Origin of the sequence: Vibrio sp. J1-1, assembly GCF_021728395.1 — a bacterium.
GTDB lineage: Bacteria > Pseudomonadota > Gammaproteobacteria > Enterobacterales > Vibrionaceae > Vibrio.
This window is the reverse complement of record NZ_JAKKCM010000002.1, coordinates 230,687-288,357: the sequence shown is the minus strand read 5'-3', so window position 1 is coordinate 288,357 and position 57,671 is coordinate 230,687. Positions and strand designations below refer to the sequence as shown.

The window sequence follows — 57,671 nt, the reverse complement described above, 5'->3', positions numbered from 1 at the left end:
CTCTTCGTTATAAGCAAAAGTGATTGTAGCCTCTATTTCAATCGCCAGAATGTATATTACACTCTGTTTCGTTCTCACCATAAACCTCATGGAAACGTCACGTGGACATCAAACGTCTTCAGTACTTTGTAGCCTTGGCTAAAAATGGCAACTTTACCAAAACAGCCGACCAACTGGATATTGCCCAATCGGCACTCAGTGTTAGCATGCAGAAGTTAGAGAAAGAAATCGGTCTTAAGTTGATCAATCGAAGCAGCAGACAAATTCAACTTACCTCTGATGGCATGAGGTTCCTGTTCCATGCTCGGAGGATTTTGGAAGACGTTGAACTCGCTCAGATTGAAATGGATGAGCTGAAAGGACTCGAACGCGGAAAAATCGATTTTGGTGTTTCTGCAATGCTTGGGTCTTATTTTTTCCCTGAAGCACTGTCTGCCTTTAACCAAGCTTATCCCAACATTCGCATTCATATACAGGAACACGGCACAGCAACACTAGAAAAAATGCTACTAGAAGGTGCTTTAGATTTGGCATTTGTCCGTACAGATAAACCAATCGATCAACTAAGATATGTCTCGTTGTGTCCCGAAGAAATCGTCGCCTGCGTTAATGAGAGTCACCCATTTGCCCAATTATCAAGTGTGACTCTGGAACAATTCTGCGAGCAACCCCTGATTCTGTTTCGGGAAGGATATTTGCTGCGTGAAGCCGTTAGTCGTTACTGCCGAAAGCACAGTTTAAAACCAGATATACGCTTTGAAACCAACCTGATAGAACTCGTGAAAGCCTTAGTGAAGGAAGAGGCTGGAGTCAGTACATGCCTAAGACGAATAGTGCAGGAAAATGAGCCGCTGGTTTGCGTACCATTTAATCCCGCGCTTAAAGTTGAATTTGGCATTGGCTGGAAAAGCAGCCACTACCTGTCTAATGCATCGCGTGCGTTTTTGAAGTTTATGGAAGAGTGGTATCAACCAAAAAGAATCAAATAGCGTGTTATAAAAATGCCCCTAGCCGTCCGAAACGGCTGAGGGCAATAAGTACAGAAATGTCGCTACTCAGCACTGGCTTTTAGTAGTGTAAGCACTTTCAGTTGGTTCAAAACTGCAACCACAAGAATGCCCACTGTGGCCGCTATATTGATCACATCACTATCGCCAAATGCCAACACCAGCGCACTGATAAGTAGTATTCCTCTTGCCACCTTAGATAGAGGATTAAACAACCTACCTTCAATACCGCCAGCAAAAGCGATGATCAATGCGAATGTGTAGATTACCGATAAAGCAAATGGGAACAGAGAGAACTCCTTAAACCAGATAAGATTGCCATGCGCCATCATAATTGGAATTAAGAAGAACCCTTGCGCCAACTTCATCGCCTGAATCGCAGATTTCATTGGCGACGCATTTGCAATACCAGCCCCCGCAAACGCTGCCAGAGCGATCGGCGGAGTGATATTTGAGGTCTGCGACAGCCAAAAAACGATCATGTGCGCTGCAAGTAGGCTGACGCCTAAATCGGTCAATGCTGGTACAGCCATCACCGACAATACGATATACGCAGCAGTAACAGGTAGCCCCATTCCCAGAACCAAAGCAGCCAACGCCACCAGTCCCAGAACCGACCACAACTGTCCACCAGACATAGCTAACAGGAACTGAGTGAACTGCAGGCCAATCCCGGTTTGTCCAATCACACCAACGATAATGCCAGCACAAGCACAAGCTACAGAGATAGGCAGAGCCATCAGTGCCCCTTCTTTCATTCCCTGTAAGATCAGCTTCAATGAAACTCGCGTCGATTTACGTACCATAGCAGCAGCAAGAATAGCGCCACACCCTGCAATTCCGACCAGAACGGGTGAGTAACTCAACATCAATAGCACCGTTATAAAGACTAATGGTGCTAAGAAATGCCAGCCTCGAACTAGAACGATTTTGATGCTCTCTATTTGCGCCATCCCTTTTAAGCCGAGCTTGCAGGCCATCAAATGGATATAAAGCAACGTTGAAAGAAAGTAGAGAATGGCAGGAACAATCGAAACTAGAAGGATCTCTGAATAAGCGATACCAGTAAATTGTGCCATCACAAAAGCTCCGGCCCCCATCACTGGCGGCATGATTTGCCCACCGGTTGACGCCGCAGCTTCAATGCCAGCCGCCTGCTCTGGTCGGTAACCTAGCTTTTTCATCATCGGAATGGTCAACGAACCAGTCGTGACAGTATTTGCTATCGCTGAGCCAGAAATCGACCCCAGTGCAGCAGAGGCTATCACGCTGGCTTTTGCCGGACCACCTCGATACTTCCCGGCCAGAGCGAAAGCACAGTCGATAAAAAATTGACCCGCTCCAGTGACCTGAAGAAAGGCACCGAATAGTACGAAGGTAAACACCACTCCAGCAGCTATTCCCAGTGGAGCTCCATACACACCGTTAGTAGAGAAAATATGAAAACGGATCATCTCTTCAATAGAAAAGCTCTTACTGGCAATGGCATCCGGTAAGTGTGAGCCAAACATTGCATAGAGAATAAATACTATTGCCAACCAAGACATCACAGCACCGACAGTGCGTCGAGTTGCCTCAAGCAACATTGCGATCACGACTACGCCAGCGAATGTATCAGTCAACTGAAGACCATCCATCAGAAAGCTCATATCATCGTAATCGAATACACTAATGCGCCACGTTGCCCAGATAGTGAGTACCATGCAACACAGATCTATCATTCTGCCAAGCAGGTATACTAACGTTGTTCTGTTTAAAGAGAATGTCGGCTTAACCAAAAATACCAATACCAGCACCCAGCTGATATGAATGGGGCGAAAAGTGGGCGCAGCTAACGACGCAGTAATGCCTTGCCAAATCTGAAATGCAGATAATGACACAGCAAAAATGGCAGCGACGGCAATCAGACGCTCGGTAACCAAAAGGTTCCAGTTTCTATTGTCTTTCATTCACTGACCTGCCCTACTGCGCTTGCTTACTCTGCTGCTCTTGAAGATACTTTTGGGCACCTGGATGCAGAGACACCGCGCTTAGCTGGTTCATATTTTCCACTGTAGTGAATTTTGCAACACTGAGTGAATTTCGTAATGCTGACGCGTTTTCAAAAATTAAGCGGGTCATGTTGTAAGCCAGGTCTTCATCAAGTCGCTTGTTGACGACCAACACATTCCAAACAGCTGGTGCTGTAAAGCTTTCTACACCGTTATACACACCCTGCTCTACCTGCACTGACTGATACGCAGGAAGCGCGTCCATGATAGATTTCATGTCTTCAGCGGAGAAATTCAGCACGCGGATATCTCGGGTCAGAGCCAGTTCAGTGATCGCACCCAGTCCAGTGCCTCCCACGAAAACACCAGCATCAATCTGGCCATTCGCGAGGGCCTCCGAAGTTGCAGAAAAGTTGAGTGATTGGACATTCATACTGTCTTCATCAAGGCCCAATGTAGAAAGAATACTTCTGGCGCTAACTCTGGTACCCGATCCTGGCGCACCCAGAGACACCGTTTTGCCTTTTAAATCTCTCAGTGAATAAATATCCGAATCCGCACGCACGACAAACTGTACAACATTTGGATAAAGTGCTGTCAGTACCGCAACATCAAGTGCACGTGAAAAAGGCTTGCTTCCATCTTGAGCCTGAATGACGACGTCACCCATCGCTAGTCCTACCAATTGCTTATCCTGAACCACTTTGATGGTGTTCTCTACTGAAGCCGCTGTCACTTCAACCCGCATATTAAAATCAGGCAAGTTATCACTCCAGATTTTTGCCAGAACACCACCATACGGGTAATAAGTTCCACTTTGGCTACCTGTGCCTATGGTGTAATTTTCTGCCTGGGCTCCACCCACAACACTTAACATGGAAAGTAACAGCAGCGTTTTAATTGTTTTTTTCATAATGTCCTCACGTTATTGATCTTATAAACACTCCATGTCGGCTTTTACACACCATTAACAACACTGACAAACCTGAATCCTGGCTTTTGAGATATTAATGAATAAAAGTTGCTGCAAAAAAGATGAAAAATGGCACTTTCAATACTAATAAGTGATGACCATCATCTCTTTTATTAATAAAAATGAACGCAAGCCGCATTTTCAGCTGACTAGACATGCCAACTATCTATTTTATAGATTGAAAGTATACCTCCCATATATTGAACATATAGGACCAACACTGTTAACCTTTTTGCAACAGGAAATACCCACGGATAAACAGGGTGCTCCCAATTAGGCCGCTCAACACCAAGTGGTAAACAAGCAACATCTACCACTAAGAATCACAAGCTGAACAGGGACATCTTTTGCTGAAATAAAAGGAATAACCATGACACTAAGCATCAAAGACAGCGTAAATTCAGAACTACAAGGCATCACCGTTAACCCACATCCGGTAAATGGCCGTTTGCAGGTGATAACTCTTGGAAAGGACTTATTAGAGAAGTTCAATGATCTGACTTGTGATTGGGATCTTCAAGCCATTGAGTACAAACCATTTCTTCGCTTTGCTGTAGCGGAAGCACTTGATAAAGCGTCTGACTATCAACTCGGTAAGCTGTTAGTACAGATTATGGATGACCGTAATCAAGGCGCATTTCTTCTCGAAGCTTGTGACGAAGTACGAGCAGAGTATGAAGACACTGAGATCCAACGTCGTTACTTCGTCAAACTCTCTACGGCTATTTCGCACATGATAGGGCTACCAAACTTTGATGCCATGTACGGTAAATATTATGCTCGTTTTACTGTACGTAACGTCGACGACAGTGACAGCTACCTGCGCCAAGCTCACCGTCGTATGGAAATGCACAACGACGGAACCTACGTCAATGAACGTACAGATTTCGTATTGATGATGAAAATGGAAGAGAGCAATATGCAAGGCGGAGACTCACTGTTACTGCATCTCGATGACTGGAAAGACTTAGACAAATTCTATAATCATCCAATGGCGAAGCAGAATATCACTTGGGGCGCGCCACCAAGCAAAAATACCGGTTATGACATTGAGCATCCTGTCTTTTTTGAAGAAGATGCGGAAGGTAAACCACACTTCCTGTTCATTGACCAATTTGCTAAACCTAAAAATCGACGTGAAGGTTTGTATCTGTATGAAATTGGTGAATCTCTTGAAAATGATCCGAACTGTTTCAATGTTCGTGTCAACGTCGGTTCTATGCTGGTTGTCCACAACCACCGTTGGCTACACGGACGAGACAAGTTTGTGCCGCATCCAGATCTAAGCCGTGAATTGCTCCGCCAGAGAGGTTCATTTTCGCGCTAAATGTTACTGAACCAGGGATCGGTCTGGTGCAACCAAACTACATAACAATAATTAGCCCGTGTGCCCTAACGCGGGCACTACTATTTTGGAGATTTTAATGGAAAAGCCGTATGACTATGTAATTCTAGGAGGCGGGATTGTCGGTATATCAACAGCATGGCAGCTGAAACAACGCTACCCTACCGCTAGCATTTTGGTGCTGGAAAAAGAATCAGAAGTATCCATGCATCAGACCGGACATAACAGTGGTGTTATTCATGCAGGTGTTTACTACCAACCAGGCAGCCTGAAAGCCCAATTCTGTCGAGAAGGGGTTGAAAAGACGATCAGTTTTTGTGAAAAACATGATATTCCTTACGAGCAATGCGGCAAATTGTTAGTTTCAACAAACCAGACAGAGTATCAGCGAATGAAAGCACTGTATGAACGCTGTGCTCAAAACGGGATTGAAGCGGAATTACTTGATGAAGCCGAGCTCCGAAAACGAGAGCCAAATATTACCGGCAACGGTGCTATTTACGTCAGATCTACCGCCATCGTTAACTATCGTCTGGTCACTAAGAAAATGGCTGAAGAGTTTGAAGTCTGTGGAGGTGAACTGAAACTGGGCACGGAAGTTCAGAATATTGAAGAAACCGCAGACAACATTATTCTGCAATGTCGAAATGGAAATACTTCCCATACCTACCACACCCGATTTCTCATCAGTTGCGCTGGACTAATGGCTGATCGTATAACCCGAATGCTCAATATAGACACGGATTTTCAAATCGTCCCTTATCGCGGGGAGTACTACCGCTTACCAGAAAAATACAATCAGATCGTCAACCACCTCATATACCCAATTCCAGATCCAGACTTACCGTTTCTCGGTGTGCATCTGACACGAATGATTGATGGCAGCGTGACTGTTGGCCCTAATGCCGTACAAGGATGGAAACGAGAAGGATATGGAAAGTTCAATGTATCCCTGCGTGATATAAGAGATATGGTGACTTTCGCCGGTTTCTGGAAAGTGAGCTTTAAGCACTTAAAAACGGGTTTATCAGAAACGTGGAATTCTTGGTGGAAACCAGGTTACCTGAAAATGGTCCAGAAATATTGTCCAATGCTAGAAGTCAGCGATCTCCAGCCTTATCCCGCTGGCATCCGTGCTCAGGCCGTCCTTAAAGATGGTTCTTTAGTACACGACTTCCTATTTGCTGAGAGTCCGCGATCGCTGCATGTCTGTAATGCTCCATCGCCAGCTGCGACTTCAGCTATTCCAATCGGCAACTACATCTGCGATAAAGTTGCTGAAAAAACGACATCCACTCTCTCGGACGCCGCATAGAAGAAAACTCACCCGTTACCGATTGGTAGCGGGTACGATCTTCAACAACTGACACTTATACCTAATCTCAATGCACTTGCGTTACCCGCCGTTCGACAATAACAACTAGTCAGAGCTCACGGCTGTTTCACTTAGCCTGCTATGCAGATAGTCCACCAGCATTTTTAACTGACGGGGAATGAATCTGGACTGAGGATACTGAGCCACTATCTTTCCCTGATAGCTCCCCTTTACTTTCCACTCTGGGAATAGCGTTACAACGGCTCCTGATTGTATCAACGTATCAATGGAAAACTCAGGGAAAATCGAAATTCCCATTCCTCTTAAAACGGCATCTTTACGGATTTCGGTATGATTGACGGCGAATCGTCCGTCAATATTAACGGAACGACTTACACCTTGTTGTCCAAAGACCCACTTGCTGTCGGCAGGGCTTTCACCCAGGCGTATACATTGATGCGCCGACAACTCTTCAGGGCTTCTAGGGTAACCAAAATTTTCTAGATAGCCCGTGCTAGCACAGATAAGTAATCGGTTCGTCCCTAACTCTTTGGCGACTAAGCCTTCGACTGGTTTGTCGGTAATATGTATCACCATATCGACTTCATGCCCGATAGGGTCGATAAAGTGATCTTCAACGACAAAATGTACAGAGACGTTTGGATATTCTTGCAAGAAGTCCAGAATTAACGGCGAAAGCACTTGGCTAGACAAAGCTCTGGGTGCGGCTATTCTAATTTCACCAGCGACCTCGCTTTGAGATGAAAAGGCCGCATCAGCCGCTAATCTCGCAGATTTCAGCATATCCACACATAAACCGTGAACTTCTTCTCCCGCAATGCTCAACCGCATATTTCGGGTCGTTCGTTCAAGGAGCTTTTGGCATAAAGCACTCTCCAACTTAGAAATGGAGCGACTCACAGATGATGGCGCAACACCGAGTTTTTCTGCCGCTTTTGAAAAGCTCCCTTCTTCGATAACGACAACAAAAACGGCCATTTCCGGCAACAAAGCGATGAGCTTATTTGTGTCCACAGTGCAATAGTCCTTTCCAAATTCATCTATTGTTTCATACAACGTACTAGTGGATATTGATTGAGTCAATTCATAGACGGTTTATAAGGAAAAGATGTGTCTAGCTTAGCGATAAGAAAAAGTATTTCATTGTTCAGTATCCCCGAATTGCTGCTCCTGTTAGTCGCTATTGTTTGGGGGACCAGTTATGGCTTAACCAAGAGTGCGATCGCCTATACAACGGTCTCCATTTTTATTGCGATTCGCTTTGGCTGGACGTTTTTACTCCTACTACCGGTGATGATCAGGGACTTTGTTCATGGTAAAAACAGAGATTGGCCAGTCGCACTGCCTACTGGTGTCATTCTTGCTGCGATCTTCTTCTTCGAAGTCTATGGGGTCAGCCTGACAACCGCATCTAACGCTGCGTTTCTTATCAGCCTGAATGTCATATTTACTCTGCTTCTGGAAACCTTAATTGGAAGAAGAAAACCAAATCGAGCACTTATGTGGCTGTCTTTGTTTAGCACAATTGGTGTAGTCATGCTGACCAATAAACAAGGGTTAAGCATGACTTTTAATCTAGGGGATATCTACATTCTATGTGCGGCGGCATTGAGGGCGGTTATGGTCATCGTGACTAAAAATTTGACTCATGGAAAGGTCATAACGAATACCACTCTAACGTGTATTCAGTCACTCATCGTTGCACTTAGTGCCAGCTTAATCAGTATTGTATCTCATGAACCCACTCATCCCCTCCTCCCGCAAGCACTGGAATTTTGGCTCACAACTTCTTTTCTGGTTCTGTTTTGTACTTTGTTTGCTTTCTATGCGCAAAATTATGCCGTTCGGAAAATTTCTCCAACCAAAGCGTCACTGCTAATGGGTAGTGAACCTCTGTTTGGTGCGATTTTCTCCATACTATGGCTGAATGAAGAGTTAACCAGCGTTCAATGGTTAGGCGCGGCTATCCTTCTCTGTACGGTACTGAGTGCTTCTTTGAGTAAAGCATGCTCGGAGTATCAGGTCACTAACTCAACACCAAGCAAAATATAATAACCACGCTGCTTAAGTCAGCATTAACCAAAGCCGCGTAACTAAAAGACACCCACCGGGTCATCGCCGTCGCGCAAAGTCATCAGAATTACAACGTATTTAAATCGTCGATATAAAGACCAAATGTAGAGCGGCAGTTCAAACCCATCACTTGAAATTAGGCGGATGTTGGGCAACAGGGCATTCCATGTAGCCCAATTAAGTGCGAAACGAAACATGGAAAATACCCTGTAATCTGTACATATTGTTGGCGTATTTAATTACTTCAATAATCAGGCTTGATATTCTGAAAATTAATGGAAAGAGTACATCAAATCCTTTTCCAGCTCCCATTTTGATTGATAACCATAGTGCCTCCAGAGAAACTCTCGAGGAATATGATATCCGTATGCCATTTCTTTTATCCAGAATTTGCGGTTTGCCGCAAACAGTTGTTGAAGTTTTTTTGAAATTACCATAATGAAATGCCCTTACGTTGGTTGGATAACGACATTTTAGTAGCTGGTGATTTCTAGCAGGAATACAATTAGTTCAACTATAAATACTTTTCGCTTAAACTTTGTTATTGTTCTTGAAGTAAATGATTCATAACTACTTTTTGAATATATTATGAAACGTAAATTAGAACGTGTTCCACAGAGAATAGGTGCTTCTTGGCGCTACATTAAAATTGTTGAACCTCACAAGAGTTACGACTGGCATTGCCACCAGGAATATGAAATTGCGATTCACCGCAATTTTTTAGGTAGTTGTTTTGTTGGAAATTATAATAGTGAGATACAGAACAACCATATGATTCTTATTGGCCCCGGGTTACCTCACGCCATCTATTCAGATTCAGTGATTAACAACTCTCAGTGCGAAACGCATGTTATATGGTTTCAAAAATCATGGATCGAATTACTGATTCACCATTGCCAAGAGCTGACCCCATTAAGGGAGATTCTGCAAAAGGCTAACCAAGGTTTACAGTTTTCCGCACAGACTGGCGAACAGGTTGTCAAATTGCTTTCGGATGTTCCTGAGCTTCCTCCCCAAAATCAATTTGCAATTTTAATTGAAATATTTTGCCTACTGATCGCTGATAATAATACAGTGCGATTAATAAACCCGACCATCAATGCATCAAACAAAGAGCAAAAACGAGTCGATGATAAGATTGAAAGCGCAGAAGCTTACTTATTAACTCATTTTAACGAGAATATTTCACTCAACGATCTTGCTAACCATTTATTCTTGAGCGAGAGCAGTGTACGAAGACTGTTTTCGCAGCACTTTAACGAGAGCTTTAGCCAAAGACTAAAGAAAATTCGCTTAAATATAGCTTGTGACATGCTCGCTTACACGGATTTTCCCATCCGCGTAATACTAGAAAAAGTAGGATACATCAATCAAGCGAACTTCAATCGTCAGTTTAAAATCTATAAGCACGTTACGCCCAAAGAATATCGATTAGCCATGAAACGTTACCAAAAGTCTAGTAAACAAAATTTGAATTAATTATTTACAAACTGGATTAAAAAATCCTAAACTTATTTTATGGATAATAAAAAACTCTTTTTTGAGTTAAGAAACCAGTCAGGCTTAGTGAAAGGGCTAACAACCAATAATCTCGAAGCGAGTGTAAATAATCACAGTCTAAAGGTGAAATTATTTAAAGATTTAGAGGTTATATAATTAGCGGTACAACCTGACTAGCCAACGAAACAACTTAAACTGGCTAGGCAGATAAAACATATACTCCGGATGCCATTGAACACCTCGGATAGGCTGAGATTGTGTGCTTTCGATTGCTTGAACAAAGCCATCCAGATCTCGTCCTACAATACGTAAGCCATCTCCTACATCTTTAATAGCCTGATGGTGTAGGCTATTTACCCTCAACTTAGGTTTGCCACACAAAGCAAACAGATCTGACTCTCTATCGACAAATACCTGCTTGGTTGGTAACAAGCCCGGGCGATTATAGGTTCGCTTACGTAATGTCGATATATCCGCATACAAGTTACCACCGTGTACAACATTCACCAGCTGTGACCCGCGACAAATCCCCAATATTGGGACATGATTTTCTAGCGCCCATTTTATCCAGTGTATCTCTAGCTTATCGCGCTCAGGATCAAATTCCCCCCGCTCACGAGCTTCACCGCCATAATGTTCAGGGTCAATATCATCACCACCGCCAATAATTAGACCATCGAGTGGTTCCCCTGACCATTGGTGCTTAACGCTGATTCTCTCAGGTTTTGCTCCTGCAAGTGTGAGCGCTAGTTTTGTACACCACCACGAAGGTGACCAACTTCGATGATTGCCCGTTACCCCAATTCTCGGTTTTTTATCCACTGACTGACTTCCTTAACCCAATCATTACGTTTTACACCGATCAGCGGCAGAGACATTTCTTTAAAACGACCAGATAAAAAGTCTAGTGCCTCAGTATCGGCAGCTAAAGCCTCCACTAGATACCATATATTCCATGACGTCGCGAAGCTCCAGTTTGTATTTTCAATCAAGCAATCAGGTAGGCGGTAATGAAATGTCGGCCTTTGATTTACTTTACTATCCTTCACTGCTTTATTAACTTTTTCTTCATCAATAAAGGCAAATAATGGCAGCATATCTAACGCTCGGTTCCGGCTCGGATTATGAGTGAGATAGTCATCGATCAATACACTCCTATCTTGATAAGTTTTGCTCAGTAGAAGCTCTACATATTCTTCGGAATATAATTGGATATACGGGCTAATTTTTCGAGTTAGATTAACGTCATGAGCCTCATTAAGCCACCATTGTAATAGCCCAAAAGATTGCAAATAACGATGGATAGTATGAACATCAAGCGCTGGAAGTTCAGGGTTAATATGAACGCCGAAAGCAGCAACGGCTGAGTCATCAGTGCCCTTCGCGCCAGCTTTGCGCAGAACGGGAATGAGCTCATCCAATTTTTCCAGCTTATCTAAAGGGATTGGTGGAGATACGACTTCCAACGGCACTACCGAAGATGCGAGTTGATGTAAGAAATCCACCCACTCATGTCCGTCATCTTTTACTTTTGCATCCAACGCCGTGTTTTTAAGAAACTCCCAGTCTAATTCAACCTTAAACTTCCCGTATTCAGGTGTGTGCAACACGTATTCAACTGTGGACTTTTTCTCTAGCTCACCACCAAAAACACGTTGCAGTATTTGCGTCACGTTCCCTATGGTTAAGCCGGTAAATTCGATCTCAAACCCAACACGGCGAACTTCTTTAGCTTCTGTCGTCGTTAAAGGCGGAGTTTTAAATGCCATTATTGCCTCCACTTATGATGATTACAGATTCGAAAATCGGTTATTCAACAGTACTATTCGTAACATAAAAGTCTATATCAAAAAACATCAAGTTCTTTCTATCTACCTAAGACTAACCAATTTATCTGTGTTACTAGTAACCTACTGTACGCTTGCTGTATTCAATACACAACCAGGTAGGTGAGCCGCTCGATCAATCTTGGACACCGAGTTAAGTGAGTGCAATCACTAACGAGGCGTCCAAAACTGCTGGTGCGGATCACTATGCCCAGTGTGTGTTCTTTGAGACAACTAAGGTGAATGGACTCATGCCATCGGAGTATCTGGCGGCTTGCTTCGAGCGTTTAGCCAGTGCACCTGATGACTTAGAGACGGTAATACCTTGGAATATGAGGCGCTGACAAGTCGTAAAGTAGCAAAGAGACGGAAGGCTAGTCACCTTCCGTTTTTTATTGCAATAGGGTATTTACCGCAAGCTTACCAATAACTGGCTTTTCAGAAAATCTAGTGGCAAAAGTATAAGTTACAAAAAGTTGCTTAAATCTGTCTGATCCACCCAACACTTTTAATCTTAACTTATGCACAAAGTTGCTATTACACCACATTAAAATATAATGATAATCGTTATCATTATATTGAGATATTCAAGTGAACCGCCATGATAGAAGCATGACCAGTAAAGGGGGGGAGAGTCCTGATGAAGGGCCTCTCCTAATCTTAAAAGAGTCATTAAATCGAGTAACCAATCAACTGCATGCCAGCTCTCATGGTGAAGATATGAGTTGGTATGACGTCTGCTTAATGAAACAAAAGGGAGACAGTCGATTCCGTTGTTTCAATATTTGCCAGGACATTTGCTTTACGCGAAGTCACTATTTCGGTGAAGACCCGCTCATTTCAGAAGCTTGCTACCCTAGAGATACCACATTGATGGTGTTTGGTCTCAAAGGTCAAAGCTACTTTGGACTTTCAGAGCACTCCCTTAACCATCAAGTCAGAGCTGGCGACATTTGGCTGTTTAACTTAAAGGGTAAGAACCTCTATCGCTACAGCGCTCCAAATTGCCACCATGAGATGGCGGTGCTCAAATTCCCTACCCAGCGATTAAAAAAAGCGTTTACCAGTAATGATCAGTCGCTATTGAATATTTTAGATAACGAAGCTTCTCACATTGCTATCCAGCAAAATAATCAAGAATGGATGGCCCCGCTTTGTAACAACCCTTTGAAAACGCCTTTTGATCGAATCAAGGCTGAAGGTCGTATCCTTGAGCTGTTTGCCCATTGGCTGCTCCCATTAGGCCAATCAGCAACCACCCTCGATAACACCACAGAACATATCAAAGGGAAAATCTGCCTAATCGAGAAAGCAAGGGACATTCTGGTTGCTCAGCTTGCCAATCCACCTAGCCTGCATGATTTGTCCAAACAAGTCGGTATGAGCCACACTCGACTCAATCGAGATTTCAAGAAAAAATACGGCAAAACTGTATTCGACTGGCTACGGACATACCGTCTACAACTTGCCAAAAGCTACTTACAAGATAAAGAGCAGAGCATCACATCCATTGCTCATTTCTGCGGTTTTAGCAGCGCTAGCCATTTCACTCAAGCTTTCAGGCAGTATGAAGGGTGCACACCCGTTACTTATCGAACTTCTAAACTTAATACGGAATTTGGTCATGGCCATTAAACTCCCCTCTCATATTACTAAACTGTTTCCTTTGCTGTTTATGCTGATTGGCAATGCTATCGCGCATAGTATCTTCATGATTGGCTTTCCTTTAATTGGGCGAGCACTCGGGTACAGCGCACTACAAACCGGGATACTTCTTTCTGTCTCAGCGTTTTGCATGATGCTAGTGGCTCCATTTTGGGGACGCTATATTGACAATACTGGCCGAGCGTCATCCATATTGATAGGTATCTTGTTTACGAGTGTTTTCTTAGTTGGATGTGGTGTCGCCTTTACCTATAGCGAATGGTTTCCGTTGTTCGGGATCCTGTCTCTTTACGCTGTGCTATTTATTCTCAGAATAGGACAATCTATTGGTGTTGCAGGGCTAATGCCAGCCGCTCAAGCCTATATCGCGGACAACACAAATAATGAACAACGCTTCTCGGGCATGGGTATGATGGGGTTTGTATTTGGGTTTGGAAGCATCTTGGGCGGTTACATAGTCATGAACACCGGCGTTGAACGTTTTCCAAGTGTTCTTATCGTTATCGGTATGGGTATGCTTGTGAGTTTGTTTGGTTACAAACGACTGAACCGCTCCCAAGCGGAGTCAGTTCCACTTCAGCATTGGCAGCAAAAAAAGACTGTCAACTGGACACAAGCACTCCCCTTTGTCGCTATTACTTTTTGCACCCTGGTAACCTATGGATTTTTACAGCACACCACCGGATTACGCTTACAAGATCAGCTTGATTTTACTCCAGCAGAGGCGATGAAAGGAAGTGGTGGTCTTCTAACCGCATCCATGGTGTGTATGGCTGTTGGGCAGCTCATACTCAGCTTCCTAAGCATAAAAAAAGCCCGAGTATTGCTTCTTGTCGGTTTATCCATGGGCTGTGGAAGTCTGTATGCTCTGGTGGCGGCGTCGAGTTTTACTCAATTGCTACTCGCGATGATGGCTATAGGCTTAGGCATGAGCTTGATTATGCCCGCTAACCTAACTTTGCTGAGTCAATCGGCGGGTGAACACCGTCAGGCTTTCTTCGCCTCGGTCAATACCGTTGGTAAAGGCTTAGGTTGGGCGCTAGGCCCAATGTTAGGCGGTGCACTGTATCAGTTTTCCCCGTTAATGCCTGTGTGGGGAGCAATGGTGGCGATGCTGATTGCAACTTCGATTGCCATCTACCTAGGACGTGGATCCCGGCTAGTATCGAATTCCGCACACTAACGACATCCATTGCTATTAAGAAAGGGCGCTTACGCCCTTTTTTGTTTTCAGCCCCAAACCACCTTGTCAACAAGGTGGTTCTGTTCTTTATGTCAATAAGCATCGTTAATACAGTTCTAAAATATCACGCACACCTTGTTTAGATATGGACTGAGCGATAATATTTCTATGGACTTCTGACGTGCCATCTATAATGCGGAATAATCTTGCATCGCGGTAGAAGCTTTCAATCAGTTCGCCATCATGGCAGCCTGACGCTCCAAACCACTGAACCGCATCATCAGCTACGCGGCCAACTAGTTCTGTCGTGAGTACCTTAAGCATTGATATTTCATCACGACAGCCTTCACCATTATCCATGCGTTTAGCCGTTTCCCATAACAAAGCACGAGCAGCTCGCACTTCGATATGATGATTTGCTAACTTATGCGACATGGCATCTGATTCAAGCAACCGGCGACCAAATTGTTCTCGGGTTTTGCCATGCTCAAGCATAAGGTTGAGCATTCGAACACATTTACCAATGGCTCTGGCAGCAACTTTGGCAAGTCTCGCTTTACCTAATGTTTGGCACAGAATTTTAAACCCGGTATTGATCTCACCTAGCAACGCATCTTCATCAAGCTCAACCTCCTCGAAGATCAGTTCACAGTGACTTGTGCCAACAAAGCCCATCATGTTAAAACGCTTTCCAAGTGAGAAACCAGCTTTACTCTTATCAACAAGGAAAAGTGAGATACCTTTTGCCCCCTTCTCTGGCTCTGTTTTCGCAGCAACAATAAAGTAGTCGCAATACTCCGAGTCACTGATATACATTTTTCTGCCATTAAGCCTCCAACCCTTCTCGGTTTTTACCGCTGCTGTGCTGATCGAAACAACGTCGGAACCCGCATTGGGCTCTGACACAGCAAGAGCGCACCACCTTTCTCCACGTAATGCTGGTTGTAGATAGGTCTCCTTTTGAATCTCGCTCCCTAGCGTCAGGCATTCATAAATATTACCGCTCGCACGGCGAACCAGTACATCTTTCGTGACTCCCAACTGCTCTTGAATCAGAACATTGTTAAAAACAGACTCACCTTTGCCACCATACTCATTGCCTATATTGGTAGCAAATAGGCCTGCTTCGATCCCTTTAAGGGTCAGGTCTTTAGACTCTTCATCGGTTAATCCACCGAATTCAGCGATCTTAGACTCAAGAGGAATAAGATGCTGAGCCACGAAATCTCGTGTCTGTTGTATTAGTGCTTTCTGATTCGCATCAAGTACTGTCATTATCATTTCTCCTACGTATAAGCTAATCAATTTTGAAAAGTAGCCATGTCTTCACAGACCTGACGGAAAGCATCAGCAAATTTTGTTGCCTCTTTACGGGTCAAAATCAACGGGGGTTGAATACGCATTATCCGCAAGTCTTTCATCTTGAATGAGCTGAATCGTGCTCAAGGCAGCAGTCGCAGCTAAGTTACCACCGCCAAATGTAGAAGTGTGCAGAGCAAATCGATCAATGCTGCCATAAGCTTGGTCCCAGACTTCAGCGGTCGCTAACGTTGCACCAATAGGAACGACCCCGCCTGAAAGTGATTTAGACAGAACTAAGATATCTGGGGCCACATCTTGGTGCTCGCAGTAGAACAACTTACCTGTACGGCCAAGACCAGTTTGAACTTCATCCACGATCAATAGATATCCATATTGATCACACAGGTGACGTACTTTCTTAAGGTACCCCTCTGGTGGAAGGATCACTCCCCCCTCGCCTTGAATCGGTTCGAGAATAAAGGCCGCAATGTTGCCTCCCACTAAGGCCACTTCTAATGCCTCTGCATCACCAAACGGTATGGGCTGGCATTGACGTAAGAGTGGCTCAAAGTGTTTGCGATGCTTATCCCGCCCAGTGACAGAAAGTGCTCCAAACGTTTTACCGTGATAGCTGTTATTGCAGTAAAGGAGTGTTGACTTCGAAGACGCCGCCAGGGCCATTTTCAAAGCGGCTTCTACGGCCTCAGTTCCTGAGTTACTGAGGAACACTCGCGATAACTCGCCTGATGCAATGTCAGCGAGTTTTTCTGCCAGTAGAGAAGTCTGATAAGGCATTGAAATATCGAAAGTGCCAGTTATTGGCGAAGTTGTGCTGCATATAATCAAACATAAATCGGGCAACAGAAGAGATGGTTGCCACGGATCTCGTTACGCGCGCAAACATCGGATTAATGTAGCTGGCATCCAAATGATCCATCAGCGTTTTGATCACCTGCATTGACCAAATTAACGGCTCTTTTTGACGTAAGCACAAACGAACAGAGTCATTAAGCATCAGCTGATTATGTGCGGGCGTTAACGTATCTAACGACATGATAAACGAGTAAGGAGAAAGGCTGCCCGGTCTATAATTGTGAAGGGTTAAAAGCGATTCACTCACGTCGTTGTTTTGGGTATTGTTTAGCGCTGATTCATCAGCAATCACGAGATCAATTGAGCCATTTGGATCTGATAATAGGCACTCCTTTGCTTTCTCTATCGACGTGTAGTGATAAATATGAAAACTAAACTGGTGCTTGCTTCCGGTCAGATGGGCTCTTGCCTGAACTAACAGGTGTTCCATGAGTTGGTGGACTTGGATCGTATCATCTGGCTGCCATGGTTTCTGACTAACCGAATCAGTAGCGATAGCCGATTCTAAAAAGTCGATGGCTCTTTTTACGCCGTCAATAACAATATCCGATTGAGCAACCACACAAATCCCAATGTGATGATGCATCTTTACTCTCCGTAGTAAATAATTGAATATTAAAAATCTGAAGGTTAAAAATCGCTCGCATTTATTGCGCCAGTGGCGGTAAGTAAAGCCTGATATAAGAAAAAGTAGCCGTGAGGCATTTCGATAAGCTCTTGGTTAGTCGCGCTTTTATTTATTTTGTAGCGGCATCCTATAAACCTGAGAGAGTCGCTGTTTTCGACTAGATAGGGAGAATGAATTAGCCAGTCTAATACAGCTTTCCCTCGTTTCTTCCACTGCCCTCCTTTGACAAGTTCGTCTAATTTAAACATGGCGACCATGGCGATGAGCATGGCCGATGGATCAACCTGAGTTGGCTGGCAGGCACTTTGGCAATCTGCGTCTCGCCAATAGTGCTGCCACCAGTATTCACATGCTAAAGCAGCCGATGCCAGATAGTCTTGTTCACTGATATCGGTCAATTGTTTCTCCGCGGAGCATAGTGCTAGCATTCCCCAGCACTGGCCTCTCTCCCACCCGCCAGCGCTGCCCGACGCGAGCCACTGTTGTTGGACTTCGCCCTGACTTATCAGCTTGGCATGTGGGTAAAAACGGCTCTCTGCATCCATCAAATGAGTATTGATGTGAAGTGAATGGGCACAAGGCATTCGAATCCAGTTTTCAACGGATGAGAGCTCATAGATAGCCGCACAAGGATCAAGAGAGACCACTCTGTTGCTGTCCGGGCCGCCACCCATATCAGAGCCTAAAGAAAAACCACCCCAAGGCTCGAATAGCGTCGCCAATTGGGACTGATAAGCCACTAGGCGCCGCTTCGCATCACTGTCTTTCGCTAAGCGCCATGCTGGCCCAAAAGCGTACCAAGCATTCATCGCTTGAAACACCGAATCACCTTCAAGGATTGTGCTCAGCTGATCACAGCGCTCCCCCCAGTGGTCAACATCAGCTGGACTATCCGAGAAACGATCTGCTAACCAACAGCAGCCCAGCCAAAAACCAGACAACCAAGCACCGCGATTAGACAATTGCCATTTTGATTCGTCGCTTTTTCGGTAAAAAGGAAACTGAGGAAACACCTCTTGTTCAGTATCTTGTATTGTCTGGGTTAACTTGCGGAGCAGGCGAGAATAGTGCTCCGAGTTCATACCGTCGTCTCCACCGAGTGCTTAGCTTTGTCGAGAGAGCGACGCAAAATATGCAAACTCAATAAACTTATCATCAACAACACGACGAAAAGGATCACACCTGCCTGAGTTGACTCCAACGCCCCTACAACAAACTGATAAAGCAAGGACCCTGCGGCTACCCCCCAGAAAAAAGCGGATGAAACGCGTCCAGAAGCAACAGACACATCACCTAAACTAGGTTCACTCACTATCATTGCCATGGCTAATGCATTGGTTGCAACTAAGGTCGAACCAATGCCCACCACACCTATGTATAGCATCCAGATTTGATTCGCGTTTGCGGAAAACGTGATAATGATTGCCACTATCGCTAACAGGATTAAGTACTGGAACATGTCGCTTTGGTGATTCATTTTGCTCGCCAAAGGGGTTAGTACTAATCGTGATAACAGGCCAGCAAATCCAAACAGAGTGATACTGAATGCTGCCTCCGATGGCGTTAAACCGAGTTCTGTGGCTAATATCGGCACTTGGGTAACAAATCCGGCAAGCACAACACCCACTAACCCTTGCGCCATCATTAAATAGCCAACCGTTTTTGGTTTAGCGTCGCCTCTTGGCTTGGGTTTAACTGCACTAGACTTTCGTTCCCAGCGATAAAACATGACAATGAATGCAAACATCAGGCATAGGGGAACCGTCATTCCGATAGCGAATCGCCATCCTAAGTGATTGGCTACGAACGGCATTAGCGATCCAGCAATTAACGCTGACAACTGAACCCCAGACTGCTTTAACCCAACCACAAAAGGCCTACGTTGGGCTTGAACTTGTGTTGCAATGGCTAGGTTTGTCATTGGGTTTGCCAATGCTTGTGCAAAACCACACAGTCCCGCTGCGGCCAACATAAGCCAAATGTTTTGCGTCCTTGCCAATAAAGCTAACGATGCTGCGGTAAACAGAAAAAGGAGCACTCCAGCTTTTTTTGTCCCAGATCGCTTCACCCATTTACCCACTGAACTGGAACACAGGCCAGCCACCCCAAACGAGGCTAACGTAAATCCTCCTAACAGCTGCGGACTCACAATACCTTCACTTAGAATGTAAGGTGCCAGCGCACCGCTGGCATACAGGATAAGCATGGGCAGAGCCATTGCTGCCATAAGCAAAGACGCGAGCCCCCACTGATTAGAAACGTCCAGACTTGGAACCTCTGATGGCTGATTCATGCCGAATGCCCCTGTTCAACTTCTTTGCGGGTACTCGGCAGGTAAGACGAAAGCTCGGAAAGCATTTTATGTATCGAAGGCTTATCCACTTTGCCTGCCGGACTTAGTGGCAATTGGCTGAAATGGCTGATGTACTCAGGAAGCTTATGCTTCTCAAGCCCTTTGCTTTGAAGATACTGACCGATTTCGTTTAAAGAAAGAGGCTGTTGGCCATGTTTGAGCGACAGACATAAACACACTCGTTGACCAAGATCTTCATCAGGAACCGCGACACAGGCAGCGCTCACGACCAAGGGGTGAGATGTCATAAGTTTTTCAATCTGAGCAGGGCTGATGTTTGCCCCACCTCTGATGATGACATCTTTCTTGCGACCCATCAGATGCAAGTAGCCTTCGCCATCAATACAGCCTAAATCACCAGTGTAAACCCACCCTCCTTGATCCCGGTAAGTTTCATCTAATCGTGGAGAATTTACATACTGCATCGGTGATATAGGCCCACGAGCACAGATCTCCCCCACTTCACCGTGTTCAAGAGGCTGATGCTGAACATCAACAATGCGAATCTCGCAGATCGACGGATCAGGACGTCCAACGGTGGAAACCACTTTTTCAATAGCATCATCGACAGAGTTAAAACAGTTCACCCCATCGGCAGAGCCATACAAGCTGATCAGCGGACAACCAAAGCTCTTTCTGCAACGATGAATGGTCTCTTCATCAATCAAAGCGCCGCCACTCACAATGGCAACCAGATGGCTAAGGTCGAGCTCACTGAGCCTTTCATCTGCCGTCAATCTTTGGAACATTGTCGGAACACCTAAGATATGACTTGGTTTGAAGCGTTCAATCGCTTCAAGGGCGGCATCGACGGTGAACTTGGACAAGATGACAACTGTGCCACCTAACCAAGTCATCACGCATGAACTGGCCGTGGAACCAAAAGCAGAGCCAAGTGGCATTAAATATAAAGGGACGAATCGCTCAGCACCTTGAGACAGTTTCGCCATAAAGCGTCCACGCCCTCCCAAAAGCGAGTTGTGAGTATACGCCACCAGCTTAGGCTCAGATTCTGAGCCAGAAGAGACTAACAGACGCACAGGGTCATCGGGAGAGACATCAGGAAACGTTTCTAGCGGTTCATGCTGCAATAGCTTATCAAAGTGATGCCAATGCTCTTTTGGTTCACCGACAGTGATTAAGCATCGTAACGCTAACATGAGAGGTCGAATCGCTTCTATGATCTCACATACCTCACCGGTACCAGGCTGATTCTCGACAATAATGGCACGCGCCTGGCTGCGTTTTAGCACGGACTCTATATCCAGTCTTCCGCGGCCAGTTGGTATTGGACATACAATCACACCAAGCGCCGCCGCAGCGATATCAATGACCATACAGCGCCAACTATTACTCAACTGATAGACAATAGTGTCACCACGAACTAATCCTTGTTTGATCAATGCATGCGCTAACCTAACGCTCATCGCGTGAATTTGTCGGAAACGGTAGCTTTCCGTACTAGAGCATATCGCGATTGCGTCAGGTTGTTTTCTAACTTGATTTTGAAAAGCGTCAAAGATGGTTACTTCAGGGTAGGTCCCCGAATGTTTGAACTCATTTTGTACGGTTTCTGGAATCAGATTAATCAGTCCTGATGGATTCATAGCGGTCTCCATAAATCGCTTAATTGGGTATAGCTTTCCGTCGTTAAAAAAGGCTCCGTGAGCGGATGTGAAGAAAGCTGAGATAAATCGGTATAGTGTTGCAATGCACTCGCACTATCATTCGGTTGGTCAGCGTTGCCAACCATTCGAACATTGTCTGGTTCTTGCTGTAAACGAGATTCAGTAAGTAAAGTCGCAGCACCAAGCAACGAACTACCGACACTGAGAGCAAAAGCACCAGACACTCGACAATACATAGCCATAATGATTGCCTGAGCAGCTAATACTCCTCCAAAAACATCAGTGGCGGTAAATAGCGTCCCGCCTTTAACGCCTGAATATTGTGAGATTATTTCTGCTAAACCAGAGTAAGCCTGAGCCATGAAATCTGTACCAGGCAACGCAATGTGATCATCGGCAATACCCCATCCACCGGCGTACGCGTAGACAAGAGATGGGTTAATATGGCAAAGATGTTGTTCGTCGAGTTGTAACGCTTCCGCTTTACCTGGCGCCCAGTTGTGAACAAATACATCGGCCTCTTTGACTAAAGAGGCGACCTGCTGCTTACCAGTCAAAGATTTGATGTCGACTTCAATAATCTCTTTTCTGGCGTTAAGTGCTTGAAAACGAGCAGAAGAACCATTTGCCAATGGAGGCATATCTCGTAGAGGATCGCCGCCAATCGGTTCGATTCGAATCACTTCTGCTCCGAACAGTGCCAGAATATGTCCCGCCAATGGACCTTGAATCCGGCGACAAGACTCAACCACCTTGATTCCCGCTAACGGGAGTAATGATTCATGAGTCAGATCAGACAGTGCTTGGTATGAAGCCGGCCGACAATCTACCGGCTCGATTGAATAAGGTCCGTCACAAAGCACGGCATCAACGTCTTTATCCCGAATGCGCTCCGCGAGACTTCGAACTGGGGTAATCGCAACATTGTACTGAGAGGCCACTTGAGCAAGGTATTGATAAGGCCTACCATTTAAAACCTTCACCATTGAGTCGGGAAGCGGTGCGATACCCTTGGCGTAGCGGCCCATAAATGCATGCCACCCTTTACCAATTTGCTTCGCATCCACGCCTAATGCCAGCCAAAAGCCTTGCCAACCGCTAGGGTTTAGAGACTCTAACTCAAAAAGCACACCATCTTGGCTAATAAAAGGTGGCCTTAAATCTGGGTCAGATGAGCCCGATGGAAATGCTTCTGCACCTTGTTCTGTGGTGGCCCCTGCCAAATATTGACCAACAGCAAGCAAACCCGCCTGAGTCATATCAAACGTCGCTTTTGCGCATTGACTACCACGGTGGCGGCCAATCAAACCCGATAAAAGTTGTTGAATGATCAGTGAAGCGGAAACATGCGAAATGTAATCTACCCCGATTGGTACGATGCGATCTAATGAGCGACTGTGTACTGATACCAACCCCGTCATTACTTGGAGTTCGACTTCGCCACACACTTCCCCATCAATGATCGGGGCAGTCACGATGAGTTCAAACTCTTTATGAGCATCTTCTATCGCGAAAACAATTTCCTGAGCTTTGGACGTGGATTCTGACTCTATAAAGGTCACACCCATCTTGTTCGCATGAGACATAACCGCCGTAATTAATGGGACAAATGCATCGCTTGATCCTTTAATTACCCCTTTGAATTTCAATGCGCTGAACGCCTTGACTGCAACCATGACTTACCCCAATTAAATTGATTAACCGCCAGCAACTGCGGGAAGGATAGTAATGGCATCATTGGCTTTCACTTCAGTGTCTAGCCCTTCACCGAAACGAATGTCGTCATCGTTAACATAGATATTGATAAACCCATGAACTTCGCCTTCTTTAATTAAGCGATCTTTAATGCCAGGGAAGGTTGATTCCATGTTGTCTATCAGTGAGCGTACGTTGTCGCCATTGGAGCTGACGGTCTTTTGATCATTGGTTAGCGAGCGAAGTATGGTTGGAACGTGAACAGTAACTGACATAATATCCTCATTGAATAATTTTAATGGTTTCTTCAACAGCTCTGCCATTGATGTAACGGTAGCTGCGTACTTCAAATTGATGCTCTGGATCGGTTGAAACAATCACATGATGGGTTCGCGGCGATACGGTGAACGCTAAGTCATCGCGGCTTGGGTATGCTCTCGATGCAGAGTGAGAGTGGTAAATAACGACGGGCTCCTGATCCTTGTCGTCCATCTCGCGCCAAACTCTGAACTGCTGCTTAGAGTCGAATCGAAAGAAGACTTCAGACTCTGCACTGTTGATCATCGGAATTAATTCCACAGCTTGATCGCTGCCCCACGGGCCAGCTATCAAACCGCATGACTCTATCGGGTGCGCCTGTTTAGCCTGTTCGATCATGGCATCGAGATGGGATTGGGATAGAGTAAGCATGGTAACTCCTTAGTAACTAGCCTGTGATGGATCAATGTGGCGAATCCAATTTAGAATTCCGCCGTCAAGATTAAATAGCGACTCGAAGCCTTGCTCTTGCATTGCCACCAGAGCTTTACGCGAGCGCCCCCCCATTTTGCAGTACACGATCACTGGACGCTGTTTATCAAGTTTTTCTAAGCCTTTACCGTTTAAGATATCTCGTTGCGGAATCCAGATAGACTCAGCAATATTGCAAATCTCTCGTTCGCCTGCCTCACGAACATCCACCAGCTGGATTGAGTCCTTTTTGTCTATTAAGGTCTTTAGCTCAGAAGGATTAATGGTGGGTACAACTGAGTCAGATTTAGCTTGAGTTAAGCCGCAGAAATGTTGGTAATCGGCTAGCTCAGTAATAGATTTGCGATTTTTTGCTCGGCGAAGTGGTAGAGTTCGATACGTCATATCCAGGGCATCGTAGACCATCAATCGCCCAAGTAAGCTGGTACCTGTGCCTGTAATAAGCTTAATCGCCTCGGTCGCCATTACCGAACCAATGGCCGCACATAGCACGCCTAAAACACCGCCTTCAGAACAAGAAGGTGCATGCTCTGGGGGAGGTGGTGACGGGTAAAGGTCACGATAATTTAAGCCACGATCATCCGGTGCTTCTTCCCAAAATACTGAAGCTTGCCCTTCAAAGCGGAAAATTGAGCCCCATACATAAGGAATACGTGCGAGAACACAGGCATCGTTAACCAAATAACGGGTAGAAAAGTTATCTGTGCCATCAAGCACAAGATCATACTTAGAAAAAATGCTTAGCGCGTTTTCTGATTCCAATCGCGTTTCGTGGCAAACCACTTGTGTGAAACGGTTAATATCTAATATTGATGCTCTGGCACTCTGCGCCTTGTTAACACCAACATTGGACTGTCCATGAATAATCTGACGCTGCAAATTAGACTCATCGACATGGTCAAAATCAACAATTCCAAGCGTACCTACCCCTGCTGCTGCTAAATATAGAAGGGCCGGAGAACCTAGTCCCCCAGCACCGATAACAAGCACCTTAGCGTTCTTTAAACGACACTGACCTAGGTAACCAATATCAGGCAATAAGATGTGTCTGCTATAGCGCTGTTTTTCTTCCTTAGTAAGGCTAGCTGCTGTTTCAACAAGCGGTGGTAGTTTCATGGTGATTCCTTCTCCCTTTGAATTCTCCACCCAAATGCACGAGTGGACGAACGGTATTAAAAAGGAGAGAGGAAAGAAAAAATATCAAATCGCGAGCTGATTTCTATCATTTCACGAACAATGTTGCAGAGTGTTCGCGATTTGATATCCGCTTGTTCCGCATTTTATATCGTGCCGTTTCACAATCCCTATAGTATCGCTACACCAAACATGTCTAAGCGAAATGGATTGCATGAACACACAACCGATACTCATCACTTTATTAGTTAGTACTTCTGCTTATGTTTGTGCTCAAGATACGCAAACCGTATCCGAACCTAATTCAACAGAAGTCATCACAGTAACCGGAAAATATTGGCCGACATCAACGGAATACGTTCCAGCAAGTCAAACTAAAATTCCAGCAGACCAATTAGAGACACCAGCTCTTTCCACCACCGAACGAATCAGTCAATTTGTTAGCAACACGCTCGTGGAACAATCAAGCATACAAACCCGAGTTGTGATTCGCGGTCAGTCGTCGATTGATGCGGGTTTGAACTCGCCAGTGGGCTACATTTTAGATGATGTCTCTCTACCACTAGGGATCAAACAAGCGCCTACTCTACTAAACAGCCATGGAATTGAACTGATTAAAGGTGCACAAGGCAGCTACTACGGAAGAAACTCTCAAGCAGGTATCCTTATCGTTGAAAGCCTAACTCCACAAAGCGGATTTAATGGTTGGGGCCAATACAGTTATCTCGGAACTGCAGGTGCAGATGACCAAGAGCCAGGCCATCAATTCCAAGGTGGAATTAGCGGAGGCAATGACAGTTTAACGACGAATATCGCCCTAGATTATCAAACCAAAGAGAGCCCATATTACAACCTGTACCGACAATCAAACGATGAAAACGAAAACTTGCATCTGCAAGGTAGCCTGTCTTATTTGATGACGCCTGATACTGAAGTGCTTTACCGCGCCCATTGGCAGGAAAAAGACGCAGGGCGAGCGACTATGCGCTATCTAACTGGCATGGCAGCAACCGATCGATTTACCGTCAATCAAAATACCGAATCTGATCATGACGAAAAGTTCCAACTTCACTCATTGCGTGTTGATCATCAACTCGATACCACAACTCTAACGTCTATCACTGGCTACACTGATTACGAAGAAACCTTCGTAATGGACCCTGACTGCTCTCCAATGCCAGCAATATCGGATACGCTTTCTTATCTGTCTGATCAGATGTTCTCACAAGAAATTCGCCTCTCTTCTGCGGACTATAATGAGATAAAATGGGCAATTGGTGGCTACTTGTATAAGCAAGACACCCTTTCCGACTTCACTATCGGTTTCACTGGCATTCAACGAGTGACCGACAATGATCAATGGGGCGCCGCAGGCTTTGGACATATTCAGTTCCCTGTGACTCAGAATCTAACCTTAACAGCTGGCATCCGCGCCGAGCACATAGAGCAAAAAGGCAAACAAACTGGCCTAGGTAACTTTGATCAATCCATTGAAGACACTGAGTGGTTACCGAAAATTGTCGCCGAGTATAAGTTCAATCAAGATCAATCTCTCTATGCGAGTTGGTCTACCGGCTATCTGCCGGGTGGATTTAACTATGGCTATTCATCAAATATCGATAACTTCAGCTATGACCCCGAGCACACCCTAGCTTATGAAGCAGGACATAGTGCATCTTGGGCCCAAGGCGCTGTCACTACCGAGTTTGTACTCTTCTACAACAAAGTCAGCGACAAACAGGTTGTCGACATTCAACCTGGACTAGTACAAGAAATTTCAAATGCCGCTAAAGCAGATATCTATGGCCTTGAAACTCAATTTGACTGGCGTTTAAACGACCAGTGGTCATTAGCTGCCACGCTTGGCCTACAGCAAGGTGAAACAGAAAGTCCGGGCGTTGAAAAGCACGATCTTCCTTACACCCCAGACTACACTTGGTCGACGTCTTTAGACTTTGCGCCTACACCACAATGGCTTAGCTCTCTGCAAGTGCGTGGTAGCGGTGAGTACTTCTTCGACAGTACCAACCTACTGGAGCAAGACGCTCATGAAATTGTCGACTTTAGCCTTCGATACCTATGGGACCCAGTCACTATGACTCTTGCGGTGAATAACCTATTTGACGAAGAAGTCTACAGCCGTTCAGTGAATACCATGGCGGGTGTGTTGGTTGAAGATACCCAACCGCGTACTTTCTCCCTGACTGCGCAATATAAATGGTAACTCTATGAATAATAAAAACAATAATTTTGACAGTCAGAAGGCGCTGTTCGATATCTTACTTGGTCCACTACGCTGGAGCGCAATTGAACTCGGTTTTAAAACCCAACTGTTTGATCATTTTCGTCATCCCAATCAAGCCCATTGTGTGGCATCTAATTATGGTTGGCGAACGGAACAATTGATACTGCTGCTTAATGCTTACGTATCTATTGGACTTATGATCAAAGAAGCTCAGTTCTATCGCTTACATCCAAGTTATATTGAGCTTCTCTACAGTAAATCGGAAGGCTACATGGGTGATACTTTATGCCTTTTAGTCAAAGTTAAACAATTGCCGATTGAACGTGCTATTCAATGGCTAACACACTCAAATAACCGTGATTGCAACATTAACTTGCGTGACCCGTCGTTTTGGAAGCAAGCCTTTCAACGACTGCATACTTTCCATATCAGTACTCGAAACCCAAGTTTAGTACCGCTACTTGAAGTACTGCCGCAGTGGAAAGATGGGATGCAGCTTTTGGATGTGGGTGCTGGTTCTCCTGAACTAGCCAAAACCATCTGTACCCAGTTTCCTAGTAGTGAAGTCACGCTGTTTGACCTTCCTCCTTGCAGCCATGAAATGACTGAACACTTACAAAACAACCCATGGGAGGGTGACAACCGAGTGCGTCTACTAGAGGGGGATATGAACGATGGGCAATTCGGGGGCTCATACGACATCATCCTCGCAGCAATGTCGCTCTACTTTGCTGAAGACTTGGGCCAGTGTGTGGAGCAACTTTGGCAATGCGTAAAACCCGGCGGCGTTTTGGTGTCCTTTCATGAAACACTAAACGAAGATCGCACCGCGCCTAGCTTTCATATTGTTGGTCGACTTCCTGCCGAGCTAGCCAATGGCGCTTTATCGCTCGAGTTTGGCACCCTTGAGCAAGCGCTATCGGCTTGTAATCCCTCAAATTTAGCGACGAAAGTGGTCAACACGCCTTATGGAGAAATGGCGTTTAGTGTCGCAACTAAACCTGTCTAAACAGTTAAGGAGGATCAAAAGATGTCTTTGAATTTGGAGTTTATCCGCCGCAACATAATTGGTGAGCGCAGGCCGATAAATACCCCATTTGGTACCAAGCCATTGGTATACGCTGATTATACAGCATCGGGCCGCAATCTTGCGTTCATCGAACAGTTTATCCAGCAGCAAGTGATGCCATATTATGGTAACACGCATACTGAGACTTCGCTTACTGGTAGACAAACCACACAACTAAGAGAGCAAAGCCGACAGATTATTCGACAGTCTCTTAACGCGACCAAAGAACATCTTGTTATCTTCACCGGTTCTGGCGCAACGAGTGCAATCAATAAATTCATTCATTTGCTTGATTTGCCTCGCTATACCAACGCCAAGCCAGTCGTGTTTATTGGCCCATACGAACATCACTCTAATGATTTACCTTGGCGTGAAGCAGACGTCACTTTGGTTAGAGTTCCTCTAACTGTAACGGGGGAGCTCGACCAAGTTTACTTAGAACAGAAACTCAAACATTATCAAAATGCTCCGTTAAAAGTGGGTTCTTTTTCTGCAGCGTCTAATGTCACGGGCTTGAAATCAGATATTAAAGCCATCACTCACCTGCTTAAGTCTCACGGAGCCCTCGCTTGCTGGGATTTTGCGGCCGCAGCGCCTTATATGCCAATTGATCTGCAAGCGCTGCCTATTGATGCATTATTTATCTCACCGCATAAGTTTCTTGGTGGCCCTGGAACGCCCGGAATTCTTGCTGTTCGCGACGACTGTTTTAGTCAAAGTATACCGAGCAACAATGGCGGCGGGACTGTTTCTTATGTAAACACCAGTACCCATCGCTATGTCGAAAATATTGAACGGCGTGAAGAAGGAGGAACTCCTGATATCGTCGGCTCTATTAGAGCTGGGCTCGCATTTAAGCTACAACGGTCTATTGGTCTTGATTACATCCAAGGAAAGGAAGAGCACCTCGTTGAATTAGCATTTACAAAATGGAATCAGACACCGAACTTAGATCTCCTGGGGAGTCTTAACTTGCCCCGTTTAGCCATATTTTCTTTCATTATTAAAGGGCTTAATTACGGGCTGGTCGTCGCTATGTTGAATGACCTCTTCGGCATTCAAGCTCGAGGAGGTTGTTCATGCGCTGGTCCATATGCGCATGAGCTGTTAGCGATATCTGAAGAACAAAGCCTTAAGATTGAGGACAAGTTATCACAAGGTCAACAATCCTTTCGACCAGGTTGGGTGAGACTCAACCTTCACTACTTAATGGATGCTGAGTCAATTGACTATATTTTGGATGCCGTCGACCTCATCGCCAAGTATGGCCATAAACTCGCGAAAGCCTATATCTACGATGATCATAAAAACCTGTGGCTTTACCAAGGTAAAAAGCCCGCTCTAAACGTCTCTTTACTTGATGTTGACTACACGCAAGATGGAGATAGTAAAACTGTTGTTTCATTGAAACATTGTATGCAACAGGCAAAAGAGCTGTTAGCGCCACAAGACTTGGATGAATTGGAGAAAACTGCCGAGAACTACCACTTTACTGCTGCAGAGAATACCGTGTGAGGGTTCATTTGGCTCACAAATAAGGTGGCTGTCGAGTCTATTAAGATCAACAGCCAGTTTTGTCCACTAGTGAGTTGGAACATGATCAAACTTTATGCTCGGTAAAAGGATATCTGGTGAATTGGTTTTTGTTGATGAGTCGCGCTGGAACCGTGGTAAACCGAATGTATCGACACTCAACTCTGAGTTAACTCGCTTTAAAGCGGTGTTTAATAAGCTCAAAGAGTTGGGAGAATGGAAGCTTCCGAACCCTTTAGAAGATGCGAAGCCATTTAAAGAATAAGAACGTGATATGGCTTTCCTGACTAAAGAGCAAATCCGAGGTTTACTCGTACTCGTTGGCCAACACGAACGAGCAGACATGCTGAAGATTGTTAAGCTGTGCTTATCCACTGGTGCGCGTTGGAACGAAGCGGCTCAATTAAAAGGCAGCCAGCTGTCCCAGTACAAAGTTACCTTCACGAACACCAAAACCAAAAAGAACCGCACCGTGCCAATCTCTAAAGAGCTCTATGAAGAGATCTCGAAGCCAACCTCAGGTTCTTTGTTTGAAGAGTGCTACACGCCTTTTTGCTACATTCTGAAAAATAAACTCGGCATTACCCTGCCCTCTGGACAAGCATCCCACGTATTGCGCCATAGTTTCGCTAGTCATTTTATGATGAACGGTGGCAACATTTTGGTTCTGCGCGATGTGCTTGGCCATGCTGATATCTCGATGACCATGCGCTACTCGCACTTCGCACCCGATCATTTATCTGAGGCGATTACCCGTAACCCTCTTAGCAATTTATAGCCCGTCGCCACAAAATTTTTTTATAGCTCTGTCGCCACTAGTCAAATTTAGGGCAAAAAAAGAGCCGCTATTAGCGGCTCTTAATTATTCGAATTTTCCGATATTCAGTCGATTTACTCTTTGCCGAATACGTTGTTCTCTTGCTCTTGTACGCGGATGAAAGTCGTACGCTTAGTTAGCTCTTTAAGCTTTGATGCGCCTACATATGTACAGGTTGAGCGTACGCCGCCAAGGATGTCTTGGATAGTGCCATGAACGCTTCCACGGTAAGGTAATAGTACGGTTTTTCCTTCAGCTGCGCGATACTTAGCCACACCACCTGAGTGCTTGTCCATAGCCGACTGAGAAGACATGCCGTAGAATTTCATGAAGGCTTTGCCATCTTTCTCGATAACTTCACCGCCCGACTCTTCGTGACCAGCCAGCATGCCACCAAGCATCACGAAGTCTGCACCGCCACCGAATGCTTTAGAAACGTCACCAGCACATGAACAACCGCCATCACCGATGATCATACCGCCGAGACCGTGCGCCGCGTCACCACATTCGATGATTGCAGAAAGCTGCGGGTAACCAACACCTGTTTTAACGCGTGTCGTGCATACTGAGCCTGGGCCAATACCCACTTTTACAATGTCTGCCCCCGCTAGAATTAGCTCTTCACACATGTCGCCAGTGACGACGTTACCAGCAGAGATAACTTTGTCTGGGAATTCTGCGCGTACGCGTTCTACGTACTCGACTAAGTGCTCTGAGTAACCATTCGCGATGTCGACGCAAATGAAGATGAACTCGTCAGAAAGCGCCATGATGTCTTTGGTTTTTTGGAAGTCTGCATCAGACGTCCCCGTAGACACCATTACGTTGTTTAGCGTTGCTTTGTCTGCTGATTTCGCAAACTCCGCCCAATCTTCTACTGTGTAGTGCTTGTGCACTGCTGTCATTACACCATGCTCAGCTAACGCGGTAGCCATTTCAAAGCTACCAACCGAGTCCATGTTCGCTGCAATTACAGGCACACCAGACCATTGACGACCACTATGCTTGAATGTAAAATCGCGGGTTAAATTTACTTGAGAACGACTTTTAAGGGTAGAACGTTTCGGGCGAAACAGTACATCTTTGAAACCTAACTTAAGTTCTTGTTCGATACGCATTGTGTAATTCCTTGATTCATATGTCTATGTGTCATCTCAGAGTGCGTAGTGAAGTCGTTGGCAGACGAGTTCACTGTTCTTCGGACACAAAAAAACCGGAGCGTTGGCAGACGCTCCGGTTTTCAGCATTATAGGCTGTGATTTATTTCCTACAAGTCTGATATTTGCATTTTTTTTGTGTTACCATCTTGAAAATCGCATATCAAAAACACCTCTAAAACCATCACATCTTTTTCTTATTTAACAAATTCAACAAGTTAAGATGAAGCAACTCTCAAACGATTGCGCAAACCGTTGCTTCGCGGTGTTCAGATTCACAGGTTTCATATCTCAATTACGTAAAATACCGTTCAAACAACGCTCTCTTACCCTACTTGAAACGGTGATATTTTCACTAAATTAACCCCAATTTTCATGGATTCATGGCAAAGCGAAGTGTTTCTACGACATCACTGGCTAACAATCCTCGCTCTCCATATTGGCTCACATTGATATCCGCCGCGTGGCTATGGATCATGACGCCTAATCTGGCAGCAATAGAGGTTGGTATACCTTTCGCCAACAATGCACCAATGACGCCAGAGAGTACATCTCCCATACCTCCGCTTGCCATCCCTGGATTACCAGCCAGACAGACATACATTCGTATGCCGTCATAAATGAGAGTACCCGCTCCTTTCAGCACCACCACGCCACCAAAACGTTCGTGCAACTGTCTAGCGGCTGAATATCGGTCACGTTCAACATCTTGCGTAGTAACATTTAACAAACGCGCGGCTTCTCCCGGATGTGGTGTCATAACACGTTGGTTGTCGCACACTAGCGTTCCATCATAACGCTGACTGAGCATCGCCAATATATTCAACCCGTCGGCATCGACGACTTTCGGTTTATGCGGCTGTGACAAGTATTGATAAGCTTGATATGCCCATTCATCATCGCCAAACCCAGGGCCAAAAACTAACGCATCAGCCCATCTAATTCGCTTAGTCAGTTCATTTTCGGAATCTCGCAATTCATCGGCCGTAATACTTTGGCTCATCACTTCTGGACAAGCGATTTGTAGTGGCACCAGACTCGCTGGATGGGTTATCCCGGCAGTCAGCCCCGATCCACTGCGCACAGCAGCCGAAGCACAGAAGCGAATCGCGCCTGCCATTCCGAGATTGCCACCGACGCAAAGTAATTTACCGTTGTCGCCTTTATGAGCGGTTGGTTTTTGTGGAGGTAAAAGTCGAGGAATGACTTTGTGATCAATACCTAGTGCACTCTCCTCTTCTATAGAGTCAAATTCTACATTGACGCCCAAGCCACAAAAGTGCAATTCACCCACATGATCTCTTGCTTGGGCCGTCACTAAACCTTGTTTGACGCCGATAAAAGTAATGGTGTGGTCTGCATATATTGCATCTCCCAACACGGAGCCAGTGTTGGCGCATAGTCCAGAGGGAATGTCGACCGCGATGACCGGACAACGAATTTGGTTAATTTGCTCAATATAGCGGCGATACTCTTTTCTCACTTCACCGCTCAACCCGGTCCCCAGTATCGCGTCAATGATGACATCCGCTTCAAGTAACGCTGTGTTCCAATCATCCCAACTGCTGTTCTGACCATCGACAGTTTGCCAATCTTCGTAGGCGCGAAGAGCGTCGCCAGTAAGAGAGGTCACATCTCCAAGCTGGAATACTTTAACATTGAGTTGTGCTTGCTTAGCAAGAGAGGCAAAAATGTAGCCATCTCCGCCGTTATTACCCTTCCCACAGACCACCAGGACACTTTTTGCTCTGGGGTAAAGGTGGAGAAAGCGCTCATAAACAGCCATCCCAGCTCTTTGCATCAAGCTATACATTGAAACGCCTGCCATCTGAGCGGCAACCACTTCACCATTTTTGACCTGTTCTGCTGTGTAAAGCTTTAAAGCAAGATTAAAGTCCATAACCACATTCTTCGTAACCAGCACACAAAATAAGTATACAAAAAAGGCACCCATTGTGGATGCCTAATACAATTATTGATGTCGTAAGGGCGCTCTAAGGCACACCGTGTCCTTTAGATGCAACCCAAACGCGATACCACTGTTCACGAGTCAACTCGATGTCTAGTGCATCAACAGCCGTTTGAACGCGCTCAATCTTACCAGAACCAATAATTGGGATTGGCTTAGAAGGCAGACGACGTACCCAAGCATAAATCACCTGATCAATACTGGCCGCACCGACTTCCTCTCGAATAGTTTCTAGCTCATTACGTACACGGACCGCCTGCTCGCTGTCGCCGCTAAAGATAGAGCCGCCACCTAAGCAAGACCAAGCCATTGGACGAGTACGCAGCATTTGCATCTGATCCAGCGTGCCATCGTGCGCAACCTCGAAGTTAAGTGGGTTGATTTCCACTTGGTTTGTTACGAGTGGTTTGCTCAGACGAGATTGCAGCAGTTCAAACTGACGTGGTGTAAAGTTTGAAACGCCAAAATGCTTCACTTTACCCACTTTATGCAGTTCCGAAAACGCTTCTGCCACTTCGTCCGCATCCATCAACACGTCAGGGCGATGAATAAGCAGAACGTCTATTTCATCGACATTTAAACGTGCAAGCGAGTTGTTCACGGATTGGTAAATGTGTGCAGAACTCGTGTCGTAATGGTTGATTTTACGCTCTGGCGTTTTATCACCACATAAGTTGATATCACATTTGGTTACGATTTGAATGTGTTCACGAACGCTTTTATCCAACGTTAACGCTTCACCAAACAGCGCTTCACACTCGTAATTACCATAAATGTCGGCGTGGTCAACCGTTGTAATACCTAGCTCCACATGTTGCTTAAGGAAGGTCAAACGCTCTTGAGCCGTCATTCCCCAATCCACTGCGCGCCAATATCCTTGAACCAGTTCTGAAAACTCTGGGCCACTTGGTGCAGTCACAACTTTTGCAACCATTGGTTCTCTCCTTTAATTAATCTGCTTTCATCCTAGTCTTGTTTTCGCACGGTCTCAACGGGTAAACTTTAGCAATTCGAACTGGAGTACGAAAAATGTCTTTTGCCCAACGATTATCTACTTTAATTGGCGAAGAAAGCATCAGCGGGTTTGCACGACGCGTTGAAGTTTCAGAAGCGTTGATTCGAAAATATTTAAAAGGTAGTGAACCTAGCTTACTAAAAGCGAATCAAATTGCGATGCGTGCGAACTGCTCTTTAGAATGGTTGGCAACAGGGTGCGGGTATCTTTATCGCCGCGCGGAAGTTGTGGATATGGAGGCGTATAAAATCGCTTTCCAATACGTGATGAATGAAACATTGCCAGAAGATCAACAAGAGCTGCATCGTAAACTCATCGCGGGTTACCAACACCTGCGCTCACACAAAAAAGCGGATGGCTTTTTAGATGAGTCTGCAATGGCAACGTTTCTATCATTACATGATGAAAACAAACAGAATCACGAATCTAAAAGTGTGTAACCTGTAGCGTAATCATTTCACCATCACTAATCAGCGCCACAGTCAAACTCGGAGACGCTGCTTGAAAATCACTGGATCTTACCCACTGTATTCTCCGATTGGCTTCTGGTGGGTAACGATTCATCATTAAGATGACTTCTTTATCGACCTCTTCTACTGACTTCTTTTTAAGTGAGCTAAGTACATCAAATTCTTCTTCATCAAAATGAATACTTTTCATTACGAAGCCATCTTTTCTTAAATTAAGAATTAAGTCGTTCCAGCTCTGCCATTGGAATTCCACCAAAAAAACAAAATTAGCGGTTTCCTGACGCAAAATAACTTCACCATACAAGTGTTGGTGATAGTAGCGAAATTCATCTAAACAAAACGTATCAACAGACGGATCTAAACCGTTCCATTCGGTATCACACCGATACCAAAGGCCGCCTTTTTGAATTGTGCTTTTTAACTGATTCACGGTTTGCCCAGATAACATGCTTTGCCACCAATGGTTATCTCGCGCCAAGGCGGAATGCGAAAACAAAACACTACAAACAGAAATTAAGAATAGGGATAAAAAACGCATCTGGTTTTATCAAGGCAGTAACAGTTAGCGAAACATTAACGTGGAATGAAAAATTATCAAGCAGAGCGCAACGAATAAACTCAAACAATTCAAAGTGACAAACATTAAGAAGGCGCACATTTGAAGTGCGCCTCTACCTCGTTACTCAATCGTGAGTGTGCGAATTGGGAAGTCTATAGATGCGTCCCAAACTAAAAACGAGGAATTACCGTAGGGTTTGAATCCATCCAAATTGTGAGTAAAACGTCACGTCCCTCCTTCTGAAGCAGTCATGTTGCTTTACACTTAAAGCATGGTTCATTTTTCTCAGAAAACAAGCTTTCTCTGTAAAAAAACAACGTAAGATATGAGAACAGTCACACAGCATTCGCGAATACTATTGAGGCAAAATCTTTGAGTCTCCAATAGTGGAAAGCTAAATTGCAACTTTGCCGATTAGGTCTAGTCTCTTCCAGGCGTATAATTTCTTCCGTCCCTTCAACTAGAAACAGGAGAAACCGTTAATGACCAAGAGAGAGAAAATTGTGAAGTCTGTGTTAGCGCACGTGCCGAAAGATGCGATTAACCAGTTTATCTCTCGAGGGTCGACACCAGTATCGGTTTTGTTAATGGCTGCTATCGTAGGCACCCTTGCCGGCCTCGTCGGAACTTATTTTGAACATGCTGTCCATCTCGTTTCTGAAACTCGCACCGAATGGCTGAAAAGTGAGATAGGTAGTATGTTGCCACTTTGGCTGGCAGCTGTACTCATTAGTGCCATGTTAGCTTTTGTTGGCTACTTCCTTGTTCACCGTTTTGCTCCCGAGGCTGCAGGTTCCGGCATTCCTGAAATAGAAGGCGCGATGGACAATATCCGCCCAGTACGTTGGTGGCGCGTGCTACCAGTGAAGTTTTTCGGTGGTATGGGTGCGCTAGGGTCAGGCATGGTGTTAGGCCGTGAAGGTCCAACGGTACAAATGGGTGGTGCAGTCGGTCGAATGGTGACAGACATTTTCCGCGTAAAAGATGACGATACACGCCACTCTCTGCTTGCTTCTGGCGCTGCAGGTGGGTTGGCCGCAGCATTTAACGCGCCATTGGCGGGTATCATGTTTGTCGTTGAGGAGATGCGACCTCAATTTCGCTATTCATTAATTTCCATTCGTGCGGTGATCATCTCCGCCATCATGGCTAACATTGTGTTCCGCGCGATTAATGGCCAAGATGCGGTGATCACTATGCCTCAGTATCAGCCACCAGCTCTGCAATCACTTTGGCTGTTCCTACTATTAGGGGCTCTATTTGGTGTATTCGGCGTTATCTTCAATAAACTGATCACCATTGCTCAAGATAGTTTTGTCGCTATTCACAAAAACAATCGTAAGCGTTACCTTATTACAGGATCGATTCTAGGTGGTGTATTCGGTTTACTGCTTTTATACGTTCCGCAATTGACGGGTGGCGGCATAGCACTCATCCCCGATGTAACCAACGGAAACTACTCCGTTACACTGTTAGTACTGCTGTTTGTTGGCCGTGTTGTAACAACATTACTTTGTTTTGGCTCTGGTGCGCCTGGCGGTATTTTCGCGCCAATGCTCGCTTTGGGCACCTTATTTGGTTATGCATTTGGTGCTAGTGCAGAAGTGCTGCTACCAGCCCTAGATATTGAACCAGGCATGTTTGCGATCGCAGGCATGGGCGCTTTATTTGCTGCAACAGTGCGTGCTCCAATCACAGGCATTCTGCTGGTTATCGAGATGACCAATAACTACTATCTTATTTTACCGCTGATCATTACCTGTCTGGGCGCAGTCATTATTGCTCAGTTACTAGGCGGACAACCGATATACAGCCAGTTACTTCGTCGTACGCTTAAAAATGACAAGCTACGTCAACAAGATCTACCAGAAAATCAAGCATCTTAAGCAACGACTCCCCTCTTTGCTCCAAATAATCTTTTCATATGAAGGCTTATTTGGAGCGATTTACCTTGTACTTTTACATCTTTTACCAAATATTCGATACCAAACTCACAAAGTTGCTATTCTTTGATCATTCTCCGATACCTTTATGAGTAACCGCCAATAAAACTTGTTAGTATTCGCGCCTGATAGAGCAATTGTTCCATGACATTTGGCTTTGTTGAGCCTGAACAAAAAATAGACACTGAGATATTTTTTCAGGTAAAACCTTTTCAGAAAGCCAGGCCAGTATTAACGTTTTATACGAATAGAATCATTTCGGAGTAGATTTGAACTGGAGAAGACTTGTACAGTTTTATAGTGTCCCTCCCTCTCAGGCAGCGTTGGCACTTGGTATTATTGGTTTAGGTCAAGCCTGGGCTCTTTACGTTCCAGCTATCGGTGAACCGATTCGACCATTTCTCTCGTCACTTGGCGCTCTATTACTTGCTCCGGTGCTGATCAAATATGCGACTAGCCCTCGCTTATTCATCGTCGATATTCGTAATCCATTAAGCGGCAGTTTAATGGCCCCGATGAGTATGGCGCTCCTGATCCTGACCGATTACCTCGCTTCAGTGTCACCTATTATTGCTTACCCATTGTGGTTTTTGGCGCTTTTGCTCCATTTTTCTATGATGGTGCTCTTTTTCGGCTTTCAGCTAACTAACTTTAAAATGTCGAATATTGTCCCCAGTTGGTTTCTGTACCCTGTGGGGATCATTAGTAGCTCGCTCGCTGGTTCTCAATTTGGACATAATGTGTTCTCAGAAACTGTTGCGCTAATGTGTATTGGCATTTATTTCTTTATGTTGCCCTTAGTTTTATACCGTTTAGTTTTTTTTGGATCGCTACCCAGAAAGGCGCGTCCTACCCTTGCGATTATGGCGGCTCCTGTGAACTTGTCACTAGCAGCCTATTTAGTGAACTTCCCTGAGCCAGATCCAATCCTCACAGGAGCGTTAGCGGGTATCGCCATCACAATGACCTTGCTGATTTACCTGTGTTATTTCCGACTACTGCGATTGAAGTTCCAACCGTCTATAGCAGCGGTTACATTTCCGTCTGTCATCAGTGCCATTGCCATGCACCGATTAACCACATTTTTCGCAGAATCACACCCACAATGGCACTGGCTGCATGACTTTGGCTTTTTCGAGCTGAGCATCGCTACAGTGTTAGTGGTTTGGGTATCCGCAGGATATGTGAAAATGTACTGGCCAGAAATTGTCCGCTCTCGTTCTAAACAAGCATAAAAAAAGGATGGCATCCGCCATCCTTTTTTCGTCAATTCGATTTATCGTAAACCGTGCAGAAATTCAGCGCGGGTCGCAGGGTTGCTCTTGAAAATGCCTCCCAACGCAGTAGTTGTCGTTTCACTGGTTGCGTCCATGACACCGCGTGATTTCACGCAGTAGTGTGTCGCGTCAATAGTCACAGCCACATCGTCAGACTCAAGAAGCGTTTGTAATGCAATAAGGATCTGCTGTGTCATACGTTCCTGAACCTGTGGACGCTGAGCAAAAAATCGTACGATTCGGTTTATCTTCGACAGACCGATAATTTTACCACGAGGAATATATGCTACAGCGGCTTTACCATCTATCGTCACAAGGTGATGCTCACAAGTGCTGGTCACCGTGATGTCTTTCACACGAACCATTTCACTCACGTTCATCTTGTTTTCGATAACAGTGATTTTTGGGAAATTAGAATAATCCAGACCAGAGAAAATTTCGTCCACGTACATTTTTGCAATGCGGTGTGGTGTTTCTTCTAGGCTATCATCGGTAAGGTCAAGCTGAAGTAGGCCTAAGATCTCACGCATATGGTATTCGATCTTTTCCTTTTTCTCTTCACGGCTCACGTTATTAGGACGCATTGGCGTTTCTAATCCACGTTGCTCTAGCGCTTCTTTTACTAACTTCGCTGACTCGCTAAGACCTGACATTACACTTCCTCTTTCATAACTGCCGCTCTCAGATTGAAGCACATTTCTCGTTGATTCATTCCGTTTGCGTTTCGGTCGCTCAATTTAGTGATTTATACCTAAAACACATAAAAAATATACTGAGCGGTTTTTTCTGACTCCACGAGGACTTTTTACCCCTTTTGGACGGGTGACAAGGATACTCGGATTTTTGAATAATTACATCCATATTTTATCGGTGGGCTTTGTTACTTTATGATAAAGTTGCCTCAAAACATAAGAATATAGGACTATCTCAATGGGCTGCTGCGACGCACCTGGCTTGATGCCAATTGAAGACGCGATGGAGAAGATGCTATCGCGAATCAAACCAATCCAAACGACTCTGTCTCTGCCACTCGCTGAAGCATTGGGTTATGTACTTGCCGAAGACATCTTATCTCCAATTCACGTACCTCCGTTCGACAACTCAGCGATGGATGGTTATGCAATCCGCATTCAAGATCTGCAAGCGTCATCAACGTTGCCTTTAGCTGGAAAATCATTTGCAGGTCAGCCTTTTGAAGGCGAATGGCCTCAAGGCACGTGTGTACGTATCATGACAGGTGCCCCGATTCCACAAGGCTGTGATGCCGTCATCATGCAAGAAAACACGGAAGTAACGGACTCTGGTATCCAGTTTAACCAAACCGATGTAAAGCCTCAAAACAACATCCGTCCTACTGGCGACGACATCCAGCAAGGTGATATCGTACTCGCTAAAGGCGCGCGCCTGACACCCCGTGATATACCGATGATCGCCTCTTTAGGTGTGAGTCATGTGACTGTCGTCCGTAAACCAAAAGTAGCCTTTTTCTCTACCGGTGACGAGCTAAAATCATTAGGTGAGCCACTTGAAGCAGGCCAAATCTATGATAGCAACCGCTACGGTATTAAACCTTTGATCGAAAACTTTGGTTGCGAGCCAGTAGACTTAGGCATCGTCCCTGATTGCCCAGAGACCCTTAAAGCGACATTTGAACAAGCACAAACGCTGGCTGATGTCGTTGTCACTTCGGGTGGCGTCAGTGTAGGTGAAGCCGATTACACCAAAGATATTCTCGAAGAGCTTGGCGAAATCGGATTCTGGAAACTGGCGATTAAACCGGGTAAACCCTTTGCTTTTGGAAAACTTTCGACAGTATGGTTCTGTGGTCTTCCAGGCAACCCAGTTTCTGCAATGATGACGATGTATGTATTGGTTCAACCCATGCTGGCAAAATTAGCCGGTCATACAGAGTGGAAAGAGCCATTATCCATCCCTGCGATCACTAAGACGGCTTTCAAGAAAGCACCAGGACGTGCGGATTACCAGCGTGGAATCTATTCTCTAGAAGATGGCAAGTTCGTTGTTGAAACAACAGGGAATCAAAGCTCAGGAGCATTCCGTTCGATGAGTTTAGCCAATTGTTTTGTTGTTCTGGAGCGAGAACGAGGTCGAGTCGAAATCGGTGAGACCGTGAACATTCAACTGTTCAACTCTACACTTTACTAGGATTGCACTGTGGATATTCTTTCTGATCAAGAAATGCTGCGCTACAACCGCCAGATCATTCTGCGTCAGTTTGATTTTGACGGGCAAGAAGCACTTAAGCAAAGCTCTGTCCTGATACTCGGCGCAGGTGGGTTGGGGTGCGCATCAAGCCAGTACCTTGCGACTGCCGGTGTTGGTAAGCTGACAATAGTTGATGATGACATTGTAGAGCTTTCTAACCTTCAGCGTCAGGTGCTGCATCACGATGCCGATATCGGCCGTAACAAGGTAGATTCCGCACGCGATGCGTTACAAGAACTTAATCCTCACATAGTTGTTGAGGCCATTGCCAAGCGTCTTGATGATGCAGAAATGCAAACCCTGATTGAACAACATACGCTTGTTGTGGATGCATCAGATAACGTAGAGACGCGTAACCAGCTTAACCGTCTGTGCTTCGCAACTAAAACGCCATTAATCTCCGGTGCTGCGATTCGGATGGAAGGTCAGGTAAGCGTATTCACGTACGATGATCCAGCACAGCCTTGTTACCAGTGCTTAAGTGCCTTGTTTGGCAGTGATGCTTTAAGCTGTGTGGAGGCTGGGGTAATGGCACCAGTTGTCGGTATTGTCGGCGCAGTACAAGCGATGGAAGCGATCAAGGTGATCGCCAATTATGGTCGGCCAATAAAAGGCAAAATACTCATACTTGACGCGCTAAGCATGTCCTGGCGAGAGATGAATTTAATGAAAATGCCATCCTGCCCAGTTTGTAATTAGCCTGAAAATACTTAAAAGCTCAACCTATCGTTGAGCTTTTTGCTATGTGACGGAAGAGATTTTAACGTAAAGCTCTATCCAACTTTGAACAGACATTTATTTTCATGTAAAACAGTAAGATTACTCAGGTTTGAACATACGGAACTCAATCTTGGACAATCCCCAAAAATACATTTTGGTTTTAATCAGCTTGATCGTGGTTTTACTCCTGCTCTGGTTAAGTGCTCCAAACACGCAGAGAACTGTGACAGCAACCGTAATAAGTAACACGCTAACGCAATCTTTGGATGGTCAGCGTCGCTACCTGACTATCAATTCACCCGAGACTGGCCAACAACGCGTTTCTGTCCCAACATCAGTATTATGCCCTGTTGGTTCGACCGTAACATTAAGCCAAGCTACAGAAACAACCATTGAACAGCCATTCTCATTTGTTAGCTGCGATTAGCATATCTCCAGGTCATATGGGTATTAGTAATAAGGATTTAACGATGCAAACATTGATTGACGCGACGGAACTAAGTGCTCTATTAGGCCAACCCAATGTAAAAATTTTGGACGCAAGCATAAGCTTCCAAATCCCTTCTGAGGGAAAGAAAATCACCGACAAATGGATACCTGGCTCACTGCGCTTTGACTATGACAACGTCTTTTGTCTTCCGGACTCCACACTTCCACATATGATGCCGACCGAAGATGGATTTAATTCCAGCGCACAACAGCTTGGTCTGCATAAAGACGACCTTATTGTCGTCTACGATAATTCTGGAACACTCGCTTCGCCTAGAGCGTGGTGGATGTTCAAAGCGATGGGACACGATAACGTAAAAGTCCTCAATGGCGGGTTACCTGCATGGATAAACAGCGGCTTACCTGTCGTCGATTCACTCTCAGCACCTACTGAACTAGGTACATTTTCCGGAACTTTGTTTGAAGAAGCGTTCTTAGACGCACAAACCGTACTCGAACACTCAAATAACCGAAGCGCCAATATCATTGATGCACGTTCTAAAGCCCGCTTTTTAGGCGAAGTTCCCGAACCACGAGCAGGCCTTCGTAGCGGCCACATTCCAACCTCGATCTGTTTACCATTTCAGGAGCTGATGACTGATGGTCACATCAAACCAGTTTCGGAATTAGAGCAAGTGTTCAGTGAGCTCACCATACAGAACGACAAACGACTCATTTTCAGCTGTGGTTCAGGAGTTACCGCCTGTATTTTGTTGTTAGCCGCGCATCAATTGGGCCTACGAAATGTGTCTGTGTACGATGGTTCGTGGACGGAATGGGGTTCAAGTCTACACCTGCCAATTGAAATTTAGGAAACAAACAGGACACTAAATTTCATGATTGTGAAAACAAAAACCGCCCTAAAATGACGGCGGTTTTTGGTCTTTTAGACAGCAGTAATATCACTACTTTCTCATCATGATGCCTGAGCAGCAGGTTTGTCCGGCTGACGATAGTTAATCATACAGATCACGACGATCACAGCCAGAGCCACCAATCGGTAAATATCTGACATAAACAGCACGCCTAAGGCCATCGCCAGTAAAACACCACGTTGCCACTGTTGTAATGGCGAGAACAGACGCCCTTCGATACCACCAGCAAAGGCGACAAACAGGCTGATTGTCGAAATCACACCAATCACAAAGTGCATCGGTTCACCTTCAATCCAGATCAAGCCAGAAAATGCCATCATTGCCGGAATCAGGAAAAAGCCCTGAGCAAGTTTAAATGCCTGCACAGCTGAACGCATTGGTGATGCATTCGCAATCCCTGCCCCCGCAAATGCAGCCAGTGCAATTGGCGGCGTCACATTTGAAGTCTGCGATAACCAAAAGACGATCATATGTGCGGTTAGTACTCCTAGGCCAAAATCCATCAGAGCAGGCACAGCCATGATTGATAGAACGATGTAAGCCGCCGTTACTGGCAACCCCATTCCGAGAACCACTGCAGCAACAGCGATCAAAGCTAATACTGACCACAAGTGGCCGCCCGACATTGCGATCAGGAACTGCGTAAACTGCAGACCAATCCCCGTCTGACCGACGACACCCACCACGATACCAGCGGTTGCACAGGCGACAGAAATAGGGATAGCGAGAAATGCACCTTCTCTCAAACCTTCAATAAATAGTTTGACGGTAATACGACTATGTTTACGTGTCATAGCTGCTACTAGGATCGCCACACACCCGAAAACGCCAACCAGAACAGGAGAGTAACTCATCATTAGTAATGCGGTGATCAGGACAAGCGGTAGTAAATAGTGCCAGCCATCTTTCAACACTTTAGAAATCTGCTCAGTTACCGTCATACCCTGAAGCCCTAGCTTACAGGCCATCAGGTGTACATAGAGCAAGGTACAGGCAAAGTACAAAATAGCCGGAGCAATAGAGACCAATAAAATATCGCTGTATGGGATACCGGTAAACTGCGCCATGACAAACGCCCCCGCTCCCATTACTGGTGGCATAATCTGTCCACCTGTCGATGCAGCAGCTTCGATGCCCGCAGCCTGTTCTGGCTTATAGCCGAGCTTTTTCATCATCGGTATGGTTAACGCACCTGTGGTTACGGTGTTTGCGATTGCCGATCCAGAAATAGAGCCAAGAGCCGCAGAAGCAATCACGCTCGCTTTAGCCGGACCTCCTCGGTATTTACCTGCCAACGCAAATGCCATATCGATAAAAAACTGACCAGCACCAGTCACCTGCAAGAACGCGCCAAATAAAACGAACATGAATACCACGCCAGCTGCAATAGCTAGCGGCGCACCATAAACGCCATTGGTCGAATAAATGTGGAAGCGAACAATCTCTTCGACAGAAAACCCTTTACTCGCCACGTTATCCGGTAAGACATCACCAAACATGGCGTAAGCTAAGAATAGCGCAGCGATTGCTACCATCACCAGCCCGACAGTACGTCTTGTCGCTTCAAGCAGCATAACGATTAAAACCACACCAGCTGCTTGTTCCACCGACCCTAAACCATCAAGCAGGAAACTGATGTCATCGTAGTCAAACATGGCGATAGTGGTCGAAGCCCAGCACGTTAGCGCAACGAGAGCAAAATCGATCACTCTTCCTGTCAGGTAAACAGGCACAGAATGTCGGGATTTGAAGGTCGGGTAAACCAAGAAAGCAATCGCTAACACCCAACTCACGTGAACAGGGCGAAATACGGGTGCCGATAGACTCGCGACAATACCCTGCCAAACTTGAAAGACAGATAAAGCGATAGCCGCAACGGCGGCTATCGAAAGTATCACGTCGGTAATTTTCTGGTTACTCGGATGAATCTTACTCATCACTTACTCCATGTAACTTTATCTCAACCCACTTAAGCGCTTGAACATGCAATCAAATTGAAAACTGACAAGTGCCGCAGTGGATTAATTTTACTTCTTTAATACGAATTACTTTGTTTGTTCCTGAAAGTACTTCTCAGAACCTGGGTGTAGAGGAACACCATCCAGTTTGGTCATGTTTTCGATAGTAGTGAACTTAGTTACGCCCAGAACCTGACGAATCTCGTCGATATGTTCAAAGGTCGTTTTGGTCAGTTCATAAGCCATATCTTCGCTCATGTTTTTATTCACAACCAAAACGTTCCAAACCGCTGGCACCTTGAATGCAGGTACTTTGTTGTAAGCATCAGCAGGTACGTCAAGCTCTAGATAAGAAGGGTAATCTGCCGCAATTTTCTTCAGCTCTTCATCGCTGAAACTTAGTACACGAATGTCACGAGTCAGAGCCAGTTCAGTGATTGCACCAACACCGACACTACCAACGATGACACCTGCATCAATCTGGTTGTTCGCGATAGCACTAGTGGTCGCAGTGTAGTTTAAAGACTGAGCTTTGATGTCGTCTTCTGTCACACCCAATGTGTTAAGGATATTGATCGCACTAACGCGAGTACCTGAGCCCGGCGCACCAAGAGAAACGCGTTTACCTTTTAGATCAGCAACCGATTTAATGTCAGAGTTAGCAGGAACAATGAACTGCACAGCATTTGGATAAAGTGCGAACAGCACCGCAACGTCCATCTTGCGAGGGAACGGTTTCGTGCCTTCATACGCTTGCAGCACAACGTTGCCTTGAGCAATGCCAGCAAGTTGCTTGTTGGTAGAGACTTTAATGGTGTTTTCAACCGAGGCCGCCGTCACTTCTGCGCGCATATTAAAGTCCGGTAGATTCTCGCTCCAAATCTTAGCCAACATGCCACCTAGCGGGTAATAAGTACCACTTTGACTGCCGGTACCAATAGTGTAATTTTCTGCCATCGTTGATGCTGAAAATACGACAGCAAGTGCCACTAGCCCATTCCTTAGTGCTTGGTACATAAATGCTCCTTGTTCTTTTAGATTGATTGTTATAGCCAAATAGCCTTGAGATCCCTGATTCGCAGAAACGGCAACGCTCTGACGCTGTATCTTGAAGTCATTTGGATATACTTCATAGAGTTATGGTGTGCTCAGGGAGAAATAGCAAACGAGAATGAGATGAAATGAGAGCTTTGTGCGCTATTTGTGTGCCACTCAGAAACGGATTGAAACTTTCCCTGTACTTTATCGCAGTCAGAATGCGTGGGAGAACACGACGACTAACCTGACTGAATTCGCAACAAAACAATGAAAATTGTTCTTCTTCCAACCATGGAGAGCTGCGAGTGCAGGATAATATTTATATACTTTGCTTCGATTTGCAATCATTAAAAATGCACACAGCAACAAGAAACATGTGATCAGAAAGGCGATAACTTGGGTGATAAAATTGAACAAGCCATATTTAAAATCAATAAATTATCGCCGAATTATTATTTTAACAATCACTAGAACAAACCATAAATTCCGGTTTATTTAGATAGCACAAGTGAATATAAAAGCATCATTAACGAATGGAAAGGTGCCTATTCATGATTTTCTCCGAGCTAATCTGTTTCCAAATTAGTCACGAGGAATGCTTTTAACTTAGAAAGGAAATCAGGCTGCGAGCGATCTATGAATACTCGCAACCCCATTACATTCATTGCACATTATTTGTGCTAAATATCCGATACTGTTTTGCCGTTCATTTGCTCATCTAGGTTGAGTACCGTTAATGCGTTACTGACGCTAGTGGCAATAACGTCAATCGCGCCAGTTCTTAAAGCTCCGAGTAATGCCAAAGGTTTACTGTTCTCGGCGGCAATGGCGATCACCTCAGAAACTGAGCGAAATTCATCAATGCCAAGACCGATAATACGATCGCTCATGACCGTCTTTGCCGACACGCCATTGATGTCAAAGAAGTCATATCCCGCGAAGTCGCCAACCACGCCTTGCATCATGCGCGATTGAACCACTTCTTCTGCGGTAAACCAACCCAAGTCGACCATGTAGCTGTTTTCACTCATATCACCGATCCCGACTAACGCCACATCGGCTTTACGGGCGAGGTCTAAAGTCTGTTTGACGGTGGCATTTTGCATAAAGGCGATCTTTTGTTCGCGGTTTTCTGCATACGCTGGCGCATACAACGTTTCTGAAGTACCGCCGTAGCTTTTGGCGAACTGACGACAAATATGGTCAGCATTATACATCCCTCCGCGTGGGTGAATGCCGCCGATACCACAAACAAACTTCACATCCTTTTGTGGGATGACACCGACGTGATGCGCCACTGCAGAGACATTTCGCCCCTGACCTACCGTAACAACCGTACCATTTTGCAGTGTGCTCGCCATGTATTTCGATACTAACCCCGCAACCTGCAATCGCTGTTGCTCTTCACTCGGTTGATCTAACGCAACGAGTGCGCGCTTTACGCCAAAGCGTTCAATCAAGCGCTGTTCAATCTTAGCGCTAAATACCGGGTGATATTTAACTGTGATCTCAACAATGCCTTCATCTCTTGCTTGCTTTAGCATACGTCCCACTTTCGCGCGAGAAACAGCAAACTTTTTCGAGATCTCTTCTTGTGTTGCCCCATCTTGGTAGTAAGCAACCGAAATCTCAGTCAGAAGATCGGTACTTTCATCAGATACATCGTTAATAGATTTACTCATATTCAACCTGATTTGTATTTTATTTGTGCCCTTTAATCGAGCAAATACTCAACGCCGTTACAAGCGCTCATGTGCGTAGCATATGTCACACCTACCCTTCACTTCAACATTTGCTCATCACAAAAACAAATTCTCAGATTAAAACAAGGCGTCATTAACGCCCTTATAAGCCATGTGCTATATGGGCAAACGTTTATCTAGGTAACACTGGGCCAAGTCCGAAAAAATTAGTTGATGAATGTCACTTTCCCCCTAGATCAACAATTGACTTTTCGCACAGATCAGATAATTATGGAGGCATCATTTACTCAGAGTTAGAGCAAATGTTCACAACAAATGTTCAAACGCTGAAAGTTAAAAGTTAGTGAGCAGAACAGATTTCTACTTCCGCTGGCTAACGCGCTTGCAAATGCACTTTTCATACTGACAGCAAAGTATGAGCCCAATGAAATAGGATGATCGGAATGAGCAACAAATTAGAGCAACTTCGTAAACTGACGACTGTAGTCGCTGACACTGGTGAAATCGATGCAATCAAAAAATACCAGCCAGAAGACGCAACAACTAACCCTTCTCTGATTCTGAAAGCCGCTCAAATTGCTGAGTACGCTCCTCTAATTGATGCTTCAATCGAGTATGCAAAATCACAGAGCGACGACAAAGCTCAACAAGTTCAAGACACTTGTGACATGCTTGCTGTAAACATCGGTAAAGAAATCCTGAAAACTATCCCTGGCCGTATCTCTACAGAAGTTGACGCACGTCTTTCTTACGATATGGAAGGCAGCGTAGCAAAAGCACGTCAGCTAGTTAAAATGTACAACGATGCTGGCATCGCTAACGACCGCATCCTAATCAAATTGGCTTCTACTTGGGAAGGTATCCGCGCTGCTGAAATCCTAGAGAAAGAAGGCATCAACTGTAACCTAACGCTTCTATTCTCATTCGCTCAGGCTCGTGCATGTGCTGAAGCTGGTGTATTCCTAATCTCTCCATTCGTCGGCCGTATCATGGACTGGTACAAAGCGAAGGAAGGTCGTGACTTCGAAGCTTCAGAAGATCCAGGCGTACTATCTGTATCTAAGATCTACAACTACTACAAAGAGTACGGCTACAACACAGTAGTAATGGGCGCAAGCTTCCGTAACATTGGTGAGATCCTAGAACTAGCAGGTTGTGACCGTCTAACTATCGCTCCAGCTCTACTTGCAGAGCTAGAAGCTGCTGAAGGTGAAGTTGTTGAGAAGCTAGTTGACTCTAAAGGCACTCAAGAGCGCCCAGCGCCAATGACTCACTCAGAGTTCCTATGGGATCACAACCAAGACCCAATGGCGGTTGAGAAGCTTGCGGAAGGTATCCGCAACTTCGCGATTGACCAAGGTAAACTTGAAGACATGATCGCAGCAAAGCTGTAATTACACAGAATCATATAAGGGGAACGTTTGCGTTCCCCTCTTAATTTTCCTTTCCTAGAAATAAATTTATTCGGTAACTATTTATGGATCACTCTCTTCTCTCAAGAAAGCATTTAGCAAATGCAATCCGTGCACTAAGCATGGATGGTGTTCAACAAGCTAACTCTGGCCACCCAGGCGCACCTATGGGTATGGCTGACATCGCTGAAGTTCTTTGGCGCTCTCACCTAAACCACAACCCATCTAACCCAGAATGGGCTGATCGTGACCGTTTTGTACTTTCAAACGGCCATGGTTCTATGCTGATTTACTCGCTACTGCACTTGAGCGGTTACGAGCTATCTATCGACGATCTGAAAAACTTCCGTCAGCTTCACTCTAAGACTCCAGGTCACCCAGAGTACGGCTACGCACCAGGTATCGAGACAACAACGGGTCCTTTAGGTCAAGGCATTACTAACGCAGTTGGTATGGCGATGGCTGAAAAAGCACTGGCTGCACAGTTCAATAAAGAAGGCCACGACATCGTTGACCACTTCACTTATGCATTCTTGGGTGACGGCTGTCTGATGGAAGGTATTTCACACGAAGCATGTTCTCTAGCGGGTACACTAGGCCTTGGTAAACTGATCGCGTTCTGGGATGACAACGGTATCTCTATCGACGGTCACGTTGAAGGCTGGTTCTCTGACGATACGCCTAAGCGCTTTGAAGCGTACGGCTGGCACGTAATCCCTGCGGTAGATGGTCACGATCCTGAAGCAATCAATGCTGCAATTGAAGCAGCTAAAGCGGACCCTCGTCCGACACTAATCTGTACTAAGACGATCATCGGTTTCGGTTCTCCTAACAAGTCTGGTTCTCACGACTGTCACGGCGCGCCACTAGGTGCAGAAGAAATCGCAGCAACACGTAAAGAACTAGGTTGGGAGCACGGTCCTTTTGAAATTCCGCAGGAAGTCTACGCAGAATGGTCAGCGAAAGAAACAGGCGCAGCTAAGGAAGCAGCGTGGAACGAGAAATTTGCAGCTTATGAAGCAGCGTACCCTGAGCTGGCAGCTGAATTTAAACGCCGCGTAAACGGTGAACTACCTGCACAGTGGGAAGAGAAAGCGAACCAAATCATTGCTGATCTTCAATCAAACCCAGCAAACATTGCCTCACGTAAAGCATCTCAAAATGCGCTAGAAGCGTTTGGTCAAATGCTTCCAGAATTCATGGGCGGCTCTGCTGACCTTGCGCCTTCGAACCTCACCATGTGGTCTGGTTCTAAATCTCTTGAAGCGAATGACTTCTCAGGTAACTACATCCACTACGGTGTACGTGAATTCGGTATGACGGCTATCATGAACGGTATCGCACTACACGGTGGTTTTGTTCCTTACGGCGCAACTTTCCTAATGTTCATGGAATACGCTCGTAACGCAATGCGCATGGCTGCTCTGATGAAAGTTCAGAACATCCAGGTTTACACACACGACTCTATCGGTCTTGGCGAAGATGGCCCAACTCACCAACCGGTTGAGCAAATGGCTTCTCTACGTCTGACTCCAAACATGAGCACATGGCGTCCATGTGATCAGGTTGAATCAGCAGTCGCTTGGAAACTGGCTATCGAGCGTAAAGATGCACCAACAGCGCTTATCTTCTCTCGTCAAAACCTAGCACAACAAGAGCGTACTGCAGAGCAAGTCGCAGACATAGCGAAAGGTGCTTACATCCTGAAAGATTGCGCAGGTAAGCCAGAGCTTATTCTTATCGCAACAGGCTCTGAAGTTGAGCTAGCAGTAGAAGCAGCAGCGCAGCTAACTGCAGAAGGTAAACAAGTACGCGTTGTTTCAATGCCATCAACGGACGCATTCGACAAGCAAGACGCCGCTTACCGTGAAGCAGTACTGCCATCAGACGTTACAGCGCGTATCGCTATCGAAGCGGGCATCGCAGACTTCTGGTACAAGTACGTAGGCTTCGGCGGCAAGATCATCGGTATGACGACCTTCGGTGAATCTGCACCAGCAGGCGAACTGTTCAAGATGTTCGGTTTCACTACTGAAAACGTAGTAAACACGGCAAAAGAACTACTAGCTTAATCGCAATGGAAAGCTATTAAGCTTTCTAGAACTGCGGTATAAAAACGACAAAGCCCCGCCTTTCATTGGCGGGGCTTTTTTATATCTGAAAGTAAAAGTATAAGAATTACAAAACTCGCTAAGAAAACTATATGTGTGATCTAGGCACGCCACATTTGACTAATATCAGCTGAGATCCGATTTTTTAAAATTGATAAAAATCACATTTAACACCACGTCAACACCACTACAACAACCTAGTTCACATTTAAACAAATAAATAATAATCAAAAAAATGTGCCAAACATCAAATTAAAGCTATTGACTTGTAGTTTTATAAAAAACTGTACATTTACTACACAATAAAAATGAGATCTTGAACATCAAACACAGCTTGACTTGATGTTATTTGTGACGCCAATCGCAAACCGATCGCTATTCCCAATCTACATTAGCTTGCTGATAATGACTCTACCAACAACGTATCTAACAGGAAATGACTATGCTGTATGACCTTATCGACCACGACCTAATTGATGTCATTGATCACAGCAATTATCAATGGGAAGAGGCTGTTAACGTAACGACGCGATACCTTGAAGATAAAGGATATGTAACAGCTAACTACGCCCAGGCAATTATTCAGTCCACATTAGATAATGGACCATATTACGTCCTTTGTCCTGGAATTGCCATGCCTCATGCTCGCCCTGAAGCAGGTGTTTTAAAAACTGGCTTGGGAATTCACATTTTCCCAAATGCGGTCGATTTTGGTTCAGATATGGGGCCTGCCAACGTGCTGCTTACCCTAGCAGCAAAAGATTCAGATACACATATAGAAGTAATTCAAGCTCTTAGTGAAATGCTCGTTGATGAAGCCAATATTACTAAGCTTGCTGCAGCATCTTCTAAAGAAGATGTCCTTAACATTATAAAAGCGTACTAAATCAATAAGACGTACTTACAAGAGGGAACACGACGTGACTACAAATGCAAGAGCTAAAGTGCAAGCCTTCGGGGGTCATCTGACCGCCATGGTTTTGCCAAATATCGGCGCCTTCATCGCGTGGGGCTTTATTACTGCACTATTTATCCCAACAGGCTGGACACCCAATGCCTACTTTGGCGAACTGGTAGGCCCAATGATTACCTACCTACTCCCACTGCTGATTGGTTACACCGGTGGCCAAATCGTTGGTGATAAACGAGGTGCTGTAGCTGGTGCGATTGGTACTATGGGTGTTATCGCAGGTGCAGAAATACCTATGTTTGTTGGCGCGATGATCATGGGCCCTCTGAGTGGCTGGGTGATTGTTCAAATCGACAAAAAACTTGAACACAAGATCCCTTCTGGGTTCGAGATGGTGGTCAATAACTTCTCGCTTGGTATCTTTGGCATGATCATGTGTTTGTTCGCTTACGCCATCGTCGGTCCAGCGGTAACGGCAGCAAACCTTTTTGTTAAGTCTGGAATTGAAGCGCTTGTCGCTACAGGCTTTCTCCCTCTCTTAGCCATTATCAATGAACCTGCGAAAGTGCTGTTTTTGAACAACGCTATTGACCAAGGTATTTACTACCCACTAGGTCTACAAGCTGCGGCTGAAACAGGTAAGTCGATCTTCTTCATGGTTGCATCAAACCCAGGTCCAGGTTTAGGTATGCTTTTGGCTTACGCCAAATTCGGCCAAGGCCTAAGCAAGCGTTCGGCACCTAGTGCAATTATCATTCATTTCTTTGGTGGTATTCACGAGCTGTACTTCCCGTACGTACTGATGAAACCAATCATGATTGTAGCGATGATCGCAGGTGCAGCGACTGGTATCGCAACCTTTAACCTACTTGATGGTGGTCTTGTTGCTGGCCCGAGCCCAGGTTCAATCTTCTCTTACCTTGCTCTAACACCAAAAGGTAGCTTTATCGCAACGATTGCCGGTGTGGCCTCAGCGACTGTCGTATCCTTCCTGGTATCTAGTGCGATTCTGAAAGTCAGTAAGAAAGAAAGCTCAGAGAACGAGTTTGAGAAATCTGTCACTGACATGAAAGACATGAAAGCAGAAGGCGCTATCAACACAGCACCAGCAAATTCATCAGCATCAAATAAAATCAAGTTTGTCGCATTTGCCTGTGATGCAGGTATGGGATCTAGCGCAATGGGTGCTTCCACATTCAGAAAGAAACTGACGGATGCCGGATATGATGTTGAAGTGAAAAACTTCGCCATAGAAAAAGTGCCATCACACGCAGACATTGTTGTGACTCACGAAAGTCTAGAGAGCCGAGCTATCAGCGCAACAGGATTACCGGTCATTACCATTAAAAACTTCCTGCATGATCCAGCGCTAGACAACCTTATCAATAAGATTAGTCAACAAGCTTAAACATTGAAATCAGGAGCCATTCGTGGCTCCATACTTGGAGAGATTTTTATGGTTCAGACAACTGCAGCCGTTATTTGTGGTGAAAAAGACGTTCGATTAAGAACCTTTGACCTACCGACAATTTCCGATGATGAGTTACTGGTAAAAAACATTTCGAACAGTATCTGTCTATCCACTTACAAAGCCGCGCTACTGGGAAGCAAACACAAACGCGTACCAGAAAATATTCACCAAGTGCCTGTAATGACTGGCCACGAATATGCGGGTGTCATCGTCGAAGTTGGTGCAAACCTTAAAGGGCAGTTCGAGCCAGGCCAGCCCTTCGTTTTACAACCAGCGATGGGGCTTCCATCTGGCTATTCAGCTGGCTACAGCTACGAAACGTTTGGTGGTAACGCGACTTACTCTATTATTCCAAAAATTGCGATCGATCTTGGCTGCGTATTACCATACAACGGCTCTTACTTCGCTAACGCATCTCTGGCCGAACCAATGTCATGCATTATAGGAGCTTACCACGCGAGTTATCACACCACTCCGTACGTCTACGAACACCAAATGGGCATCAAAGAAGGTGGCGCTTTGGCCCTGCTTGCTTGTGCTGGTCCTATGGGTATTGGTGCTATCGACTACGCGATAAACGGCCCGGTAAAACCGCGCCGAGTTGTTGTAACTGATATTGACGAAGACCGCCTCGCTCGCGCAGAAACCCTGATTCCGGTTTCTAAAGCTAAAGAGAACGGTATTGAGCTAATTTACGTTAATACTGCGAAGGTTGAAGACCCAGTTCAGCACTTAAAATCACTGAATGACGGCCAAGGCTATGATGATGTGATGGTGTATGCAGCCGTTAGCCAAGTTCTAGAGCAAGCGGATGACCTGCTCGGCAATGACGGTTGCTTAAACTTTTTCGCAGGTCCAACTGACAAGCAATTCAAAGTACCGTTTAACTTTTACAATGTCCATTATGAATCAACGCATATCGTCGGCACGTCAGGTGGTTCTACAGGTGATATGGTTGAATCTATTGAGCTTTCTGAAACCAATAAAATTAATCCATCATTCATGATTACTCATGTAGGCGGTCTGCAAGCTGCACCTCACACGATTCTAAACCAATTGGACATCCCAGGTGGCAAAAAGCTGATTTATCCACATATAGACTTACCGTTGACGGCGATCGATAACTTTTTATCTCTGGCAAATGAAGACCCATTCTTTGTTGAATTAGATGCCATATTGGAAGCGAATAATTACGTGTGGAACGAACACGCAGAAAAAGCGTTACTCGAGTTTTACGATGTCAACCTTTCTATTTAGGCAAAATGGCCAGTGTGGTAGCCTTGAGCTGCCACACTCAAAAAAGGTAAATCGACATTTGGTCCAAAAAAAAGAACTAGTTGACGCACTTGATCAATGCGAGACAGCCACTTGCTTTCTCCAAGTCGCGAACAAACTGATAAACATAAAGCTCAAAGAATTGTTGCCCAAAGTATTCGTCCAGGATGCCTTCGTTATGCAGTATGCCGTAGAGCCTTTGATTCAAGAAGATGGACCACTTGTCTCGACAGACGTGGTATCAAAATTAATCTTCGCGATGGGGAAAATTTCCGTAGAAACCTACGCAGATATTGGTCTATATGACCAAATGCTCGACTACGCACTGCAGCAATCGGCCAAGCTGGGTTTTGACGATGATATGGTTTATGAGTTCATCACCAATCAGTCAACCATTTCTAAAGATCAAGATAGCTTCTACCTGGATTCGATTAATCAACTTAAGTTTTCGTCTTTCGAATCATTTTCACAGATGCGTTATGAATCGTTGATAAAAACAGTGTTAAAGCTGTCCTGTGAGATGCTTGTCGAAAAGATTGAAAAAGAAATTTTAGAATAAGGCTTCTGCAATGAAAGTAACCTTGAATGTGAGTGGCTTTGAAAACGACGCAACGTTTCCCAATAAGAATGTCGCACAAATTCACAAACCGTTAGTTGAGAAATTCACCCGTTTATTCCATGAAAAACAAGAACGTACCATTATCTTCCTATGTGCTCCCCCTGGTAGCGGCAAATCTACCTTAGCAGCTTTCTGGGAACATTTATCGCAACAAAGCCCTGACTTAGAACCCTTACAGGTTTTGCCCTTTGATGGGTTTCATTACCCGAATGAAATACTAGATAACAACTTTATCGAACGTGATGGCAAGCAAATTAGCCTACGCAGTATTAAAGGTTCTTTCGAGACCTTTAATTTGAGCGAGTTAATTAGAAAGCTCAAACAACTGAAAACTCAGAACCCAAACTGGCCCTATTATGACCGTAACTTACATGACCCCGTCGACGATGTTATTGCTGTAACTAAAAACATTGTGGTTGTTGAAGGCAACTGGTTACTGCTCAATGAGCCAGTGTGGAGCCGCCTGCATGAATTGGCCGATTTTACCATCTTCATCGACACTGACCCGACGTTTTTGGAAAACAGACTCGTCCAGCGCAAAGTTCGAGGCGGTGTAACTGAGGAAGACGCAAAAGCATTCTATCAAAACTCAGATTCCGTCAATGTCGAACTGGTATTAAAAAGCTCTGTACCAGCAGATTTGACTCTATATATGAATCGAGATGGTTCTTTTGAAATTAATTAGCTCCTAGGAAAGCCATGATGGAAATAGTCGTCGATAGCCACACGCACACCATAGCAAGCGGACATGCCTACAGCACCATTATTGAAAATGCGCGCGAGTCTCAGAACAAGGGGCTAAAACTTCTTTGTACCACGGATCATGCTCCTGAAATGCCCGGAGCCCCCCACTACTGGCACTTCAACAATCAAAGAATTTTGCCCCGCTTTCTTCATGATGTCGGCATTCTTAGAGGTGTTGAGGCAAACACCTTGAACCAAGAAGGTGACCTCGACCTGCCTCCTTCGTCTTACCAACACTTAGATTGGGTTATTGCCAGCTTTCATGAGCCGGTTTTCAAACCCTCAACACCTGAAGTTCATACTCAGGCTCTCAAGAATGTCATTAAAAATGGCAAGGTAGACGCGCTCGGGCACTTGGGTAACCCAAATTACCCATTTGATATAGAGTCGGTTTTAGAGTGTGCAAAAAAACACAGTGTTGCGATTGAAATCAATAACACCTCGCTGACTGGCAAGAGCCGTAAAGGCAGTGATAAGCGATGTTCTGATATTGTCGCTATTGGTAAAGAGATCGGAGTTTACTTTACCACTGGCTCAGACGCGCACTTCTGTAAAGAAATCGCCCACTTAGATCTCGTAAAAGCACTTCTTACTAAGCATGGTGTGGCTGAAGAGCAAGTGATCACAAGTTCAACGTCACGCTTTTTGAACTTCTTGCTCTTACGCGGAAAGCCGAAAATTGACGAATTTCATGAACTTTACTAGATAGAATAACGATGACGGCTATCATGAACGGTATCGCACTACACGGTGGTTTCGTTTCTTACGGTGCAAGGTTCCTAATGTTCATGGAATACGCTCATA

48 protein-coding genes and 2 pseudogenes (1 of these 50 cut by a window edge) are annotated in these 57,671 nt (G+C 45.2%); 27 read left to right on the top strand and 23 right to left on the bottom strand.

The features are described from left to right. Window positions 1–101 precede the first annotated feature (101 nt). Window positions 102–989, top strand: coding sequence for a LysR family transcriptional regulator (locus L3V31_RS03975; protein WP_237314828.1), 888 nt, complete (start codon window positions 102–104; stop codon window positions 987–989). A gap of 62 nt (window positions 990–1,051) precedes the next feature. Here the strand turns inward: L3V31_RS03975 and L3V31_RS03970 are convergent, their stop codons facing one another. Both L3V31_RS03970 and L3V31_RS03965 read right to left on the bottom strand, forming a co-directional pair. Next, window positions 1,052–2,956, bottom strand: a complete 1,905-nt coding sequence (locus L3V31_RS03970; RefSeq protein ID WP_237314827.1) for a TRAP transporter fused permease subunit — start codon at window positions 2,954–2,956, stop codon at window positions 1,052–1,054. Between the two features lie 13 nt (window positions 2,957–2,969). Further along, the gene (locus L3V31_RS03965) at window positions 2,970–3,911 is read right to left on the bottom strand and encodes a TAXI family TRAP transporter solute-binding subunit (protein ID WP_237314826.1); all 942 of its coding nucleotides are present in this window, start codon (window positions 3,909–3,911) and stop codon (window positions 2,970–2,972) included. Window positions 3,912–4,341: 430 nt separating this feature from the next. On the opposite strand from L3V31_RS03965, the gene glaH reads away from it, so the two are divergent. Together glaH and lhgO are read left to right on the top strand one after the other, a co-directional pair. Beyond that, window positions 4,342–5,298, top strand: a complete 957-nt coding sequence (gene glaH / locus L3V31_RS03960) for a glutarate dioxygenase GlaH (protein ID WP_237314825.1) — start codon at window positions 4,342–4,344, stop codon at window positions 5,296–5,298. A gap of 97 nt (window positions 5,299–5,395) precedes the next feature. Next, window positions 5,396–6,631 carry an L-2-hydroxyglutarate oxidase gene (gene lhgO, locus L3V31_RS03955; protein ID WP_237314824.1) on the top strand — a complete coding sequence of 412 codons (1,236 nt, stop codon included), beginning with the start codon at window positions 5,396–5,398 and terminating at the stop codon, window positions 6,629–6,631. A 105-nt stretch (window positions 6,632–6,736) separates the two neighbouring features. Here the strand turns inward: lhgO and L3V31_RS03950 are convergent, their stop codons facing one another. Beyond that, on the bottom strand, window positions 6,737–7,666 hold the full coding sequence (locus tag L3V31_RS03950; RefSeq protein ID WP_237314823.1) for a LysR family transcriptional regulator: 930 nt from the start codon (window positions 7,664–7,666) through the stop codon (window positions 6,737–6,739). A gap of 96 nt (window positions 7,667–7,762) precedes the next feature. On the opposite strand from L3V31_RS03950, the gene L3V31_RS03945 reads away from it, so the two are divergent. Together L3V31_RS03945 and L3V31_RS03940 are read left to right on the top strand one after the other, a co-directional pair. After that, window positions 7,763–8,704, top strand: coding sequence for a DMT family transporter (locus L3V31_RS03945; RefSeq protein WP_237314822.1), 942 nt, complete (start codon window positions 7,763–7,765; stop codon window positions 8,702–8,704). A 609-nt stretch (window positions 8,705–9,313) separates the two neighbouring features. Next, a complete protein-coding gene (locus L3V31_RS03940) occupies window positions 9,314–10,204 on the top strand; it encodes an AraC family transcriptional regulator (protein WP_237314821.1) in 891 nt (296 codons plus the stop codon). A 177-nt stretch (window positions 10,205–10,381) separates the two neighbouring features. On the opposite strand, the gene L3V31_RS03935 is transcribed toward L3V31_RS03940, so the two are convergent. Continuing rightward, on the bottom strand, window positions 10,382–11,047 hold the full coding sequence (locus L3V31_RS03935) for a type 1 glutamine amidotransferase (RefSeq protein WP_237314820.1): 666 nt from the start codon (window positions 11,045–11,047) through the stop codon (window positions 10,382–10,384). After that, the gene (locus L3V31_RS03930; RefSeq protein ID WP_237314819.1) at window positions 11,020–11,994 is read right to left on the bottom strand and encodes an amidoligase family protein; all 975 of its coding nucleotides are present in this window, start codon (window positions 11,992–11,994) and stop codon (window positions 11,020–11,022) included. Before L3V31_RS03930 ends, L3V31_RS03935 begins: the two co-directional genes overlap by 28 nt. A 669-nt stretch (window positions 11,995–12,663) precedes the next feature. Here L3V31_RS03930 and L3V31_RS03925 point away from each other — a divergent pair. Then, window positions 12,664–13,686: an AraC family transcriptional regulator gene (locus tag L3V31_RS03925; protein WP_237314818.1), complete on the top strand. Its 1,023-nt coding sequence runs from the start codon at window positions 12,664–12,666 to the stop codon at window positions 13,684–13,686. Next, on the top strand, window positions 13,676–14,899 hold the full coding sequence (locus L3V31_RS03920) for an MFS transporter (protein WP_237314817.1): 1,224 nt from the start codon (window positions 13,676–13,678) through the stop codon (window positions 14,897–14,899). The genes L3V31_RS03925 and L3V31_RS03920 overlap by 11 nt, the downstream gene beginning before the upstream one ends. 105 nt (window positions 14,900–15,004) lie before the next feature. Here L3V31_RS03920 and L3V31_RS03915 read toward each other — a convergent pair whose 3' ends face one another. The 10 genes from L3V31_RS03915 to moeB (L3V31_RS03870) form a co-directional block, all read right to left on the bottom strand. Then, entirely contained in the window at window positions 15,005–16,174 is a 1,170-nt protein-coding gene (locus tag L3V31_RS03915; protein WP_237314816.1) for an acyl-CoA dehydrogenase family protein, read from the bottom strand. A gap of 93 nt (window positions 16,175–16,267) precedes the next feature. After that, entirely contained in the window at window positions 16,268–16,996 is a 729-nt protein-coding gene (locus tag L3V31_RS03910; RefSeq protein WP_237314815.1) for an aminotransferase class III-fold pyridoxal phosphate-dependent enzyme, read from the bottom strand. Continuing rightward, complete coding sequence (locus tag L3V31_RS03905; RefSeq protein ID WP_237314814.1) at window positions 16,956–17,660, bottom strand: hypothetical protein; 705 nt, start codon at window positions 17,658–17,660, stop codon at window positions 16,956–16,958. The genes L3V31_RS03910 and L3V31_RS03905 overlap by 41 nt, the downstream gene beginning before the upstream one ends. A gap of 44 nt (window positions 17,661–17,704) precedes the next feature. Next, window positions 17,705–18,784: a hypothetical protein gene (locus L3V31_RS03900; RefSeq protein WP_237314813.1), complete on the bottom strand. Its 1,080-nt coding sequence runs from the start codon at window positions 18,782–18,784 to the stop codon at window positions 17,705–17,707. After that, window positions 18,781–19,995 (bottom strand): MFS transporter, encoded by a 1,215-nt coding sequence (locus L3V31_RS03895; RefSeq protein WP_237314812.1) that lies wholly within the window; start codon window positions 19,993–19,995, stop codon window positions 18,781–18,783. The genes L3V31_RS03900 and L3V31_RS03895 overlap by 4 nt, the downstream gene beginning before the upstream one ends. Beyond that, window positions 19,992–21,662, bottom strand: a complete 1,671-nt coding sequence (locus L3V31_RS03890) for a class I adenylate-forming enzyme family protein (protein WP_237314811.1) — start codon at window positions 21,660–21,662, stop codon at window positions 19,992–19,994. Before L3V31_RS03890 ends, L3V31_RS03895 begins: the two co-directional genes overlap by 4 nt. Beyond that, window positions 21,659–23,359, bottom strand: coding sequence for a CoA transferase (locus L3V31_RS03885; RefSeq protein WP_237314810.1), 1,701 nt, complete (start codon window positions 23,357–23,359; stop codon window positions 21,659–21,661). Before L3V31_RS03885 ends, L3V31_RS03890 begins: the two co-directional genes overlap by 4 nt. A 21-nt stretch (window positions 23,360–23,380) precedes the next feature. After that, window positions 23,381–23,653, bottom strand: coding sequence for a MoaD/ThiS family protein (locus L3V31_RS03880; protein WP_237314809.1), 273 nt, complete (start codon window positions 23,651–23,653; stop codon window positions 23,381–23,383). Window positions 23,654–23,660: 7 nt separating this feature from the next. Then, complete coding sequence (locus L3V31_RS03875; protein ID WP_237314808.1) at window positions 23,661–24,068, bottom strand: M67 family metallopeptidase; 408 nt, start codon at window positions 24,066–24,068, stop codon at window positions 23,661–23,663. A 9-nt stretch (window positions 24,069–24,077) separates the two neighbouring features. Beyond that, window positions 24,078–25,244, bottom strand: a complete 1,167-nt coding sequence (moeB, locus tag L3V31_RS03870) for a molybdopterin-synthase adenylyltransferase MoeB (RefSeq protein WP_237314807.1) — start codon at window positions 25,242–25,244, stop codon at window positions 24,078–24,080. Window positions 25,245–25,476: 232 nt separating this feature from the next. Here moeB (L3V31_RS03870) and L3V31_RS03865 point away from each other — a divergent pair, with 232 nt between their 5' ends. The 4 genes and pseudogenes from L3V31_RS03865 to L3V31_RS03850 form a co-directional block, all read left to right on the top strand. Further along, entirely contained in the window at window positions 25,477–27,486 is a 2,010-nt protein-coding gene (locus tag L3V31_RS03865; RefSeq protein WP_237314806.1) for a TonB-dependent receptor, read from the top strand. Between the two features lie 4 nt (window positions 27,487–27,490). Continuing rightward, window positions 27,491–28,516, top strand: coding sequence for a class I SAM-dependent methyltransferase (locus tag L3V31_RS03860; RefSeq protein WP_237314805.1), 1,026 nt, complete (start codon window positions 27,491–27,493; stop codon window positions 28,514–28,516). Between the two features lie 21 nt (window positions 28,517–28,537). Further along, window positions 28,538–30,091: an aminotransferase class V-fold PLP-dependent enzyme gene (locus L3V31_RS03855; protein ID WP_237314804.1), complete on the top strand. Its 1,554-nt coding sequence runs from the start codon at window positions 28,538–28,540 to the stop codon at window positions 30,089–30,091. Window positions 30,092–30,194: 103 nt separating this feature from the next. After that, window positions 30,195–30,887: pseudogene (locus L3V31_RS03850) on the top strand (tyrosine-type recombinase/integrase); the annotation flags it as partial. 113 nt (window positions 30,888–31,000) lie between these two features. On the opposite strand, the gene L3V31_RS03845 reads toward L3V31_RS03850, so the two are convergent. From L3V31_RS03845 to L3V31_RS03835, 3 genes are all read right to left on the bottom strand, one after another. After that, window positions 31,001–32,044, bottom strand: a complete 1,044-nt coding sequence (locus tag L3V31_RS03845; protein WP_237314803.1) for a GMP reductase — start codon at window positions 32,042–32,044, stop codon at window positions 31,001–31,003. Between the two features lie 412 nt (window positions 32,045–32,456). Then, a complete protein-coding gene (locus tag L3V31_RS03840; protein WP_237314802.1) occupies window positions 32,457–33,983 on the bottom strand; it encodes an NAD(P)H-hydrate dehydratase in 1,527 nt (508 codons plus the stop codon). Window positions 33,984–34,077: 94 nt separating this feature from the next. Continuing rightward, complete coding sequence (locus L3V31_RS03835; protein WP_237314801.1) at window positions 34,078–34,986, bottom strand: aldo/keto reductase family oxidoreductase; 909 nt, start codon at window positions 34,984–34,986, stop codon at window positions 34,078–34,080. A gap of 95 nt (window positions 34,987–35,081) precedes the next feature. On the opposite strand from L3V31_RS03835, the gene L3V31_RS03830 reads away from it, so the two are divergent. Continuing rightward, window positions 35,082–35,507, top strand: a complete 426-nt coding sequence (locus L3V31_RS03830) for an XRE family transcriptional regulator (protein ID WP_237314800.1) — start codon at window positions 35,082–35,084, stop codon at window positions 35,505–35,507. On the opposite strand, the gene L3V31_RS03825 is transcribed toward L3V31_RS03830, so the two are convergent. Beyond that, window positions 35,494–35,985, bottom strand: coding sequence for a hypothetical protein (locus L3V31_RS03825; protein ID WP_237314799.1), 492 nt, complete (start codon window positions 35,983–35,985; stop codon window positions 35,494–35,496). The genes L3V31_RS03830 and L3V31_RS03825 overlap by 14 nt on opposite strands. A gap of 593 nt (window positions 35,986–36,578) precedes the next feature. Here L3V31_RS03825 and clcA point away from each other — a divergent pair. Next, window positions 36,579–37,982 carry a H(+)/Cl(-) exchange transporter ClcA gene (gene clcA / locus L3V31_RS03820; protein ID WP_237314798.1) on the top strand — a complete coding sequence of 468 codons (1,404 nt, stop codon included), beginning with the start codon at window positions 36,579–36,581 and terminating at the stop codon, window positions 37,980–37,982. Between the two features lie 326 nt (window positions 37,983–38,308). Further along, entirely contained in the window at window positions 38,309–39,274 is a 966-nt protein-coding gene (locus tag L3V31_RS03815) for a TDT family transporter (RefSeq protein WP_237314797.1), read from the top strand. A 41-nt stretch (window positions 39,275–39,315) separates the two neighbouring features. Here L3V31_RS03815 and folE read toward each other — a convergent pair whose 3' ends face one another. Continuing rightward, window positions 39,316–39,969 carry a GTP cyclohydrolase I FolE gene (folE, locus tag L3V31_RS03810; protein WP_014233818.1) on the bottom strand — a complete coding sequence of 218 codons (654 nt, stop codon included), beginning with the start codon at window positions 39,967–39,969 and terminating at the stop codon, window positions 39,316–39,318. A gap of 277 nt (window positions 39,970–40,246) precedes the next feature. On the opposite strand from folE, the gene moeA reads away from it, so the two are divergent. The 4 genes from moeA (at window position 40,247) to L3V31_RS03790 (ending at window position 43,563) form a co-directional block, all read left to right on the top strand. Further along, window positions 40,247–41,482 carry a molybdopterin molybdotransferase MoeA gene (moeA, locus tag L3V31_RS03805; protein WP_237314796.1) on the top strand — a complete coding sequence of 412 codons (1,236 nt, stop codon included), beginning with the start codon at window positions 40,247–40,249 and terminating at the stop codon, window positions 41,480–41,482. 9 nt (window positions 41,483–41,491) lie between these two features. Beyond that, on the top strand, window positions 41,492–42,241 hold the full coding sequence (gene moeB, locus L3V31_RS03800) for a molybdopterin-synthase adenylyltransferase MoeB (RefSeq protein ID WP_237314795.1): 750 nt from the start codon (window positions 41,492–41,494) through the stop codon (window positions 42,239–42,241). Between the two features lie 151 nt (window positions 42,242–42,392). After that, window positions 42,393–42,689: a hypothetical protein gene (locus L3V31_RS03795; RefSeq protein WP_346014841.1), complete on the top strand. Its 297-nt coding sequence runs from the start codon at window positions 42,393–42,395 to the stop codon at window positions 42,687–42,689. A gap of 43 nt (window positions 42,690–42,732) precedes the next feature. Then, window positions 42,733–43,563, top strand: a complete 831-nt coding sequence (locus L3V31_RS03790) for a sulfurtransferase (RefSeq protein ID WP_237314793.1) — start codon at window positions 42,733–42,735, stop codon at window positions 43,561–43,563. A gap of 104 nt (window positions 43,564–43,667) precedes the next feature. Here L3V31_RS03790 and L3V31_RS03785 read toward each other — a convergent pair whose 3' ends face one another. The 3 genes from L3V31_RS03785 to L3V31_RS03775 all read right to left on the bottom strand — a co-directional run bounded on the left by L3V31_RS03785 (window position 43,668) and on the right by L3V31_RS03775 (window position 48,304). Further along, complete coding sequence (locus L3V31_RS03785) at window positions 43,668–45,563, bottom strand: TRAP transporter fused permease subunit (protein ID WP_237314792.1); 1,896 nt, start codon at window positions 45,561–45,563, stop codon at window positions 43,668–43,670. Between the two features lie 108 nt (window positions 45,564–45,671). Then, window positions 45,672–46,601 (bottom strand): TAXI family TRAP transporter solute-binding subunit, encoded by a 930-nt coding sequence (locus tag L3V31_RS03780; protein ID WP_020334178.1) that lies wholly within the window; start codon window positions 46,599–46,601, stop codon window positions 45,672–45,674. 701 nt (window positions 46,602–47,302) lie between these two features. After that, window positions 47,303–48,304 (bottom strand): sugar-binding transcriptional regulator, encoded by a 1,002-nt coding sequence (locus L3V31_RS03775; RefSeq protein WP_237314791.1) that lies wholly within the window; start codon window positions 48,302–48,304, stop codon window positions 47,303–47,305. A 464-nt stretch (window positions 48,305–48,768) separates the two neighbouring features. On the opposite strand from L3V31_RS03775, the gene tal reads away from it, so the two are divergent. The 9 genes and pseudogenes from tal to L3V31_RS03730 form a co-directional block, all read left to right on the top strand. Then, window positions 48,769–49,719 carry a transaldolase gene (gene tal / locus L3V31_RS03770; protein ID WP_014233810.1) on the top strand — a complete coding sequence of 317 codons (951 nt, stop codon included), beginning with the start codon at window positions 48,769–48,771 and terminating at the stop codon, window positions 49,717–49,719. Window positions 49,720–49,802: 83 nt separating this feature from the next. Beyond that, window positions 49,803–51,809: a transketolase gene (gene tkt, locus L3V31_RS03765; protein ID WP_237314790.1), complete on the top strand. Its 2,007-nt coding sequence runs from the start codon at window positions 49,803–49,805 to the stop codon at window positions 51,807–51,809. 481 nt (window positions 51,810–52,290) lie between these two features. Further along, window positions 52,291–52,734: a PTS sugar transporter subunit IIA gene (locus L3V31_RS03760; protein WP_237314789.1), complete on the top strand. Its 444-nt coding sequence runs from the start codon at window positions 52,291–52,293 to the stop codon at window positions 52,732–52,734. A gap of 34 nt (window positions 52,735–52,768) precedes the next feature. Next, window positions 52,769–54,166 (top strand): PTS mannitol transporter subunit IICB, encoded by a 1,398-nt coding sequence (locus L3V31_RS03755; protein ID WP_346014840.1) that lies wholly within the window; start codon window positions 52,769–52,771, stop codon window positions 54,164–54,166. A 48-nt stretch (window positions 54,167–54,214) separates the two neighbouring features. Further along, on the top strand, window positions 54,215–55,486 hold the full coding sequence (locus L3V31_RS03750; RefSeq protein WP_237314788.1) for a zinc-binding dehydrogenase: 1,272 nt from the start codon (window positions 54,215–54,217) through the stop codon (window positions 55,484–55,486). Between the two features lie 58 nt (window positions 55,487–55,544). Continuing rightward, window positions 55,545–56,063, top strand: coding sequence for an MltR family transcriptional regulator (locus L3V31_RS03745; protein WP_237314787.1), 519 nt, complete (start codon window positions 55,545–55,547; stop codon window positions 56,061–56,063). Between the two features lie 10 nt (window positions 56,064–56,073). Then, on the top strand, window positions 56,074–56,808 hold the full coding sequence (locus L3V31_RS03740; protein WP_237314786.1) for a nucleoside/nucleotide kinase family protein: 735 nt from the start codon (window positions 56,074–56,076) through the stop codon (window positions 56,806–56,808). Between the two features lie 17 nt (window positions 56,809–56,825). Continuing rightward, complete coding sequence (locus L3V31_RS03735; RefSeq protein ID WP_237315002.1) at window positions 56,826–57,572, top strand: phosphatase; 747 nt, start codon at window positions 56,826–56,828, stop codon at window positions 57,570–57,572. Window positions 57,573–57,583: 11 nt separating this feature from the next. Further along, window positions 57,584–57,671: pseudogene (locus L3V31_RS03730) on the top strand (transketolase) (its annotated part continues 153 nt past the right edge of the window); the annotation flags it as partial.

Excerpts from the sequence above, each read along its gene's own strand:
- L3V31_RS03970 (WP_237314827.1), bottom strand. The coding sequence starts at position 2,956 with ATGAAAGACAATAGAAACTGGAACCTTTTGGTTACCGAGCGTCTGATT.
- L3V31_RS03965 (WP_237314826.1), bottom strand. The coding sequence starts at position 3,911 with ATGAAAAAAACAATTAAAACGCTGCTGTTACTTTCCATGTTAAGTGTT.
- glaH (WP_237314825.1), top strand. The coding sequence starts at position 4,342 with ATGACACTAAGCATCAAAGACAGCGTAAATTCAGAACTACAAGGCATC.
- lhgO (WP_237314824.1), top strand. The coding sequence starts at position 5,396 with ATGGAAAAGCCGTATGACTATGTAATTCTAGGAGGCGGGATTGTCGGT.
- L3V31_RS03940 (WP_237314821.1), top strand. The coding sequence starts at position 9,314 with ATGAAACGTAAATTAGAACGTGTTCCACAGAGAATAGGTGCTTCTTGG.
- L3V31_RS03930 (WP_237314819.1), bottom strand. The coding sequence starts at position 11,994 with ATGGCATTTAAAACTCCGCCTTTAACGACGACAGAAGCTAAAGAAGTT.
- L3V31_RS03925 (WP_237314818.1), top strand. The coding sequence starts at position 12,664 with ATGACCAGTAAAGGGGGGGAGAGTCCTGATGAAGGGCCTCTCCTAATC.
- L3V31_RS03920 (WP_237314817.1), top strand. The coding sequence starts at position 13,676 with ATGGCCATTAAACTCCCCTCTCATATTACTAAACTGTTTCCTTTGCTG.
- L3V31_RS03915 (WP_237314816.1), bottom strand. The coding sequence starts at position 16,174 with ATGACAGTACTTGATGCGAATCAGAAAGCACTAATACAACAGACACGA.
- L3V31_RS03910 (WP_237314815.1), bottom strand. The coding sequence starts at position 16,996 with ATGCCTTATCAGACTTCTCTACTGGCAGAAAAACTCGCTGACATTGCA.
- L3V31_RS03905 (WP_237314814.1), bottom strand. The coding sequence starts at position 17,660 with ATGCATCATCACATTGGGATTTGTGTGGTTGCTCAATCGGATATTGTT.
- L3V31_RS03900 (WP_237314813.1), bottom strand. The coding sequence starts at position 18,784 with ATGAACTCGGAGCACTATTCTCGCCTGCTCCGCAAGTTAACCCAGACA.
- L3V31_RS03895 (WP_237314812.1), bottom strand. The coding sequence starts at position 19,995 with ATGAATCAGCCATCAGAGGTTCCAAGTCTGGACGTTTCTAATCAGTGG.
- L3V31_RS03890 (WP_237314811.1), bottom strand. The coding sequence starts at position 21,662 with ATGAATCCATCAGGACTGATTAATCTGATTCCAGAAACCGTACAAAAT.
- L3V31_RS03885 (WP_237314810.1), bottom strand. The coding sequence starts at position 23,359 with ATGGTTGCAGTCAAGGCGTTCAGCGCATTGAAATTCAAAGGGGTAATT.
- L3V31_RS03880 (WP_237314809.1), bottom strand. The coding sequence starts at position 23,653 with ATGTCAGTTACTGTTCACGTTCCAACCATACTTCGCTCGCTAACCAAT.
- L3V31_RS03875 (WP_237314808.1), bottom strand. The coding sequence starts at position 24,068 with ATGCTTACTCTATCCCAATCCCATCTCGATGCCATGATCGAACAGGCT.
- moeB (WP_237314807.1), bottom strand. The coding sequence starts at position 25,244 with ATGAAACTACCACCGCTTGTTGAAACAGCAGCTAGCCTTACTAAGGAA.
- L3V31_RS03865 (WP_237314806.1), top strand. The coding sequence starts at position 25,477 with ATGAACACACAACCGATACTCATCACTTTATTAGTTAGTACTTCTGCT.
- L3V31_RS03860 (WP_237314805.1), top strand. The coding sequence starts at position 27,491 with ATGAATAATAAAAACAATAATTTTGACAGTCAGAAGGCGCTGTTCGAT.
- L3V31_RS03855 (WP_237314804.1), top strand. The coding sequence starts at position 28,538 with ATGTCTTTGAATTTGGAGTTTATCCGCCGCAACATAATTGGTGAGCGC.
- L3V31_RS03845 (WP_237314803.1), bottom strand. The coding sequence starts at position 32,044 with ATGCGTATCGAACAAGAACTTAAGTTAGGTTTCAAAGATGTACTGTTT.
- L3V31_RS03840 (WP_237314802.1), bottom strand. The coding sequence starts at position 33,983 with ATGGACTTTAATCTTGCTTTAAAGCTTTACACAGCAGAACAGGTCAAA.
- L3V31_RS03835 (WP_237314801.1), bottom strand. The coding sequence starts at position 34,986 with ATGGTTGCAAAAGTTGTGACTGCACCAAGTGGCCCAGAGTTTTCAGAA.
- L3V31_RS03830 (WP_237314800.1), top strand. The coding sequence starts at position 35,082 with ATGTCTTTTGCCCAACGATTATCTACTTTAATTGGCGAAGAAAGCATC.
- L3V31_RS03825 (WP_237314799.1), bottom strand. The coding sequence starts at position 35,985 with ATGTTATCTGGGCAAACCGTGAATCAGTTAAAAAGCACAATTCAAAAA.
- clcA (WP_237314798.1), top strand. The coding sequence starts at position 36,579 with ATGACCAAGAGAGAGAAAATTGTGAAGTCTGTGTTAGCGCACGTGCCG.
- folE (WP_014233818.1), bottom strand. The coding sequence starts at position 39,969 with ATGTCAGGTCTTAGCGAGTCAGCGAAGTTAGTAAAAGAAGCGCTAGAG.
- moeA (WP_237314796.1), top strand. The coding sequence starts at position 40,247 with ATGGGCTGCTGCGACGCACCTGGCTTGATGCCAATTGAAGACGCGATG.
- L3V31_RS03790 (WP_237314793.1), top strand. The coding sequence starts at position 42,733 with ATGCAAACATTGATTGACGCGACGGAACTAAGTGCTCTATTAGGCCAA.
- L3V31_RS03785 (WP_237314792.1), bottom strand. The coding sequence starts at position 45,563 with ATGAGTAAGATTCATCCGAGTAACCAGAAAATTACCGACGTGATACTT.
- L3V31_RS03780 (WP_020334178.1), bottom strand. The coding sequence starts at position 46,601 with ATGTACCAAGCACTAAGGAATGGGCTAGTGGCACTTGCTGTCGTATTT.
- L3V31_RS03775 (WP_237314791.1), bottom strand. The coding sequence starts at position 48,304 with ATGAGTAAATCTATTAACGATGTATCTGATGAAAGTACCGATCTTCTG.
- tal (WP_014233810.1), top strand. The coding sequence starts at position 48,769 with ATGAGCAACAAATTAGAGCAACTTCGTAAACTGACGACTGTAGTCGCT.
- tkt (WP_237314790.1), top strand. The coding sequence starts at position 49,803 with ATGGATCACTCTCTTCTCTCAAGAAAGCATTTAGCAAATGCAATCCGT.
- L3V31_RS03760 (WP_237314789.1), top strand. The coding sequence starts at position 52,291 with ATGCTGTATGACCTTATCGACCACGACCTAATTGATGTCATTGATCAC.
- L3V31_RS03750 (WP_237314788.1), top strand. The coding sequence starts at position 54,215 with ATGGTTCAGACAACTGCAGCCGTTATTTGTGGTGAAAAAGACGTTCGA.
- L3V31_RS03740 (WP_237314786.1), top strand. The coding sequence starts at position 56,074 with ATGAAAGTAACCTTGAATGTGAGTGGCTTTGAAAACGACGCAACGTTT.
- L3V31_RS03735 (WP_237315002.1), top strand. The coding sequence starts at position 56,826 with ATGGAAATAGTCGTCGATAGCCACACGCACACCATAGCAAGCGGACAT.